Here is a 56,924-nt window from a genome sequence, read left to right as displayed (position 1 = left end):
GCCAGCGACGCGAGCCTCCCATGACTGTAACGAACGCCCCGATTTTGATCACCGGCGCCGGCCAGCGTGTTGGCCTGCATTGCGCCCAACGCCTGCTGGATGAGGGCCAGTCGGTCATTTTCAGCTACCGCAGCGAACGCCCCGGCGTGCAGGCCTTGCGCGAACGGGGTGCGGTCGGCGTGTTTGCAGATTTCTCCAGCGAAACCGGAATCCTGGCGTTTATCGCTGAAATGCACACCCATACCCAAAGCCTGCGCGCAATCATCCACAACGCCTCGGCCTGGGTCGCGGAAACCCCCGGCGACGAAAGCCGCGCATTCACTGACATGTTCAGCGTGCACATGCTTGCGCCCTACCTGATCAACCTGCATTGTTCACCTTTGCTCCAACGCTCGACACCTGCCGACATCGTGCACATCAGCGACGATGTGGTGCGCAAGGGCAGCCGCCAGCACATCGCTTATTGCGCAACCAAGGCCGGACTCGACAGCCTGACGCTGTCGTTTGCCGCGCAGTTTGCGCCGCTGATCAAGGTCAACGGCATCGCACCTGCGATGGTGATGTTCAACGAAGGCGACGACGCAGCCTACCGAGCCAAAGTCTTGGCCAAATCGGCATTGGGCATCGAACCCGGGCCCGAGGTGATCTACCAGAGCGTGCGTTACCTGCTGGATAACCCCTATGTCACCGGTACCACCCTGACCGTCAACGGCGGGCGGCACATCAAGTAAGCCGTTTGCGAGGATGTTGTATGACTTTATCCCTGCCCCACCATTACCGCGAAATTCTCAAGGGCTTGGGTGAAGACCCGGAGCGCGAAGGCCTGCTCGACACTCCCCAGCGCGCCGCCAAAGCCATGCAGTACCTGTGTCATGGCTACGAGCAGGACCTGGATACCATCATCAATGGCGCGTTGTTTGCCTCAGACAATGACGAGATGGTGATCCTCCAGGACATCGAGTTGTACTCGCTGTGCGAACACCACCTGCTGCCCTTTATCGGCAAGGCCCATGTGGCCTATATTCCGACCGGCAAGGTGTTGGGCCTGTCGAAGCTGGCACGCATCGTCGACATGTTCGCCCGGCGCCTGCAGATCCAGGAGAACCTCACGCGGCAGATCGCCGACGCTATCCAGCAAGTGACCCAGGCCGCCGGTGTGGCGGTGGTGATCGAGGCCAAGCACATGTGCATGATGATGCGCGGCGTGGAAAAACAGAATTCAACCATGAACACCTCGGTGATGCTCGGCGCCTTCCGCGAATCGAACACCACGCGCATGGAGTTCCTGCAACTGATTGGACGGAGCAAGTAGCAATGTCACAACTTCAACCAGGCATGGCGCGCATCCGGGTCAAGGACCTGTGCCTGCGCACCTATATCGGCATCAATGAGGACGAAATCCTCAACAAGCAGGACGTGCTGATCAACCTGAGCATCCTGTATGCCGCTCAGGAAGCGGTGCGTGACAACGATATCGACCACGCGCTGAACTACCGCACCATCACCAAGGCGATCATTGCCCACGTGGAAGGCAACCGCTTTGCCTTGCTCGAACGCCTGACCCAGGAACTGTTGGACCTGGTGATGAGCAATGAGTCGGTGCTGTACGCCGAAGTCGAGGTGGACAAGCCCCATGCGCTGCGATTTGCCGAGTCGGTTTCGATAACGCTCGCGGCAAGCCGCTAGCGGCAAGCCACACCTATTCCAACTTGCAGCTTGAAGCTCACCCGCTGGAAGCTGTCTCAAAGAGCCCCCCACATGACCGATCAACAACGCCTCGAACTCGAAGCCGCCGCCTTCCGCCGGCTGGTGGCGCACCTGGACAGCCGCAAGGATGTGCAGAACATCGACCTGATGAACCTCGCCGGTTTCTGCCGTAACTGCTTGTCCAAGTGGTACAAGGCCGAGGCCGACGAGCGCCAGATCGCGCTGAGCCTCGATGACGCCCGTGAAGTGGTGTACGGCATGCCATACGCCGAGTGGAAAGCCCAATACCAGAAAGAAGCCAGCGCCGATCAACAGGCGGCGTTCGCCAAAGGAAAACCCCATGACTGATTTGAACACCCTGCGCGCCAGCCTCAACAGCGGCGGACACCTGTTTGCCGACACCCTCGCGTTTATCGCGGCCGGTTACGACTACCAGCCACAAGCCTTCACGAACGGCAGCGCGGAAAACGCCGCCGGGCAAAACGAAGGATCGTGCAAGACCCTGGGTTTGGCGCTGCTGGAAGGGCTGAGTGATCGGGAAGCGTTGCTGGCGTTTGGTGAGCATTACCGGTCGGTAGTGGACACTCCGGACGGCAGTGACCATGGCAACATTCGTGCATTGATTGCCCATGGGTTGGCCGCCGTGAAATTTGCTGAACAGCCTCTGAAACGCCGTTGATTTCATCGCCAACCCCACATTTGTTTCGTGGTGCTGGCTGGATCACAGGCATAAAAAAACCGGCTTTCGCCGGTTTTTTTGAATCAACGGGTTAGAACGAAGCGTCCTTCAAACCGTCGAGGTAACGCTCGGCATCCAGGGCCGCCATGCAACCAGCGCCGGCCGAGGTGATGGCCTGACGGTACACGTGGTCTGCCACGTCGCCAGCAGCGAAGATACCTTCGATGTTGGTCGCGGTCGCATTGCCTTCACGGCCGCCCTGCACCACCAGATAACCGTCTTTGGCTTCCAGCACGCCTTCGAACAGCGACGTGTTCGGGGTATGGCCGATGGCGATGAACACGCCGTCGACTTTCAGTTCGTCGAAGCTGCCATCGTTGTTCTTCAGACGCGCACCGGTCACGCCCATGTTGTCGCCCAGGACTTCATCCAGAGTGGCATTGAGCTTGAGGATGATTTTGCCTTCAGCGACGCGGGCGTGCAGCTTGTCGATCAGAATCTTCTCGGCGCGGAAAGTCTCGCGGCGGTGAACCAGGGTCACGGTGCTGGCGATGTTGGCCAGGTAAAGCGCCTCTTCCACGGCGGTGTTGCCACCCCCGACCACGGCGACAGGCTTGTTGCGGTAGAAGAAACCGTCGCATGTTGCGCAAGCGGAAACGCCCTTGCCCATGAACGCTTCTTCGGACGGCAGGCCCAGGTAACGAGCGCTTGCGCCTGTAGCGATGATCAGCGCGTCACAGGTGTAGACGCCGCTGTCGCCGGTCAGGCTGTACGGTTTTTTCGAGAAATCGACCTTGTTGATATGGTCAAACACGATCTCGGTTTCAAAGCGCTCGGCGTGCTCTTTCATACGCTCCATCAGCACCGGGCCGGTCAGACCGTGCACGTCGCCCGGCCAGTTGTCGACTTCAGTGGTGGTGGTCAACTGACCGCCTGCCTGCATGCCGGTGATCAGCAGCGGCTTGAGGTTGGCCCGCGCAGCGTAGACGGCAGCGCTGTAACCGGCGGGGCCGGAACCGAGAATAATCACTCGCGAATGACGGGTATCAGACATGACTCGCTCCTATCGACCGTCCGGACCACAAGACGGCGGGAATAAAAAAGGACCGCGAAGCACTTGGGGAAGGCTTTAACTCGCAGATCCTGAAAAATAATGGGTGAAGCGTATAGAGGGGGGCAAGATTAAGGAAATACGGAATAACAATCCAGCTCATAGGCGGTCTCTATGCAGTCAGCGCGGCTGATCGACGCCTTTGTTACCGTTGATGTCGCGGCTTTCACCTTGAATGCAAAGCCGGTAAGGTCGGCGCGTTCGTTATCCTGCTCGGAGTTCGCCATGCCCGCCCCTGCTCTTTCCGGCCCGCAATACCTGCGCGAAGGTCTTAAATTGGTCCTCAGCCCAGGCTTGCGTCTGTTCGTGCTGCTGCCGCTGGTGATCAATATCGTGCTGTTCGTCGGCCTGATCTACTTCGCCGGGCATCAGTTCAGCCTGTGGGTCGATCATTTGATGCCGACGCTCCCCAGTTGGCTGAGCTTTTTGAATTACCTGCTGTGGCCATTGTTTGTAGTGCTGGTGGTGCTGATGGTGTTTTTCACCTTCACCATGCTCGCCAATATCATTGCTGCGCCGTTCAATGGCTTTCTCTCGGAGAAGGTCGAAGTGGTGGTGCGTGGAACCGATGACTTCCCGGCCTTCAGTTGGGGCGAGTTGATCGCCATGGTGCCACGCACCCTCGCCCGCGAAATGCGCAAGTTGGGCTACTTTCTGCCGCGGGCCATCGGCCTGTTTATCCTGTCGTTCATCCCGGTGGTGAACCTGATCGCTGCGCCGTTGTGGCTGCTGTTCGGCGTGTGGATGATGGCGATCCAATACATCGACTACCCGGCCGACAACCACAAACTGGGCTGGAACGAGATGCTCGCGTGGCTGCGCCAGAAACGCTGGCAGAGCATGAGTTTCGGCGGGATTGTTTACCTGGTGCTGCTGGTGCCGGTGGTCAACCTGCTGATGATGCCGGCGGCGGTAGCGGGCGCGACGTTGTTCTGGGTGCGTGAGCAGGGGGCCGAGGCGATGGCGGCGCCAAAGGCCATCAAGTCATAAATCCATCATCTGGATGACACAATGACGACATGGCCCACAGTGACACTGTGAGCCATGACGACAGCTTCGCTTCACATCACCCTGATTACCGAAACCTTCCCGCCAGAAATCAACGGGGTGGCCAATACCCTTGGCCGCCTGTGCGACGGTTTGCGCGCGCGCGGCCATCAGGTCGAACTGGTGCGCCCGCGCCAGGGCACTGACCAAAGCCGTCCGAGTGATGACAACTTGCTGCTGTGCCGTGGCTGGCCGCTGCCGGGTTATCCGGGCCTGCAATGGGGCCAGTCGTCGATGCACAAGCTGCTGCGACGCTGGACACGGCAACGTCCGGACGTGCTGTACATCGCCACGGAAGGGCCGCTGGGGCTGTCGGCCCTGCGCGCGGCACGCCGCTTGGGAATCAGCGTAGTCAGCGGTTTTCACACCAATTTCCAGCAATACTCCAACCGGTACGGCTTGAGCCTGTTGAGCCGTATGGTCACGCATTACCTGCGCTGGTTTCATAACCGCTCCACCCTGACCCTGGTACCCAGCGCCAGCCAGCGCCTGGAGCTGGAGCGCCGACATTTCGAACGGCTGGGGATGCTGTCCCGCGGGGTCGACAGTCAGTTGTTCCACCCGGCCAAGCGTGACAACGCCTTGCGTGACAGCTGGGGCCTGGGAAACGACGACATTGGCGTGCTGCACGTGGGGCGCCTGGCTCAGGAGAAGAACCTCGGCGTGCTCAAGCGCTGCTTTGATGCGTTGCAGGCGACATACCCGCAACGGCGCATGAATCTGATCATCGTCGGCGACGGCCCACAACGCGCGCTATTGGAGCGCGAGTTGCCGGAGGCGGCATTCTGCGGCACCCAGCGCGGCGAAGAGCTGGCAAAGTATTACGCTTCCGGGGATCTGTTTCTGTTCCCCAGCCTGACCGAAACCTTCGGCAACGTGGTGCTCGAAGCCATGGCTTCCGGCCTTGGAGTGGTGGCCTACGACCAGGCAGCCGCAAGCCAGCATCTCCGCCATGGCTACAGCGGTGCCTTGGCGATGCCGGGGGATGAAAATGCGTTTTGCGATGCCGCCATCTGGCTGCTGGAGGAGCGTGAGACGTTGCGCAGAGCCCGCTTGAATGCGCGCCAGCATGCCAGTCGCCAGGGCTGGCCGGCGATTATCGAGCAGTTCGAGCGTCAGTTACGCGGGGTGTGCAAGGACGGGCACCCGGTGCCCGCCCTGTCGCCCCTTACACCAGGGTCGTCAACGCCTCACGACTGAACGGCAGGATGTCGCCCTCACGGCCTTCACGCACCTTCACCGCCCACTCCGGGTCCACCAGCAGCGCACGGCCCACGGCAACCAGGTCGAATTCGTCGTTGTTCAGGCGCTCCAGCAGTTTTTCCAGGCTGGCCGGTTGTGCAACCTTGTCGGTGTTGACCATGAACTGCAGGAACTCGCCATCCAGGCCGACGCTGCCCACGGTGATGGTCGGCTTGCCGGTGAGCTGGCGAGTCCAGCCGGCCAGGTTGAGCTCGGAACCTTCGAACTCAGGCTCCCAGAAACGACGCGTGGAGCAGTGGAAAATATCCACCCCGGCGTCGGACAGCGGCTTTAGAAACTCACCCAGCGCCTCGGGGGTTTGCACCAGCCGCGCGGTGTAGTCCTGCTGCTTCCACTGGGAAAACCGGAAGATGATCGGGAAGTCAGGGCCGACGGCGGCGCGGGTGGCCTGGATCAACTCGATGGCAAAACGCGAGCGATTGGCCAGGCTGCCACCGTATTCATCGGTACGCTGGTTGCTGCCTTCCCAGAAGAACTGATCCACCAGGTAGCCGTGGGCACCGTGGATTTCCACGCCGTCCATGCCGATGCGTTGGGCGTCCTTGGCCGCTTGGGCGAAGGCGTTGATGACGTCCTTGATGTCCTGGGTAGTCATGCCATGGACAACCACCGTGCCATCCTTGAGTTTTTCCATCGGCCCGTAGGCCGGCACGCTGGCATCGGGCTCGGTGCCGATACGCCGCACACTACCCACGTGCCACAACTGCGGAACGATCTTGCCACCTTCGGCATGCACGGCGTCGACCACTTTCTTCCAGCCGGCCAACGCGGCTTCACCGTAAAAATGCGGAACATTCGGGTAGCCGTTGGAAGCCTGGTGACCGACCACGGTGCCTTCGGTGATGATCAAGCCCACGCCCGCCGCCGCTCGGCGACGGTAGTACTCGATGACCTTGGAGTTGGGCACGCCACCCGGCGAAAACGAACGGGTCATTGGCGCCATAACCACACGGGTCGACAGTTGCAGTGCACCGAGCTGGAAAGGTTTGAACAAGGCTTGGACAGGCATGGGAGCACTCCACGGGAGACGAGGTTTATGACGCGGATAATATGGAGAGTGCCGGGTGCTGAGTAGCACTATTGATCTGGGTGATTAAGGGGTAAAAGCAAGAAAGGTCAGACGGGCTGCTGCGCAGCCCGACGCGGGCAAGCCCGCTCGCCACAAAAGCCCAGCTGAGGGCGTCAGCTCAGGGCTTTTTCGATGGCCTGGACCACCGCAGGGTCATCCGGCGCTGTGCGTGGCGAGAAACGCGCGAGCACGCGACCGTCCTTACCGAGCAGGAATTTTTCGAAGTTCCAGGTGATGTCCCCTGGAAATTCGGCGCCCTCGCCCGCCAGCAGGCGGTACAACTGATGACGATCGGCACCGTTCACATCAAGCTTGCTGCCCAGGGGAAAGGTCACGCCATAGTTCAGTTTGCAGAACGCCTGAATTTCTTCTTCAGTGCCCGGCTCCTGCCCCGCAAACTGGTTACACGGCAGGCCAAGAACGGTAAACCCCTGATCCTTGTACTGCTGGTAGAGGTTTTCCAGTGCCGCGTATTGCGGGGTCAGGCCACATTTGGACGCCACATTGACTACCAGCACCACGTGCCCCTTGAAGGGCGCCAGTGGCAGCTCCTGTCCGTCCAAAGCTTTGAGTTTCAGGTCGTGGAAAGCACTCATGACGAACTCCAGATATCCCATATTCTTTGCATTGCGACCGCTCGAGATTACAACCCGCAAGCCTGCAATCATAGACGCCGATTACAAAACCCGCCCGCAGATTACTGAGCGGTCGGCCACGGCAGAATCGGAATGGCGGTTACGGCGTTCTGCGGGCTGCCTTCGATCAGGCGGTCGCTGTAGACCAGATACACCAAGGTATTGCGCTTCTTGTCGAGGAAACGCACCACCTGCATGGTCTTGAACACCAGCGAGGTGCGCTCCTTGAACACTTCGTCGCCGTCCTTGAGCTCGCCCTTGAAGCGGATCGGTCCGACCTGACGGCAGGCAATCGAGGCTTCGGCACGGTCTTCAGCCAGGCCCAGACCGCCTTTGACGCCGCCCGTCTTGGCGCGCGACAGGTAGCAGGTCACGCCGTCGACCTTGGGGTCATCAAACGCCTCGACCACAATCCGGTCGTTGGGGCCGACAAACTTGAACACGGTCGATACCTGGCCTACTTCTTCAGCCGAGGCCAGCAGCGGCACGGCCAACAGCAGGCCAAGCAATCCCTTCATCACGCGCATCATGTGCTTCCTTTGGTTAAACCAGAATCAGGTTGTCGCGGTGAACCAGTTCCGGTTCGGCCATATAACCCAAGAGTCCGACAATCGCGTCAGACGATTGTCCAATAATTTTCTGCGCTTCCAGGGCACTGTAGTTGGCCAGGCCACGGGCGATCTCACGACCGTCGGGCGCAACGCACACCACCATCTCGCCGCGGCGGAAACTGCCCTGCACCAACTTGACGCCCACCGGCAGCAGGCTTTTGTTGCCTTGGGACAAGGCCGACACGGCGCCATCATCCAGCACCAGGGTGCCACGGGTTTGCAGATGCCCCGCCAGCCACTGCTTGCGCGCAGCCAGCATGCCGCGCTCCGGCGACAGCAGCGTGCCAATGCGCTCACCGGCTTTGAGGCGGTCCAGCACACGCTCCAGCCGTCCACCGACGATGATGGTATGGGCACCGGAGCGCGCAGCCAGGCGCGCAGCACGCAACTTGGTCTGCATCCCGCCACGGCCCAACGCGCCGCCGACGCTGCCGGCCACGGCGTCCAGCGCCGGGTCATCGGCACGCGCCTCGTAGATCAGTTGGGCGTCGGGGTTGTTGCGTGGGTCGGCGTCGAACATGCCGTCGCGGTCAGTCAGGATCACCAACAGGTCCGCTTCCACCAGGTTGGCCACCAGGGCGGCCAGGGTGTCGTTGTCGCCGAAGCGGATTTCGTCGGTGACCACCGTGTCGTTTTCGTTGATCACCGGGATGACCTTGAGCTCCACCAGGGCGCGCAACGTGCTGCGGGCATTTAGGTAGCGCTTGCGGTCGGACAGGTCGTCGTGGGTCAGCAGGATCTGCGCTGTGTGGCGGCCGTGCTCGGCGAAGCTGGATTCCCAGGCTTGCACCAGGCCCATCTGACCGATAGCGGCGGCGGCTTGCAGTTCGTGCATCGCGCTGGGTCGCGCGGTCCAGCCGAGGCGGCTCATCCCGGCGGCAACAGCCCCGGACGACACCAGCACCAACTCGACGCCTGCTTCATGCAAGGCCACCATCTGCTCGACCCACACGCTCATGGCTGCGCGATCCAAGCCTTTGCCATCGGCCGTCAGCAGCGCACTTCCGATCTTCACGACCCAGCGCTGCGCACCTGTCACTTTGCTCCGCATCATCTTCAACCTTAGAGTGAGGACCACGCGACCCAGCGCGGCCCATAACGTTATTCGTGACTACATTCGTGACTACGGTATACCCAGATACCAAAACGCCGCTCGAGTGAGCGGCGCTTAAGTTTACTGCAACGAATCAGTCGCGCACGTAAATGATTTCCGGACCGTCTTCATCATCCACGTCTTCTTCGTCCCAATCGTCATCACCAATGTCATGGACCGACTTCACGCCGCTGCGGCGCAGGGCACGCTGGTCGTCCAGGGCTTGCAACTGGGCGCGGGCTTCGTCTTCGATCTGCTGATCGAGTTCGGCGAGTTCGGCCTTGTACACCGGGTCGGCCGCCAGGCGGTCGGCACGGTCTTCAAGGTAACGCATGATGTCGCGGGTCAGGCGCTCGGTGCCTTCTTTGGCGATGGCCGAGATCACGTACACCGGGCCAGTCCACTCCAGGCGATCAACGATTTCCTTGACGCGCTCCTCGTGCTCTTCCTCGAGGATCTGGTCGCACTTGTTCAGCACCAACCAGCGATCACGCTCGGCCAGGGCCGGGCTGAACTTGGTCAATTCGCTGACGATCACTTCGGCGGCATCCGCAGCACTGGTTTCATCCAGTGGTGCCATATCGACGAGGTGCAGCAGCAAACGGGTGCGCGACAAGTGCTTGAGGAAGCGAATCCCCAGGCCTGCGCCATCGGAAGCGCCTTCGATCAGGCCGGGAATGTCGGCGATGACAAAGCTTTTCCAGCGGTCGACGCTGACCACGCCCAGGTTCGGCACCAGGGTGGTGAACGGGTAATCGGCGACCTTCGGCTTGGCGGCCGAGACCGAGCGGATGAAGGTACTTTTGCCGGCGTTCGGCAGGCCCAACAGGCCAACGTCTGCCAGTACTTTCATTTCCAGCTTGAGGTCGCGCTGCTCGCCTGGCTTGCCCGGCGTTGTCTGGCGTGGTGCACGGTTGGTACTGGACTTGAATCGGGTGTTACCCAGACCGTGCCAGCCGCCCTGCACAACCATCAGTTTCTGGCCGGCCTTGGTCAGGTCGCCGATCACTTCCTGGGTTGCGGAGTCGATGATCGTGGTGCCGACCGGGACGCGCAGTACCAGGTCTTCGCCTTTTTTACCGGTGCAGTCGGTGCTGCCGCCGTTGGAGCCGCGCTCGGCATCGAAGTGCCGGGTGTAACGGTAATCGACGAGGGTGTTGAGGTTTTCGTCGGCCATCATGTAGATGGAACCGCCGTCACCGCCGTCACCGCCGTTGGGGCCACCGTTTTCGATGAATTTTTCGCGACGGAAACTCATGCAACCGTTACCGCCGTCGCCTGCTTTTACTCGGATGGAAACTTCATCAACGAACTTCATAACAAAACGCCTCTCGTCGCACGGACGAGCTTAAGAAACCAAGACATAAGACTCTTGCAAAAATGAGCGCAGCGACCTCAAACAGCGACCGCATATCCAGCGCTTGAGCCCATTACAAACAGCTTTGCAAGAGACTCACTCCACAAACGAAAAAGCCCCGTCGCAAGACAGGGCTTTTCCAGCGATCTCGCAATTAAGCTGCGACAACGCTCACGTAACGGCGGTTGAACGCGCCTTTTACTTCAAACTTGATCACGCCTTCGATTTTCGCGAAGAGGGTGTGATCTTTACCCATGCCTACACCGTAACCGGCGTGGAATTGGGTGCCGCGCTGACGCACGATGATGTTGCCCGGAATGATTTTCTGGCCGCCATACATCTTAACGCCAAGGCGTTTGGCTTCTGAGTCGCGACCGTTACGGGTACTACCACCAGCTTTTTTGTGTGCCATGAGTCAATTCTCCTAGTGAGGAATTAGGCTGAAATTAAGCCTGAATACCGGTGATTTTGATCTCGGTGTACCACTGGCGGTGGCCCATACGCTTCATGTGGTGCTTACGACGACGGAACTTGATGATGCGGACTTTATCGTGACGACCTTGGGAGATCACTTCAGCCACAACGGTAGCGCCAGCAACAACTGGAGCGCCGATGTTCACGTCATCGCCATTGGCGACCAACAGAACGCGATCAAAAGTAACGGAGTCGCCAGTAGCGAGTTCCAGTTTTTCGATCTTCAGGTATTCACCTGGGGCGACCTTGTATTGCTTGCCACCAGTAACAATTACTGCGTACGACATGGTATTTCTCCGATAATCCTGCTCACCCAGCTCTTTATAAGAAGAGGTATTGGCTGGCATGGCTGCATGGGATGGACGTCCCGAATGCAATTGCGTAAGGCAGGTGCTGCCCAGGAAGTTCAGGGTGCGCGATTGTACGCAAGCTATTGAGGCCTTGCAAGTGGCCGTCTATCGCGCCTTGACACCCGGGGGTCAGGGTCCTAGCATGCCGCGCAACCCTTCTGGAGCGACTGTCGCTGATGCAACCCCAAGCTTTCTACCGCGCGGTCGCGGACGATTTTAGCGCCGTCGACGGCATCATCAAGCAGCAGCTGACGTCTAAAGTGCCGCTGGTCTCCAAAATTGGCGACTACATTACGTCGGCGGGCGGTAAGCGCCTGCGTCCTTTATTAGTGTTGCTGTGTGGCAAGGCCCTAGGCCGCGAAGGCGATGACCTGCGCCTGCTGGCCGCCACCATCGAATTCCTGCACACCGCCACCCTGCTGCATGACGACGTGGTCGACATGTCCGGCATGCGCCGCGGCCGCGAAACCGCCAACGCCATGTGGGGCAATGCCCCCAGCGTCCTGGTCGGCGACTTCCTGTACTCGCGCTCGTTCGAAATGATGGTCGAGCTGGGCTCGATGCCGGTGATGAAGATTCTGTCCCAGGCCACGCGCATCATTGCCGAAGGCGAAGTATTGCAGTTGTCGAAAGTGCGCGATGCCAGCACCACCGAAGAAACCTACATGGAAGTGATTCGCGGCAAAACCGCGATGCTCTTCGAAGCCTCCACCCACAGCGCCGCCGCACTGTGTGGTGCCACCGCCGAACAGGCCGAAGCCCTGCGCACTTTCGGTGATCACCTGGGCGTGGCGTTCCAGCTGGTGGACGATCTGCTCGACTACCGTGGCGACGCCGAGACCCTGGGCAAGAACGTCGGTGATGACCTGGCCGAGGGCAAACCGACCCTGCCGCTGATCTACACCATGCGTGAAGGCACGCCGGAACAGGCAGCCCTGGTGCGCAAGGCGATCCAGAAAGGCGGCATCGAGGACCTCGAAAGCATCCGTGCTGCCGTGGAAGCCTCGGGTTCGCTGGACTACACCGCACAGCTGGCGCGTGACTACGTGGCCCGTGCGATCCAGTGTCTGCAAGCCCTGCCTGCCAGCGAATACCGGGACGCCCTGGTTGAACTGAGCGAATTCGCGGTCGCGCGCACGCACTGATGGCGACACCGACAGGAGCCCGCCAGGCTCCTGCCTACCTCCTCCCCGCTAAAACCCTATACAATGTGCGACTTTTAGCCATCCCTGACTCTCAAGGAGCTTTAGTGAGCACGTTGCCTCCCTGCCCGAAATGCAACTCCGAATACACCTACGAAGACGGCGCCCAGCTGATCTGCCCGGAATGCGCCCATGAGTGGTCCGCCAATGGCGAGGCCGAAGTGGCGGGCGATGAAACCGTGAAGAAAGACTCTGTGGGCAACGTCCTGCAGGACGGCGATACCATCACCGTGATCAAGGACCTGAAGGTCAAGGGCACGTCGCTGGTCGTGAAGGTCGGCACCAAGGTCAAGAACATCCGCCTCTGCGACGGTGACCACGACATCGACTGCAAAATCGACGGTATCGGCCCGATGAAGCTCAAGTCTGAATTCGTGCGTAAAGTCTGAATCTGCTGCATCCATCCCGCGCCCGCCGCGGGATGGCGTTTTACCCTCCCCGTTGACCCCCCTCAATACCCACACAGAAAAAACCATAAATCGCCAATAGACGCTTGCTATTCTACGAATAAGAATTATTCTCATTGAAACCCATCAAGGAGATGTGACCCATGACTTATTTGATAGATGCCTGGCTGGACCGACCACACCCTTACCTGCGGATCCTGCACCGGGAAACCGGCGAAGTCTGTGCGGTGCTGGAAGAAGAAGCGCTCACTGAGCTGCAAGACCAGGGTGACCTGGACGTCAACGGCCTGAGTTCAAGCGAACCGGGAGTACTGAAGGAAGTGGTGCGTAATCTGTTTCTATTTTGCTATGCCCGAGCATTGCGCCCGGCGACGGAGCTGAATGGCAAGTTCCATCCATGAACAAATGCGCAAGACCTGAGCGCACAGGTTTAGGTGGGAGCCGGACTTGCCCGCGATGCAGACGACTCGATCTGAAGTCATATCGAGTTGATCCCATCGCAGGCAAGGCAGCTCCTGCACACAACCAAAACAGGTCTTACAGAACGTCGAGCAACTCGACGTCGAACACCAGAACGCTGTGCGGCGGGATGCTGCCCACGCCTTGAGCGCCGTAAGCCAGCTCGCTCGGCACGTACAGGCGCCATTTGCTGCCGGCATTCATCAGTTGCAGCGCTTCGGTCCAGCCGGCGATCACGCCGCCAACCGGGAATTCTGCAGGCTGACCACGCTCGTAGGAGCTGTCGAACACAGTGCCGTCGATCAGCGTGCCGTGGTAGTGAGTACGCACTTGGTCTTCACGGGTCGGCTTGGCGCCGTCACCGGCGGTCAGCACTTCAAATTGCAGGCCGGAAGCCAGGGTGGTGATGCCCTCACGCTTGGCGTTTTCAGCCAGGAATGCCAGACCCGCGCCGGCAGCGGCTTCAGCCTTGGCAGCAGCTTCGGCTTGCATCACTTCGCGGATCACTTTGAAGCTGGCAGCCATTTGCTCTTGGTCGACACGGCTTGGCTGGCCGGCGAACGCGTCGGTCAGGCCAGCCAGGATCGCGTCCAGGCTCACGCCAGGTGGCGGGTTGTCACGCAGTTGGTCGCCCAACTGACGGCCGATACCGTAGCTGACGCGGGTTTCGTCGGTGGACAGATTAACTTCGGACATGAAGAGGCTCCGCTGTAGGGCAACACTAAAAACCGCCAAAGGAGCAGGTTTTTTCGTACAGCCCAGAACTAAAAGGGCCCGCAGACTAGCACACAAGGCCCACGAGTGATGAGCCCCTCGCCGGCCTTTACCTATCTACCACCGAGCCCATAACGTTGGACAACAAGCTAGAGCTCCCCTGCTTTATGGAGTTTTAGACATGCCCCTCACCCCACTGGATCACCCTCCCTCGTTCGAGGAAATACGCAGCGACCTCGGGCAGATCAGCGATTACCTGCTGCAAGACCACCCGATCGCCGCGCAGAACAGGCCCGACGAACTCATGACGTTGGAGCGCCTGAACCAGACCCTCAAGACGAGCAATCAAGCCCTGTTGCAGAGCGCTCGCCTGCTGTATCAGTCCGTCGAAAACGCCGACCTGGCGAACGAACCGGGCCGAACGCTGCTCAACGGGTTGAAAGCCGAGCTGGTGACACAGCTCAATGAACTCGATCAGCGCCATCAGATCGAGGGCAAAAGTCGCAAGTCCTACCTGACGTTCGAAGCGGGCATCACGGCCCTGGAGCAAGAAACCAAGCTGCGCATCAAGGATCGACTGCTGCATCGGCAGTGGATCGACGTACTTGAAACAGTCACCCTCGGCCCCGACGCGCGCCCCGGGCTGTATGCATTGAGGTTCACTTATCAGGATTCGCCCGTGGAAGTCGCCGGGGCCTTTGTACTCACCGAGCAGGCCACACCGGTGGTCGATGCACTGAACAGCGAAGCGAATGTTGGCCCCGTGCTGCTGTTTTTACCCTCACGCGGTCTGGAGGCCTTTGATTCACTGCTCCAGCTCGACACGTGGCTGCAACAATTGCTGTCCCACGTCGACCGGCGGCAGGCATTTATCGACTGCCTGCCGCAGCGCTATCAGGACCTGAGCGCCGCCGGCATCTGGCCCTTGGCGCTGGAAAACATCAGCAGCGAGCCGCTGTTTGAACACCTCTACAACGCTCGCGTGCATAAACGCACACAGGACATCGAATGGGCGCTAAGCCTGATCGACAACCCCGAACACAGTGGCCAGCGCCTCTATCACCAACTGGACTGGGCGATTGGCGCGGCACTGCCCACCTACGATCAGCGCCTCGAACTGCGTGCCCAAGCCTTACTGGAACGGAGCCTGCGCTACAGCGCTCCAGGCTGGTATCGCAGCGCCACGGCCACCCAGCAAGCGCTGCTGGCCGAACACATCCAGCAGTACAATCAGGCACGCCAGGCGCTGACCGCGTTTTTTGGCCCCGCTGCCTCCCCCCATGCACTGGCCCGCTATCAATTGACCGAACAACTGGACGTCGATCTGGACATTCAGGACCTCAATCCCGATCAACTGCAGGTCAGCACCCAACGCCGCGTACCAGGGGTCGGTGACTATAACCACCAGAATTCCCTGACCGAACTGGCCCTGCGCGGCCTGCACAGCGACGACGAGCAACCGGGTTCGGACTTTCTACAAAGCACCACCCTGCGCTATGCAGGCAAGCCACTGCGTGAAGATTATGCAGAGCTGACCCCCAGCTATCTCGTGCAATTGCTCAACACCGTGCAACCGCGCCTGGCTTTCGCGCAGGTACAACGGAGCATCCACACAACACCGGGCCTCAAACACGCCATCCGGCACTTGCTCGATCAGCGCATCAATTGCCTGGCCTATGCCGCCCTGCTGCAAAACCACATCAGCGCAGCGGACTATCAGTTGATCCAGCACCTGCGCGAAGGCCGCGATCCGCAACTGAGCGCATCGACCCTGTCACTGCACGACGCCCAACTGCAGGACCTGTGGGTGCTGCGCCAAGTGGACGCCCATGGCACGCCGATCCGCGTGCTGTTGTGCACGCCGTCAGCCCCCAGGGCTGAGCAATTCATGGCGTTCGACAGTGAAACAGCGTGCCAGACCCACGTGCTGGGCTGGAGCCGGGATAACGGCTCACACCCCGACAGGCAAACCATGACCGATTACCTGCTGGAGCGCGTGGCCCTGCGGTTTCGCGCGGCCATGGCACGCACCCTGATGGGCCTGAGTTTCAAACCCCACGAACGGGAATACCAGGAAGTCAAATTCGACAGTCCCTGCACGCACGCCGACTGCCTTGGCAGCATGGCCGAGCATTTCCTCGCCACCCAGGTGGATGACCAGCGCTCCACGACACCCTCCTGGTTTACCTCAACCCACGCCGCCAATCGCCGCAAGCTACTGTCGCTGGCCGATGACGCCGAAGGCGCCCTGCGCACTTACAAGGCCGACCCGCAATCGGAGCACAGTTTCCCAAGCTTCGAGACCTACCTGCATCAACAGGCGAAAACCGCGCTCAATGGGTTGCTCGCCCGGCCACAAAACGACGTGGACCCCGATAAGGTGTGGGCCTACTACCCAAGGCACGCCCTGACGTCGACCCCGGCAGCAGTCAACTACACCACGCTGTACCGCGACGGCTATGACGACAGCATCGGTTTTCTGAACGAGGCATTTGCGCAGTCCGCCACGTTCAAAGGGCCCGAAGGCCTCGACCTCAGCCGGTTGACCGCGCAAAAGGTCGCCGCCTCGGTGCGCGGCGCCTGGATCGGCCAACGCTATATCAACGCAGTGCGCAGCACCCTGCAAAACAGCAACAGCCCAGGCTATGCCAAACGCCGCGATGCAACCCTGGCAATCACGCAATTGCAGATGCGCAGTGCCGCGCTGGAATGCCAACTCAAAGGCCATATCAGCAGCATCGATCTGGCTTGGCTTGAAACCAGCATCCAAAGCATGGGCGACACATCCGTCGTCGTTCGCGGCCAATACCCGATCCATCGCCTGACGATAGACGGCGACTGGATCAACGATACCTTCCTGTTCAGCCACGGCGACGATCCGGTGTTGCTCTACACCCCTAACGCACCCGATCACATCGCCTTTCGCGAAGCGCGGCTGTTCAACCACACGCTGAAAAAAGTCGATGGCATGGTGGGCTACTTGACCGAACGCGCGCCCCTCCCATCCCGGACACGCGTAGGTCAGTTCCTGAAAGCGGCGCGTGAGCAACTGCCCGAGCACATCAATCGAACGACCCCCAGCCCCCCGCGCTACGACAGCCTTGCCCGCGTCAGCCCGCTCAAGGACTTACGGCACGAGCTGTACAACATGAAGCTGCAACGCAAGATAGATGATGTCTTCGCCGCAACCCCCCAGCGTACCCAGATGATCATGGGCATTGTGTGGACGTGTGTGGAATGGGTCTCCGCCATCGCGACCGCGCCCTTCCCCATCCTGAGCCTGGGCACTGGCCTGCTGCTGGCCTTCAAGGACGCCATGTTGGCCCTGCAGGCTTACCATCAGGGCCACACCGATGCCGCCTTCCAGCACTTGCTCGGCTACCTGCTCAATGCCGGTGGCGCATTATTTACCGACCTTCGCCCTGCATTGGGCTCACTCAAGTCGACCGGCCTGCGCGCACGCCCAAGCCTGCACGGCACGAGCGATGGCCAGGCCATCACGCGAACCCGCGCCCTGTTAACACCCATGCCGTCGACGGAAAACATGCAGCCCGTGTTATTGCGCGGCGAGTGGTACTGGGCGCCCAGGGTGTCTGACCCATTGGGACGTTACCTGCTGTTTCGTCTTGACGCTGCCAGTGGACGGCTGCAATCAACAGCGCGCCTGGTGGAAAAGACCACAGACGGTCGCTGGCAGCGTTCGGGGGTGGTCGGGGGGGCGCCTAAATATGAAAAACTGCCGGAAACCGCCGACGCGCTCAAGGCGTATGAAGTCGACGCGCAACACTGGCGCGATGTCGAGCGCCTGCTCAAGCCCGACTTCAGGCGGTCGCTGCTCACGGATGACCCGGTGCTGCCGCGCACCTATCTCATCGATAGACACCGTGAGCACATGGCGCCGATTCACCAGGCGTACCTCAAGCAGGTAGAGACGTTGAGCCGAGATGCCGAGGCGTTCTGGTCCGCCTCAATAGCGGCGCCTCGCCCGTCACTGCCGACGCTGGCCAACGATGCCGCGCATGCACAGATCATCGAGTCGCTGTTCAAACACAGTGACGGCCTGGTGATCGGTGAGGTGAGCGAGTCGATCGCCAGCAAGCAATTTTTGATCGAGAACATCGGCGAACTGGCCAGGCAGGGCGTCAAGCGCCTGTACATCGAGCATCTGCCTAACGACGTGTTCCGACTGAAGCTGCACAAACTCAATACCAAGGGTTCATCCCGGCATATCGAAAAACACCTGGGCCGCGTCGACCGCACCTTCAACCTCGGCGAAGGTGCCTCCCCGTCCTACCTGAGCCTGATGAAAGCGGCGCGCAGGCACGGCATCGAACTCAAAGGCCTCGATGCGGCGACGTCCTATGACATGAGCCATGCTTTCCACATTATCGAAGACGCCCAGTCGCCGCCGCGGGCCAACGGGTTGCGCAATTTCTACTCGCACAAAGCGCTCAACGCCGACCTGGCCGACCAGCCGGGAACGCGTTGGGTGGCGCTGGTTGAACACAGCCGGGTGCGGACAGCCGAGCACATACCTGGGCTGGCCGATTTGAACGGCGCATTCGGCCTGCGCATCGACGACGTCAACACCGATTCAGCAGTGGGCCTCTGGCGCGACCCAGTGGATTTCAGGCTCAGCCTGAAAACGAACTACCAAGCGCCGACGCTCACACCTGCTGCTGCGCTACCTGCACCGCTCGTACCCAACGTCGCGGCATTGCCCGAGCCCACCCACTTCAACACATTCGATGTAGCGCCGGCGTTCAGGGAGCACTTGCGCGAGCTGCAGATGACGCACAGGGGCCTGGACACCAGTTACGCACCGGCACTGCCGGAACTGCAGGAGACCTTCAGCGCCTTTGCCCAAGCGCGGCGCCGCCTGCACACGGCCGCCGAAGCGTATTTCAGTAACTACACGCCTCCCGCCAGAGCGCCGCTGCCGGATGCGGCCCTGCTGCGCACCGAACGGGATTTTATCCAGGCCGCCTACACCTATGCCCCAGGCCTGGTGATCGGCGAAGCCCATGCCGCGGAGTCGGCCAAGAAGTTTCTGATCGAGCACATGGCGGATTTGAAGAAACAGGGCGTACGCACGCTATACGTCGAGCATTTGCAAACGGACCTGCACCAACTCGAACTCAACCTCTTCAACCAGACCGCAAAACTGCCCGACACCCTCAAAGCCTTTCTGCAACGCCAGGATGTCGGGCACATGCGTTTTTACGATGGCAAGACCGCCCACTACCAGGGGCCCTACACCTATACCAATGTCCTGCAAGCGGCCAACAAACATGGGATCCGCGTCCGCGCCCTCGATTGCGCGGCCAGCTATAACCTCAAAGGGCTCAGAGGGACGTCGCAAGCACTTCCGGACCCGGACGCCTTGCGCAACGCCATGTTCAGTTACTTCGCCTCCCACGCTATCCAGGCCGACCAGGCCGCACAGGGGGCGCACAAGTGGGTGGCGTTCATGGGCAGCGCCCATACGGACACCTACGCGGGCATCCCAGGGCTGGGGCCCATGCATGGCGTGATCAGCGTGCACATACGTGATAGCGCCACCGGCCTGGCAAAGGGCTTTGAGCCCGGCACCTGGCAAGTGTTCAGCGAAACCAAATGGCGAGCATTACGCAGCGACTTCATCCTGAACGTCGGGTTCGAACGCATAACGCCCCCGGAGCCGTTCGTTCCGCTAGAGCGCTCGCGCCTGAAGAATGTCGGGCATTTCCTGATTGAACGGCCCACGCCGGAGCACACCAACCTGCTGCATAAATCCAACAGCGGTCAGGTTGTTTCCACGCCGATCCAGACAGATGCCACGGGACACTTTTTCATCGACCGTTGGGACGCGCTTAAAGATCAGCGATTCCTGTCTCAAGACAGCCTGATCCGCGCGCTCAGAGAGGTCATACAGCTCACACCTGCGCCTTAGACACCTGCACCGCCCGGTTCAACGCGAACCGGGCCGTGCGTCTTGGCGCTCTTATAACCCCTGGGTCAAAAAACCGTTTCAGATCTCGTGCCAGCTGCCGATACAGCCCTACACACCCTGGCTGGCTCAAAAAACAACACCGTCCAGCAAACAGACATCACTCTTGTGGAGCATTCGATGAATAGCTGGTTCGGTAACATAAGCGTCAACCTCAAACTGGGCCTGGGCTTCGGCCTGGTACTGGTCCTCACCTCGATCCTGGCCCTCACCGGCTGGACCAGCCTGGGCGGTCTGATCGACCGCAGCAACTGGATGAGCGACATCACTCAGCTCAACGCGTCACTGACCAAACTGCGCATCGTGCGCCTGCAATACATGCTGGCCAATGGCGACGAAGCCGTGGCACAGAACGTTCAGACCAACCTGGATGCCTTCACCACCCAGCAGCAAAAACTGCTCGACAGCTTCAAGAGCCCGGAAAACGTCAAGCTGCTCAATGAGCAGAAAGCGGTCATCACGGCTTACCAGCAGTCCTTGAACAAAATGCGCGAGGCTTACCGTAACGGCAACGCCTCGCGCCAGGTGATGGGCGACAAGGCCGACATTGCCAACGCGCAGATCAATGCACTGGATGCCACCGTGCAACAGATGCCTGATAGCCCGGAACGCTTCGCGCAGTTTCAGGCCGTGACCAACGCTAAATTCGAGTTCCTGTCGGCCCGCTACGAAGTGCGCGGTTATACCGGCAACGTCAACCCGGACACCGAAGCGCGCGCCGCCGCGCAAATCGAAAAAACCATCAGCAGCTTGAAAGACCTCAGCGCTGCCTTTGGCGCCAGCCAGCAAAGCGCGCTGACCGCCCTGGAAACGGCCCTGGGCGCCTATCGCACCGCCGTGCAGAACTACAAGACAGCCAACGCCAACATCGTCGCCGCCCGTGCCGAAATGACCACGCAGGGCGCTGATATCGTCACCATCAGCGACAAGCTCTACGAGATCCAGCTCAACCGTCGCGACGTCGAAAGTGCACAGGCCCGCAGCCTGCAGTTGATCAGCACCTTGCTCGCGCTGCTGGTTGGCATCATCGCCGCCTGGGTGATTACCCGTCAGATCACGCGCCCGATCCAGGACACCCTGGCCGTGGTCGAACGCATTGCCTCCGGCGATCTGAGCCACAACATCCAGATCACCCGCCGCGATGAACTGGGCGTGCTGCAGCAAGGCATCCAGCGCATGGGCACCACCTTGCGTGAGTTGATCAGCGGTATTCGTGACGGCGTGACCCAGATCGCCAGTGCCGCCGAAGAACTGTCGGCCGTGACCGAGCAGACCAGCGCCGGGGTCAACAGTCAGAAGATCGAGACCGATCAAGTCGCCACCGCAATGCACGAAATGACTGCCACCGTGCAGGAAGTGGCGCGTAATGCCGAACAGGCTTCGCTGGCGGCCGCCGATGCCGATGGCCAAGCCCGCGCAGGCGACAAAGTGGTGGCGGAAGCCATCGCCCAGATCGAACGCCTGGCGGCTGAAGTCGCGCGTTCCACCGACGCCATGAGCCATCTGCAACAAGAGAGCAACAAGATCGGCAGCGTGATGGACGTGATCAAGGCCGTGGCCGAACAGACCAACCTGCTGGCACTGAACGCGGCGATTGAAGCTGCGCGCGCCGGTGAGGCCGGTCGTGGCTTTGCCGTCGTGGCCGACGAAGTGCGTGGCCTGGCCCAGCGCACCCAGAAATCCACCGAAGAGATCGAAGGCCTGGTCGCCGGTTTGCAGAACGGCACCCAACAAGTGGCCAACGTGATGAACAACAGCCGCAGCCTCACCGACAGCAGCGTCGAACTGACCCGCAAGGCGGGTGTGTCCCTGGAGAACATCACCCGCACAGTGTCGAACATCCAGTCGATGAACCAGCAGATCGCCGCCGCCGCCGAACAGCAAAGCGCCGTGGCCGAAGAGATCAGCCGCAGCATCGTGAATGTGCGCGATGTATCGGAACAGACCGCCACTGCCAGTGACGAAACGGCCAAGTCGAGCGTGGAACTGGCGCGCCTGGGCAGCCAGTTGCAGCAGATGGTCAGCCATTTCCGGGTCTGACAAACCAAAAGGCCGCCTCGGTATCAACCAAGGCGGCCTCTTATCGTCGGGTATTGCGCAACGCTCCACCATAGAAGTGGCATCGTCGTTACGTCAGCGCTTGCTGTGAGCCCGCAACCCCAACCACGCGCTGGGATTGCAATAAAAAACCGCCCTGCCAAGGCGGTTTTTTATTGCATGGAATTTGGCGCTCAGCCCTCGCCTTCCTCGACAAACACCACGCGATTGCCAAACGGGTCCTTGATGCTCATCTCCCGCGAGCCCCAGGGCGTCGCCTCAACTTCGGGTTTGGCATAACGGTAGTCCTTGTCCTGCAACAGCTGCTGGTAAGCATCCACCCCTTGCGCCTGGATCCGCACCGCCGAACCCGGCGAGGCATCGCCATGGTGCTCGGACAAATGCAGCACACACTCGCCCAAAGACACTTGCAGATACAGCGGGTAATTGGTCTCGAAACGATGTTGCCAATCGACCTTGAACCCGAGGAAGTCGACGTAAAACTCCAACGCCTTGACCTCATCGAAAATCCGCAGGATGGGGATGACTTTTCCTAAGTGCATGGCAACCGCTCCGTGTATGAGATCGCCCACTATAAAGACGAAAACCCGAGACGCAAATCCCCGCTGCGCGCCAAGAACCGCCCCGGCCGCTGACCGTTCGCGTGCCCGTCGCGGTAGCTCAACACGCCATTGACCCACACGCCCTCGATGCCTTCTGCCGCGCGTTCAGGCGCGTTGAAATCCGCCACGTCACGCACCCGCAACGGGTCGAACAACACCAGGTCCGCCCAGTGCCCTTCACGAATTTCTCCGCGTTCCGACAAGCCAAAGCGCGCCGCCGACAGACCGGTCATCTTATGCACGGCGGTGTGCAACGGGAACAGCCCGACATCGCGGCTGAAGTGCCCCAATACCCGTGGGAACGCGCCCCACAGGCGCGGGTGTGGAAACGGGTCATCCGGTAAACCATCGGAGCCCACCATTGACAATGGATGCGCCAGGATGCGCCGCACATCCGCCTCGTCCATGCCGTAATACACCGCCCCCGCCGGTTGCAGGCGCCGCGCCGCGTCCATCAACGAAACACCCCATTCACCGGCAATGCCCTGCAGGTCACGACCGCCCATATGCGGGTGCGGCGTCGACCAGGTGATGGTGATGCGGAATGCATCGGTCACCTGCTTGAGGTCCAGGGTCGAAGAACTGGCCGCATAGGGATAACAGTCGCAGCCCACCGGATGGGTTTTCGCCGCAGCTTCCAGCGCCGCCAACAGTTGCGGGCTACGTCCCCAGTTACCGGCACCGGCGCACTTGAGGTGGGAAATGATCACCGGCGCATTGGCGTGTCGGCCGATCAAAAACGCCTCGTCCATCGCCTCCAGCACCGGCTCGAACTCGCTGCGCAAATGGGTGGTGTACACCGCGCCGTACGCGGTCAGTTCCTCACTGAGTTGCAACACTTCATCAGTCTCGGCATTGAATGCGCTGGCGTAGGCCAGGCCTGTGGATAACCCCAGGGCACCGGCTTCGAGACTGTCGTGCAACTGCACGCGCATGGCCGCGATTTCAACCGGCGTGGCGCTGCGGTGCAGGTCATCCATATGGTTGCTGCGCAGCGCCGTGTGGCCGATCAACGCCGCCACGTTAACCGCCGGGTGGGCGTATTCCACCGCGTGACGGTAATCGCTGAAACGCGGATACATGAACGCCTCGCGGGTGCCCAGCAGGTTCATCGGGTCCGGCGGATCACCGCGCAAACTGACCGGCGACGCGCTGATGCCGCAGTTGCCGACGATCACCGTGGTCACGCCCTGGCTGAGCTTGGGCAGCATCTGCGGGTGGCGGATCACTACGGTGTCATCGTGGGTGTGCACATCGATAAAACCCGGCGCCAGCACGCGCCCGGTTGCGTCGAGCTCATGCTCGGCCAGCGCCGCCGACAAATCGCCGATCGTCTCGATACGCCCATCGCGCAGCCCCACATCGGCCACGTAGCCAGGGCTGTTGCTGCCATCGATGATCAGCGCCTGGCGAATCAGCGTGTCGTACTTCATATCAGTCTCCAAGCGGCAGGCTATCGGGGCCGCCACGATATTCGTCCAAGGCCAGTTTGATCCGGCGCAGGCGTTCCTGGTTGTCGTCCGGCAGGGCCAGCGCCAGCTCGGTGGCGAGCAGGTCGATGGCCAGCAGCATGCCGTAGCGCGCCGCCGTGGGTTTGTAGATAAAGCTGGTTTCGGCCGGTTGCAGCGGCAGCACCACGTCCGCCAGCCCCGCCAGGGGGGAGTCGGCCAGGGTGATGGCGATGATATGTGCATCGTAGTTGCGCGCCAGTGCCACCACGTCGAGCAGCTCCGGGGTCAGACCGGTGAGCGAGCAGACGAGTAGCACATGCTCAGGGCCCAACGTCGCCGCCGTGACCCGCATCATCACCGGGTCATGACAGGCGGCAATCGGATAGCCCAGGCGAACCAGGCGTACCTGCAATTCATCGCTGCACACACTCGACGCGCCGCCCATACCAAACGCATGGATCATCCGCGCCCTATTCAGCAGGCCTACCGCATCGACAAACCCCGCCTGATCAAACCCCGACAAATGCTGACGCAACGTCGCCTCGATATCGCCGAGAATCTGGCGGTGGAATGCCGACTGCTCGGGCAACCCCGCCGGGTCCAGAAACCGACTGCCGACGCCACTGGCCTGCGCCAGTTGCAGGCGCAGATCACGCAGGTCGCGACAACCGACACTGCGGGCAAACCGCGACAAGGTTGCCGTACTCACCTCGGCGCGCTGGGACAACGCTTCCAGGCTGGCCGACGCGGCAAAGCCCACGTCATCGAGCATCAACTGGGCGATGCGCCCTTCGCCGGCGCTGAAGGACGCCTGGCGGGCGCGGATCTGGTAGAGGATGTCCATGGCGGCTCCGGGTGACAGAATGAGGCTCACAACAACAGCGAAAGGCCGTACGTCAAAGCGAAAGCGACCAGTGAGATCAGGGTCTCCAAGACGGTCCAGGTCTTGAAGGTCTGGATCACCGTCATATTGAAGTATTCCTTGATCAGCCAGAAGCCGCCGTCATTCACGTGGGAAAAGATCACTGAACCTGCGCCGGTGGCCAACACCAACAATTCAGGGTGTGGATAACCCAAGCCCATCGCCACCGGCGCAACCACGCCGGACGCGGTGGTCATGGCCACGGTGGCCGAGCCGGTCGCAATGCGCATCAGCGCCGCGAACAGCCAGCCCATCACCAGCGGCGACAGATGAAACGCATGGGCCAGGCCGAGTATTTCGTCAGTCACGCCGGCGTCCACCAGGATGCGGTTCAACCCGCCGCCGGCGCCCACCAGCAAGGTGATGCTCGCGGTCGGTGCCAGGCACTCATTGGTGAACTTGAGGATCGACTCACGGTTAAAACCCTGGGCCAGCCCCAGGGTCCAGAAACTCACCAGGGTCGCCAGCAACAGCGCGATCACCGAGTTGCCGATAAACAACAGGAACTGGTTGAACCCCGTGCCCGGCGTGGCTATCACATTCGCCCAGCCGCCGATCATCATCAACACCACAGGCAACAGGATCGTGCCCATGGTCAGCGCGAAGCTCGGCAGACGCGTGCGCGGTTCGCGCTCGATAAACTGGCGCTCCAACGGGTTTTCCGCCGGCAGGTGTATGCGCGGCACGATGAATTTCGCGTAGACCGGGCCGGCGATGATCGCCGTAGGAATGCCGATCAAAATCGCATACAGCACGGTCTGACCCACCGACGCGTTGTATGCCAGCACCGCCATCATCGCAGCCGGGTGCGGTGGCACCAGCGCATGCACCACCGACAGGCCGGCGACCATCGGCAAGCCGACCATCAGGATCGACACCCCCACACGCCGCGCCACGGTAAACGCGATCGGCACCAGCAACACAAACCCCACTTCGAAAAACAGCGGCAGCCCTACCAGAAAGGCGATGCACACCATGGCCCAATGGGCGTTGCGCTCGCCGAAACGGTTGATCAACGTGCGCGCGACCTGCTCGGCGCCGCCGGACTCGGCCATCATCTTGCCAAGCATGGTGCCCAGCGCTACCACCAGTGCGATATGCCCCAGGGTCTTGCCCACCCCCGCTTCGTAAGACCCCATGATCGTGTCCGCGGGCATCCCGGCCATCAACGCCAGGCCGATGGACACCAAGGTGATGACGATAAACGGATTGAGCCGGTAACGTGCGATCAGCACGATCAAAGCAATGATGGCGATGGCAGCGTATGCCAATAGCCCGAAGCCCGGTGATGCAGCCATGCGGTACTCCTCGGAAAGGGTCACGTCGAATCTGTTGTGAAACTCATAAATCATTACCGGGCAGGGTTTTCAATTTTTATGAAAGTAATTTTCGTCCACGGATAAGCGCTGTCGCGCTGGGGTATGCCCGACGCAGTTGCATGAAAATTGAGGGGGTGTTCTTACATGAAGATCAGCAAAAACTGGAAACTCAGCCGATGCGCTTGAGTCATACCCTGCACATTCATTGATGCCAGGAAGCTTGAGCATGATTCGCACCACACTCGCCACCGGCGCGCTGATCCTCGCCGTGTGCGGCACGGCGGCGGCCGCCGACGATTCCGCGCTGAAAAAATGCATGGACGGCGCCAGCACCACCGCTGACATGGTCAGTTGCAACGTCAAGGAAGCCAAGGTCCAGGACACACGCCTGAACAACGCCTACAAGACCGCCCTCGCCGCCCAGGAAGGTACGCGCAGACAACAACTGCAGGACCTGCAGCGCCTGTGGATAAAATACCGCGATGCCAATTGTGGGTTTGTCGGCTCAGCGACCGGCGGCACCATCGATCAAGTCAATGGCACCGGCTGCGTGCTGGAAATGACCCAGGCACGCGCCCAGGAGCTGGAAGACCTCGTAGGGCCTTGAACCACTAGTCGTGATGGACCTTCGCCCGCTTGAGCAGTTTCTTGCAGCGCTCCGACAGATGCAGCACCCGCAGGTGCTTGCCGGCCTTGGTGTAGCGCTCGCGCAAGGTCATCAGCGCGGCAATCGCTGAGTAGTCGACAAAGCTCAGGTGGCGACAATCGAGCGTCACGTGAGCGGGGTCATTGGCCGGGTCGAACTGGTTCAAAAACGGCGTGGTCGAGGCAAAGAACAAGGTGCCATGCAGACGGTAGAGTTTGCTGCCGTCGGCTTCCAGGTGCTCATCGGCATACAGCTCACGGGCCTGCTGCCAGGCGAAATTCAGCGCCGCGATCACGATTCCGCACAGCACGGCGGTCGCCAGGTCGGTGAACACGGTGATTACCGTGACCGCGATAATCACCAGCACATCGTTGAACGGCACCTTGTTGATCACCCGCAGCGACGCCCAGGCGAAAGTCTGCTGGGACACCACGAACATCACCCCCACCAGCGCCGCCAGCGGTATCCGCTCGATCAGCGGTGACAGAAACAAAATGAACAGCAGGATCATCACCCCGGCAAACACCCCCGAGAAACGCCCGCGCCCACCGGAGCTCAAGTTGATCACGGTTTGCCCGATCATCGCGCAACCGCCCATGCCGCCGAACAGGCCCGAGACCATGTTCGCCGCGCCCAGGGCCACGCTTTCGCGGTCGGGGTAGCCACGGGTTTCGGTGATTTCGTCGGTGAGGTTCAGGGTCAGCAAGGTTTCCAGCAGGCCGACCATGGCCATCAGGAATGCATAGGGGGCGATGATGCCGAGGGTTTCCAGGGTCCAGGGAATCTGCGGCAACGCGAACGTTGGCAGGCCGCCTGCGATGTGGGCCATGTCGCCGAGGGTACGGGTTGGCAGGCCAAGCAGGTACACCGCCAGGCCCACGCCGAGGATCGCCACCAGGGCCGGCGGCACCGCGCGGGTGATGCGCGGCAGCAGGTACACAATGGCCATGGTCACCGCGACGAGACCGACCATCACATACAACGGCGTGCCGCTGAGCCAGGCTTCACCGCTTTTGAAATGTTCCAGTTGGGCCAGGGCAATGATGATCGCCAGGCCGTTGACGAACCCCAGCATCACCGAATGCGGCACCATGCGCACCAGCTTGCCCAGGCGCAGCAAACCGAAGGCGACCATGATCAACCCGCCCAGCAGCACCGTCGCCAGCAGATACTCCACGCCGTGTTGTACCACCAGCGCCACGATCACCACCGCCATCGACCCGGCCGCGCCCGAAACCATGCCCGGCCGCCCGCCGAACAACGCTGTCAGCGTGCAGATGATAAAGGCACCGTAGAGGCCCATCAGCGGGTTGAGATGAGCCACCAGGGCAAAGGCGATGCATTCGGGCAGCAATGCAAAAGACGTGGTGAGGCCGGCCAGGGCATCGGCGCGTAGACGGGTGAGAGTCATGAAGTACCAGGGAATTGCGAGGACAAGGAGGTGGGAATGGTACGGAATTGAGCGAGGCGGAGCCAGATTTTTAAGGCCGCCTTACGCGGTGACAAACGCTGATGCCCGTCAGTTAAGGCAGAAGACTTTACCGGTGGGAGGGCGGTATGCCTGCCAAGTCGGAGCGTCAGCAGGCATACCGCGCCAGCTTGGTCTGGATAAAGTCGAGGAAACACTGGATGCGCAACGCCAATTGCGAGTTGCGGTAGAACACCGCGTGGATCGGCTGACGATAACCACTGTTGAACGCCTCCAGTACCGGCACCAGGCGCCCGGCGTCGATGTCGGCGCTGGTCATGAAGTTCGACAGGCAGCAAATACCCTGCCCTTCCAGCGCCAACTGGCGCAGGGTTTCGCCGCTGGACGCGGCAATGCCCGGCTGGATCAGCCAGCGGTCGCCCTCTACATGACGCAGCGGCCAGTGGTTGAGGGTTTCGGTCTGGGTGAAACCCAGCAAGGTGTGGTCAGCCAGCTCGGCCACCGTGGTCGGCGCGCCGTATTGCTTAAGGTAGTCCGGGCTGGCGAGGATATGCAGCGGCGTGCAGCCCAGTGAGCGCGCGTGCAGGGTGGAGTCGGCCAGGGCACCGATGCGGATGGCGATGTCGGTACTCTGCTCCAGCAGGTCGATGATCAGGTCATCGCTGTTGAGTTCCAGCTGGACGTCCGGGTAAAGGCGGCGAAACTCGGCAATGTACGGCACGATCCCGTGCAACATGAACGGCACGGCGGCGTTGATACGCAGGCGTCCGGCGGGGTTCTCCCGGCGCGAGGACAGGCGCTCTTCGAGCTCATCCATCTGCGCCAGGATCAGCTTGGCCTGTTCGAAGAAGTACTTGCCCTCTTCGGTCAGGTCCATGCGCCGCGTGGTCCGATTGATCAGCGTTGTATCGAGCTTGGCTTCCAGGCGCGACAAAGTCCGGCTGACCGCCGACGGCGTCTGCCCGACCTGCTCCGCCGCCGCCGAAATCGAGCCGCACTCGATCACGCTGACGAAGATCTGTAGCTCATCGGATCGGGCTTTCACAGGCTGTTCTCTTTATCGGTTCCGCGCAGCTTACACCGGGAGGTCGAAGACCTGCGCCAGATGCTGTTCATAGCGCGCCACGTCAGCGTCGATGGCCGGACGCTTCATCACGTCCACACACAAGAAGGTCGGCAACGCGGTCATGCCCAAAAATTGGTTGGCCTTGTGGAACGGGAAGTACACCGCGTCCACGCCCTTGGCTTCGAAGAAATCACTCGGGTCGTCGAAGGCTTGCTGCGGCGCGTTCCACGTCAGGGACAGCATGTACTGTTTGCCCCTGATCAGGCCGCCGCTGCCGTATTTCTGCGACGCATCGGAACGGGTACGGCCGTCGCTGGCGTACAGGCTGCCATGGCCTTCGGTGAAGACTTCGTCGATGTACTTTTTGACGATCCACGGCGCGCCCATCCACCAGCCGGGCATCTGGTAAATGATCACGTCGGCCCAGAGGAATTTGGCGACCTCTTCGGCCACGTCATAACCCTCGTCGATATGCGTGACCTTGACGTCGATACCACCACGGTCCAGCACAGCCGCTGCGGTGTCATGCAAGGTGGCGTTGTAACGGCCGTCGGAGTGAGCGAATTTTTTACCGCCGTTGAGCAGGAGTACTTTTTTCATGGGAGGGCATCCAAGAGGTTGAAATGTCTGGACGCAGACTATCGACCTCGCCTCCGGGGAATAAGCCGTTGCGCGGCAAAATACCTTTGATCAGTAAGCACGAATACTTGACGCATTATTAACCACCGATCAGCAGATGCCCGCCGAGCAGCGCCATGCCGACGAAAAACACCCGCTTAAACAGCACCGCACTGATGCGCGTGCGCACCACCTGCCCCAACCACATGCCCAACAACGCCGGCACCAGCGCCAGCAACGAGGCACCGACTTCGCCTCCGCCCAATGCACCGCGCCAGGCCAACCCGGCAGCCAGCGCCAGCGTCGACAAGCTGAACGACAGCCCCAGCGCCTGCACCAGTTGGTCGCGACTCAACCCCAGCGCTTGCAGATACGGCACGGCGGGGATCACGAACACACCGGTGATCACCCCACATAACGGGCCCAGCCAGCGCTCGGTTATGGGCTTGACGTGGAACGTCGGCAAACACAGACCGCTCAGGGCGTACACCAGCAACGCCGCGCCCAGCGCACGCACCACCCAACGCCCGCCGTCCATGCCCAGCCAGAACGTGCCCACGCCGGTGCCGAGCACAATCAGCAACAACATCGGCCATAGGCGTTTGAGCAATGCCCTTAGATGACCGCCAAATGCCAATTGCGACAGGTTGGTGACGGTCGACGGGATGATCAGCAACGCCGCAGCCTGCGCCGGCAACATAGCCAGGCCGAGCAACCCCATGGCCACGGTGGGCAATCCCAGGCCGATCACGCCTTTGACGGTGCCGGCCAGCAGAAAGGTGCCGATCACCAGCAGCGTCAAGGCCGGGCCGAGGTTTTGGTAGAACGCGAGGAAGGTATTCATGGGGCGATTGTGCGGGTTTGGAGTGGGGCTGAAAATTCGCCATATACTGAGGCAGCCTCTTGTATTGCATCAGGCTGATCGTTTTGCGGGCAAGCCCAGCCAGAGGACATCTTCCAGCCATGCATTTTGACCTGATCGACCTGCGCCTCTACCTGCACACCCTCGACACGGGCAGCATCACCGCCGGCGCCAGTCGCAGCCATTTATCCCTGGCAGCGGCCAGTGCCCGCATCCGTGGGATGGAAACGTCCCTGTGCATCGCATTGCTTGAGCGCGGGCGCCGGGGCGTCACACCCACACCCGCCGGTACGGCCTTGGCGCGCCACGCCCGCCTGCTGCTGCAACAGGCCGACCATCTGCAACAAGAACTGGCGGAATACGCCAAAGGCGCCAAAGGTCAGGTGCGCCTGCTGTGCAACACCACGGCGCTGAGTGAACACCTGCCGGAGGTGCTGGCGGACTTTCTACGCGCACACCCCAACCTTGAGATCGACCTGCAGGAATTGCCCAGCCTGCGCATTGCCCAGGCCCTGCGCCAGGGCACAGCGGACCTGGGGATTATTTCCGATGCAGTCGACACCCACGGCTTGCAGACCCTGCCCTTTCGCGACGACCCGCTGGTGCTGCTCCTGCCGCTGGCGCATCCCCTGACGGGGCGCTGCGTGAGTTTTATCGACAGCCTGCAACACGATTACATTGGCCTGGCCGCCCACAGTGCGCTGGCGGTGTACCTGGAGGAACAGGCGTTGCACGCGGGCTTTCGCTTGCAGACGCGTATTCGCGCCGAGGGTTTTGATGGAGTGATGCGCATGGTTGCCAGGGGCGCGGGGCTGGGTATCGTGCCTCAGGCGGCACTTGACCGCTGGCCGTCGGCGCGCCCGTTCAAGGCCCAGCCGTTGCAGGAAGACTGGGCACGCCGCCAACTGCTGTTGTGCGCGCGATCATTCGACCACTTGCCCGGTTACGCCAAAGCCTTGTTCGACGCCCTGGCCTTGCCCTTGCAAAAACGCCCGTAAGACACCGCCGACATCAGCAGCAGGAACGGCACGCCAAACACCAAGGTCATCTTGAATGCGTCGGTGAAATCCGTGTCGTTGTCCTTAAGTCACGCTGTGGCGCACCTTGAACTGCGGCTGATCCCAGGTGCCGTTATCGAGAATGTCCGCGAGGATATCCACTGCGTCCCACACCTCAGTGAAGCGGGTGTACAGCGGCGTAAACCCGAAGCGCATGATGCGCGGCTCGCGGTAGTCACCGATCACGCCGCGGGCAATCAAGGCCTGGATAACCGCATAGCCTTCCGGGTGTTCGAAACTCACATGGCTGCCGCGCCGGGCGTGCTCGCGGGGGGTGATCAGTGTCAGGCCATGGGCCGCGCAACGGGTCTCGACCTGCTCGATAAACAGGTCGGTCAACGCCAGGGATTTGCTGCGCAGGCTGGCCATATCGGTCTGTTCAAACAGCTCCAGACCACACTCCACCATGGCCAGCGAGGTAATCGGCTGGGTGCCGCACAGGTAGCGCGCGATGCCGGCGCTCGGCGCGTAGTCGGACTCCATGGCGAACTGCCGAGTGTGCCCGAACCAGCCTGACAACGGCTGATGCACCAGGTCCACCAGCGCCGGGTTGACCCACACGAACGCCTGCGAACCAGGGCCGCCGTTGAGGTATTTGTAGGTGCAGCCAATCGCGTAATCCGCCTCGGCGGCGTTCAGGTCGATGGGCACTGCGCCCGCTGAATGCGCCAGGTCCCAGATGCTCAACGCGCCGCACTCATGGCTCAAGGCCGTGAGCGCCTGCATGTCATACATAAAGCCGGTCTTGTAATTGACGTGGGTGAGCATCACCACGGCCACGTCGGTGTCGATAGCCTGGGGCAGTTCGTCCGGGCTGTTCACCAGACGCAGGCAATAGCCCTGTTGCAATAGCTCAGCCAGGCCCTGTGCGATGTACAGGTCGGTCGGAAAGTTGCTCGCTTCGCTGACGATCACCTTGCGCGCGGGCTCGCGCTGGCCCTGCACGGTCAGCGCGGCGCTGAGCACTTTGAACAGGTTGATGGAAGTGGTATCGGTGATCACCACTTCGCCGTCGCGTGCACCGATCAGCGGCGCCAGGCGGTTACCCAGGCGTAGGGACAAATCTGCCCAGCCGGCGCTGTTCCAACTGCGGATCAGGCCATTGCCCCACTCCTCGGCAATCACCTGCTGCGCACGCGCCAGCGCGGCCACCGGGCGTGCGCCGAGGGAATTGCCGTCCAGGTAGATCACCCCCGCAGGCAGCGCGAACTGCTGACGCAGAGGTGCCAAGGGGTCTTGGGCGTCGAGGGTTTGGCAGTGGCTTCGGGAGGTCATGGCCGATCCTGGTTTTTAGAAGGAAGACAGGCCAAATAATGAACGAAGAATCGCAGAATTTTCGTGCAAAGTGATCGGCAACACGCTAATTAAGCTGTAGGAAATTCGAACTTAACTCACAAACACGCGGATTTATTCTAATCATGATGCTTGACGCCACCGACCTGCGCCTCCTGCATTTCCTGCAACAGGATGGCCGTATCAGCAACCAGGAACTGGCGGAAAAAGTCGCATTGTCCCCTTCCGCCTGCCTGCGCCGTCTGCGCCTGCTGGAAAGCGAAAAAATCATCAGCGGTTACCGCGCCGTGTTGAATGCCGAGCAACTGGGTATCGAGCTGGAGGCGATCGTGCACCTGTCGTTGCGCCAGGACGTGGAAGACTGGCATGAGACGTTTATCAAGAAGGTGCAAGGCTGGCCGGAGGTGGCCAGTGCCTACGTGATCACCGGCGCCAGCAACTACGTGCTGCGGGTCCAGGCACGCAACCTCAAGCACTTTTCGGACTTTATCGTGAACCACCTGAACCGCACGGCGGGGGTGATGGATATACGCTCGGAGATCGTGTTGCAGAAGATCAAGGATCGGGATGAGCTGTTGGACCTGGTCCTGCGCAAATAAGAGCAGCGCGACAGAACCCATGTGGGAGGGGGCGTAGACCCTGCCACATGGGTAGCCACGCTTATCAGTCTTCCAGTGCACGCACCCGCTGCATGCGTTTTTGCTCCAGCGGAGCGTCAGCCACCTGCAACTCAAAGTCAAAATCAATCTGCGCAAAACGCCCTTCTACACCAAACTCCTGCGCCAACTGCTTATCGTCACTGAAGCGGATTTCAGCGATCAATTCATCGCGCGTGGCGTAGGCAAAATCATCGTGCAGGTACGGGTCATCCGACAGGTTGATCTGGGTGGTCAGGTGCCGATAGCCGGGCGCAGAGATAAAGAAGTGGATATGCGCCGGCCGTTGCCCGTGACGCCCCAACTGATCGAGCAGTTGCTGGGTCGGCCCGGTCGGCGGGCAACCGTAGCCCGACGGCACGATGCTGCGAAAACGGTAGTTGCCCTGGGCGTCAGTCTCGATGCGCCGGCGCAGGTTGAATTCCGATTGGGTGCTGTCGAACCACGAATAGGTGCCGCCGGTGTTGGCCTGCCACACGTCGACGATCGCACCGGCCAGCGGATTGCCGTCGGTGTCGCGCACCTGCCCGCGCATGAACAGCGGCACGGCGGTGTCCGTCCCATCGTCCAAACGCGCTTCGTACTTGGACAGCGGCGCACCGGCCACGTACAGCGGGCCTTCGATGGTGCGCGGGGTGCCACCGGTTTTGCCGGCCTCTTCGTCGGCCGCATCCATCAACATGTCCAGGTAATGCTCAAGCCCAAGCCCCGCGACGAGCAGCCCGGCTTCCTGGTTCTTGCCCAGCTCATTAAGGTAGTTGACCGCTTTCCAGAACTCTTCCGGGGTCACCTCAAGGTCTTCGATGATGTTCACGGTGTCGCGCAAAATCCGGTAGACCAGCGCTTTGGCGCGCGGGTTACCGTCGTCATTGAAATTGCCGCTGGCTTCTTCGAGAAACTGTTGGGCATGGGCAGTCTGGGACAGGCGGATGGACATGGTGCAATCCTCATCTTGTAGTTATTCGGTGTGGCGATTCGGTAGAACGGGCTATCGGTCGTCGTCATGGATCGACGAAGGATGCCGGCACAGGGCGTTCACTTCGATGGCCATGTAGGGGTAAAGCGGCAGTTGCATCAACAGGTCGTGCAGTTCTTGCACACTGTCGACGTCGAACACGCTGTAGTTGGCGTAGAGCCCGGCAATGCGCCACAAGTGGCGCCATTTGCCCTCCTGCTGCAGACGCTGCGCCAGGGCCTTTTCGTCAGCCTTGAGGCTGGCGGCGCGTTCAGGGTTCATGTCGACGGGCAGGTTCACGGTCATTTTTACGTGGAACAACATAGCAGGCGCCTCTTAGTGTTTATCACGACGAAAGAACGCCAGACGCTCTTCATCGATGGTCAGGCCCAGGCCCGGCGCAGTGGAGACATGCAGCTGGAAGTCGCGGTACAACGGCGGTTCGCTGAGGATGTCCTCGGTGAGCAACAGCGGTCCGAACAGCTCGGTGTCCCAGGCCAGTGTGTTCAGGGTGAGAAACGCATGGGCCGAGGCCAGGGTGCCGATGCCGCCTTCGAGCATGGTGCCACCGTACAAGCCGATGCCAGCTGCTTCGGCAATCGCGGCGGTGCGCAGCACCGCGCGCGGGCCGCCGTTCTTGGCGATCTTGAGGGCAAACACCGAGGCTGCGCCTTCGCGGGCCAGGTTGAAGGCATCCTCCACACATTCGATGGATTCATCGGCCATGATCGGCGCCCGGCTCGACCGGTTCAGCCGCGCCATACCGCCGCGGTTGTTGCGCGAAATCGGCTGTTCGATCAGGTCGATACCGTTGTCCCCAAGCACCTGGCAGGCCCGCAGCGCCACGGCTTCGTCCCAGGCCTGGTTGACGTCGACACGCACACTGGCGCGATCGCCCAAGGCCTTTTTGATCGCCAGCACGTGGGCCAGGTCGCGGCTGACTTCACCGGCCCCGATCTTCAGCTTGAAAATGCGGTGGCGGCGCAGGTCGAGCATCTTCTCGGCCTCGGCGATATCTTGCTCGGTGTTACCGCTGGCCAAGGTCCAGGCCACCGGCAGCGCATCCCGCACGCGGCCGCCGAGCAACTCACTGACCGGCAGGCCCAGGCGTTTGCCCAGCGCATCGAGCAGGGCGCTTTCGATACCGGATTTGGCAAAGGTATTGCCGCGAATACTGCGCTCCAGGCGCAACATGGCGGCGTTGATATTGCTGGCATCCTGGCCGACCAACAGTGGCGCGAAGTGACGGTCGATGTTGACTTTGATGCTGTCGGGGCTCTCATTGCCGTAGCTCAGGCCGCCGATGGTGGTGGACTCACCGATGCCTTCTATTCCGTCGGCGCAACGCACGCGGATGATCACCAGGGTCTGGTTCTGCATCGTGTGCATCGCCAGCTTGTGCGGGCGGATGGTAGGGAGGTCGACGATAATCGTCTCGATCGACTCGATGGCACAAATCGGCATGGCAATACCCGCTGGGTTCTTTATTGGTTTGAGCTGATTCTGTACCGGCTCTTTCCAGGCTTCCAATATAGATTTAGTCTTGATCGATACTCTTAAGGTATGAAAGGAGCCGTCATGGAACTGCGTCATCTGCGCTATTTCCAGGTGCTGGGTGAAACCCTCAACTTCACCCGCGCCGCCGAACGCCTGCACATCGCCCAACCGCCGCTGAGTCGACAGATCCAGCAACTGGAGGATGAACTGGGCGTGCTCCTGTTGGAGCGCGGCCGGCCACTGCGCCTGACCGAGGCCGGGCGGTTTTTCTATGAACACGCCAATGTGTTGCTCGAACAATTGAGTAAAGTCTGCGACAGCACGCGGCGTATCGGCCAGGGCGAAAAGACCTGGCTGGGCATCGGTTTTGCGCCGTCGACCTTGTATGGCGTGCTGCCGGAACTGATCCGACGGCTGCGCACCCACGACGCGCTGGAGCTGGAGCTGGGCCTTTCGGAGATGACCACCTTGCAGCAGGTCGAAGCGCTCAAGGCCGGGCGTATCGATGTGGGTTTCGGGCGTATTCGCATCGACGACCCGGCCATCGTCCAACGCGTGCTGGTGGAGGACCGATTGGTGGCCGTGCTGCCTGCTGGCCACCCGCTGCTGGCCGCCCCCGCCACCCTCGCCCAATTGGCCGCCGAGCCGTTCGTGCTCTACCCCGGCAACCCGCGCCCCAGTTATGCCGACCATGTGATCGCGCTGTTCGATGCCCACGGCCTGAGCCTAAAGGTCGCGCAGTGGACCAACGAGCTGCAGACCGCCATCGGCCTGGTCGGCGCAGGCATGGGGGTCACCCTGGTGCCGGCGTCGGTGCAGGTGCTGCATCGGGCGGACATCGGCTACACCCCGGTGGTGGAGGCCACGGCCACTTCGCCGATTATCCTGAGCCGGCGGGTCAATGATCAGTCGCCGGGGCTGAGGCATTGTTTGCAACTGGTGGAAGAACTGATCTGACTTCACTCAAGCGTCACAAATCCCAGTGGAAGTGGGCTTGCCCCCGATGGTCGAATCCATCCAACAATGGCTGGCCGATCAGGCACTTGATGGCGTTCAGCTGTATTACGAAAAGTTTACGCAGAGTAATATCTGCCCCCTCAGCACTTCTGATGGGTTCAGCCCAGAGAAATATAAGTAGAAGGGAACGTTAATGGCGGATGACATGGTTAACCCGGTGGGCCTCAAGCGTGGCCTGAAGAACCGGCATATTCAGCTGATTGCCTTGGGAGGGGCGATTGGCACGGGGCTGTTCCTCGGCTCGGCGGGGGTGCTCAAGTCGGCGGGCCCGTCGATGATCCTGGGGTATGCGATTGCCGGTTTTATCGCGTTCCTGATCATGCGCCAACTCGGCGAGATGATCGTCGAAGAGCCGGTCGCCGGTTCCTTCAGCCACTTCGCGCACAAATACTGGGGTGGCTACGCGGGCTTCCTGGCCGGTTGGAACTACTGGGTACTGTACGTGCTGGTGGGCATGGCCGAACTGACGGCCGTGGGCAAGTACATCCAGTTCTGGTGGCCCGAGATCCCGACGTGGGTCAGCGCACTGGTGTTCTTCGTGGCGGTGAACCTGATCAACACCTTGAACGTGAAGTTCTTCGGTGAGGCCGAGTTCTGGTTTGCGATCATCAAGGTGGTGGCGATTGTCGGCATGATCGTGCTCGGCTGCTACCTGCTGTTCAGCGGCACCGGCGGCCCGCAGGCCTCCATCAGCAACCTGTGGAGCCACGGCGGGTTCTTCCCCAATGGCGGCATGGGGCTGTTGATGTCCATGGCGTTCATCATGTTCTCGTTCGGTGGCCTGGAGCTGGTGGGCATCACTGCCGCCGAAGCCAGCGAACCGCGCAAGGTGATCCCCAAAGCGATCAACCAGGTGGTCTACCGGATCCTGATTTTCTACGTCGGCGCCCTGACCGTGCTGCTGTCGCTGTACCCATGGGACCAACTGCTGCAAACCCTGGGCGCCTCGGGCGATGCCTACAGCGGCAGCCCGTTTGTGCAGATCTTCTCGCTGATCGGCAACGACACCGCCGCGCACATCCTCAACTTCGTGGTGCTGACCGCGGCGCTGTCGGTGTACAACAGCGGCGTGTACTGCAACAGCCGCATGCTGTTCGGCCTGGCCGAGCAGGGTGATGCGCCCAAAGCGCTGATGAAACTCAACAAACAAGGCGTGCCGCTGCGTGCCCTGGCGATCTCGGCGTTGGTGACGATGCTGTGCGTGGTGGTCAACTACGTGGCGCCGCAGAGCGCCTTGGAGTTGCTGTTCGCGCTGGTGGTTGCCTCGCTGATGATCAACTGGGCGCTGATCAGCATCACCCACATCAAGTTCCGCAAAGCCATGGGCGACCAAGGCGTGACGCCGTCGTTCAAGACCTTCTGGTTCCCGTTCAGCAACTACCTGTGCCTGGCGTTCATGCTGATGATCATCAGCGTGATGCTGGCGATTCCGGGGATTCGCGAGTCGGTGTACGCAATGCCGATTTGGGTGGGGGTTATCTACGTGGCGTATCGGCTGCGAGTCCGGAACAGCAATGCGGTTGTGAGCACGTCGTAAGACCTGCGGGAGCCGGGCTTGCCTGCTCCCCTTGATTGTATTGCGCAATAAACAAGGCCCCGGATCTGCGGGGCTTTTTGTTTAGAGCGTGGAACGTACGCGCCAGAGCTCGGGAAAGAGCACGGTGTCGAGCATCTTGCGCAAATACCCCACGCCTTCCGTGCCGCCCGTGCCGGGCTGGAAGCCGATGATCCGCTCTACGGTGGTGACATGGCGGAAGCGCCACTGGCGGAACGAATCTTCCAGGTCGATAAATTTTTCGGCCAACTGATACAAATCCCAATAGCGACTCGGGTCGCGATACACCTCACGCCAGGCCGCCTCCACGGACTCATCGTGCACCGTGGCCGCGGTCGGATCGCGTTCGGCGCGCCGGGGGTCAATCGCCAGACCGGTCCTGGCCATCAGGTTGACCGCCTCGTCATACAGCGACGGCGTGGCAATCGCCACCTGCAGTTCCTGCAACAGTTGCGGGCGGTGGGCATGGGGCCGCAACAGCGCCGGGCTTTTGTTACCCAGGATAAATTCGATCTCGCGGTACTGGAACGATTGAAATCCCGAGGACTGCCCCAGGAACGGGCGGATCGCCTTGTACTCGGACGGCGTCATGGTCGCCAGCACCGCCCAGGCATGCACCAGTTGGTCGAAGATCCGCGACACCCGCGCCAGCATCTTGAACGCCGGCGGCAACTCGCCCAGGCGCACATGCTCGCGGGCGGCCTTGAGTTCGTGGAGCATCAGTTTCATCCACAGCTCAGAGGTCTGGTGCTGGATGATGAAGAGCATTTCGTTGTGGTCCGGCGAAAGCGGGTGCTGGGCGCTAAGGACTTTGCCCAGGTCCAGGTAGTCGCCGTAGCTCATGGCCTCGGAGAAATTCAGTTCGGCGTTATGCCATTCTTCCTGGGGTTGGGAATCGGCAGGCTTATAGTCTGGAGAAAAGGGACACTGGCTCATCGCGTGGGCTCCTTGAGCGGACGGAGAATGGCGCGTACAGGGCTGGCGTCGAGGTTGGCAAACCGCAGCGGCAGCGCGATCAGTTCATAGTCGCCCTCCGGTACGTCATCGAGCACGATGCCTTCGAGAATGGCCATGCCATGTCGGGCCACGGCGTTGTGGGCCTCCATGGTCTTGGATTGTTGCGGGTCCAGGGACGGGGTATCGATACCAATCAAGCGCACGCCCAGGCCGGCCAGCAGTTCAATGGTTTGCGGGGCGATGGCGGTGAAGTCCGGATCCCACTGCGTCAGCGGCGCTTGTGGATAAGTGCGCAGCAACACCCGCTCCGGCAGGTTATCCACACGCCCCTGCAACTGATGCGGCTGCACCAGCGCGCCACTGCCCAGGCAATGCAGCACGCGGCACGGGCCCATGTACACATCCAACGACACCGCGCCGATCGGCGCGCCCTCGGCGCTGTAATGCAGCGGCGCATCTACATGGGCGCCGGTATGCGGTGACAAGGTAACGCGTCCCACGTTCACCGGGCACTCCGGGCCGAACTGCCACACGCGCTCCTCCTGGAACGGCGTATCCCCCGGCCAGGTCGGGGTCGCCGTACTCAAGGGCGGGCTGATATCCCACCACGTTTTTATAGGGTTCATCTCAAGGCTCTTGGCGGTTACTGGGGTGAATGATACGAGGGCCTGCTGCGAATTTTCTTGCGAATTCCGGCGCCGGGCGCGAATTCTTTCGCACTTACTGCGAGGAATGGGCAGATTAGTGCACACATCTTTCGTTTCCATACGGTGCAACAGATGGCTGCGCTTCTGGGCATCCCGATGTCGAGTTCAGACCACTGACACAACGCCGCAGGCCTTAGGGTGGATCTTTCCATTCCCTGCCTCGGAGGCATCATGTCCACACCCATCACCGTACTGCGCGACACCCATCCCCTGCCGGTACTGGATGCCTGCAAATGGGAAAAACTCGAGGGCGACCCGCACACCGTCAACCTCAACGCCTACACCAGCGAAGACGGCAGCAAGATCATGGGCACCTGGATCTGCACCCCGGGCAAGTGGTACGTGGACTATGTGAAATGGGAGTACTGCCACTTCCAGGAAGGCTACTGCATCATCACCCCCGAAGGGATGGCGCCGATCCACCTGCGGGCTGGGGATATCTTTGTGGTGGAGCCAGGGATGAAGGGGACGTGGGAAGTGGTCGAGACTGTGCGTAAGTATTTTGTGTTTGCTTGAAGCCTTGGCTGAACCGGCTAGCTGTGGCGAGCGGGCTTGCCCCGCTCACCAGAACCCTTATTTGGGCTTGCGATAGCTGTTGATGATCGCCGAGAAATCTTTGCCGCCTTCCCCCCGCTGACTCATCGATTGATACAACTGCTGGGCCACCGCGCCCAGAATCACCGGCTGCTTCGCCTGGCGAGCCGCTTCGGTGGCCAGGCCCAGATCCTTGAGCATCAGGTCGGCGCCGAAACCACCGGTATAGCCACGCGACGACGGCGCGGTTTCGATCACCCCCGGCCATGGGTTGTAGGTGTCGGAACTCCAGCAACGCCCGGTGGAGCTGTTGATAATGCCGGCCAGCACTTGGGTGTCGATCCCCAGCGCATCGCCCAGGGCCATGGCTTCGCTGACGCCAACCATGCTGATGCCCAGCAGCAAGTTGTTGCAGATCTTGGCGATTTGCCCGGTACCGACATCACCGCAGTGCACGATGTTGCGACCCATCTGTGCCAGCACCGGTTGCAGGGTGGCGAACAGTTGCGCGGTAGCGCCGACCATAAAGGTCAGGGTCCCGGCTTGCGCACCACCGGTGCCGCCGGACACCGGCGCGTCTGCCATCACCACGCCGTGCCGGGCTGCCGCCGCGGCCACATCGCGGGCGGTCTGCGGGTCGATGGTGCTGCAATCCACCGCGGGCACGCCTTTACCAATGCCAGCCAGCACGCCGTCTTCATTGAGCCATACGCTGCGCACATGGGCGGCGGCGGGCAGCATGGTAATCACCAGTTCAGCGCCGTGGGCCGCATCCCGCGGTGAGTCGCTGATGCTGCCGCCGAGTTCGGCCAGTTCCTTGAGCACCGTCTGGTTCAGGTCAAACAGGTTCAGCGCGTGGCCAGCCTTGATCAGGTTGCGGGCCATGGGCGCACCCATGTTGCCCAGGCCGATAAATGCAATCTTCATGGTCGTCTCCCGGAATCAGCGCAGGTTGATGGTGGTGTTGACGCCATCGTTGACCGTGTCGTCATCGAACCAGCGGCTGGTGACGGTTTTGGTCTGGGTGTAGAACTGCACCACTTGCTTGCCGTAAGGGCCCAGGTCGCCGAGCTTGGACCCGCGGGAACCGGTGAAGCTGAAGAACGGGACCGGCACCGGAATCGGGATGTTGATCCCGACCTGGCCCACATCGATCTCGCTCTGGAACTTGCGCGCCGCCGCCCCGCTCTGGGTGAACAGGCCGGTGCCGTTGCCGAACGGGTTGGCGTTGACCAGCGCGATGGCCTCATCGAGGGTGTCGACTTCCAGCACCACCAGCACCGGGCCGAAGATTTCCTGGGTATAGATCTGCATGTCAGTGGTCACGCCGGAGAACAGGGTCGGGCCGACGAAGTTACCTTGCTCGAAGCCCGGCACCTTGATGTCGCGGCCGTCCAGTTCCAGTTTGGCGCCTTCTTTCACGCCGCTTTCGATCAGCTCCAGGATGCGGGCCTTGGCGCGCTTGGAGATGACCGGGCCGACGTCGGTACCGGCCTCGCTGCCGGCATTGACCTTGAGTTTCAGCGCCAGCGCCTTGAGGTCCGGCAGCCATTGTTTGGCCGCACCCACCAGCACCACCACCGAGGTGGCCATGCAACGCTGGCCCGCCGCGCCGAAACCGGCGCCGACCAGGGCATTGAGGGTGTGTTCGCGGTTGGCATCGGGCAGCACCACCGCGTGGTTCTTGGCGCCCATCATCGACTGCACGCGCTTGCCGTGTTTGCCGGCCAGGTCGTAGACGTGCGTGCCGACCGCCGTCGAGCCGACGAAAGACACGGCCTTGATGTCTTTGTGGGTGCAGAGGGCATCCACCACATCCTTGCCGCCGTGCACCACGTTGAGCACACCGGCCGGGACGCCGGCTTCCAGCGCCAACTCCACCAGCAACATCGTCGACAACGGATCCTGCTCGGATGGCTTGAGAACAAACGTGTTCCCGCAGGCAATGGCCATCGGGAACATCCACAGCGGGATCATCGCCGGGAAGTTGAACGGGGTAATCCCGGCGCACACGCCGATGGGCTGGCGCAGGGTGTAGGTGTCAACGCCACCGGCAACGTTTTCGGCGAACTCGCCCATTTGCAGGGTGCCGATGGAGCAGGCGTGCTCCACCACTTCCAGGCCACGGAAAATATCGCCCTCGGCATCGGCGATGGTCTTGCCCTGCTCGGCGCTTAGGACCACCGCGATGCGTTTGGAGTGCTCACGGATCAAGGCCTGCAGCTTGAGCATGATGCGCATGCGTGCACCAATCGGCGTCAGCTTCCAGGTCTGGAAGGCGCGATGGGCAGCGTCGATGGCGGCGTTGACTTCATCAGCCGTGGCGAACGGGACTTTGGCCAACACTTGCTGGGTGGCCGGGTTGACGATGTCTTGCCAGTGTGTGGTCTTGGACTCGACCCACTCGCCGTTGATCAGCAATTTGACCGGTTGCACGGAAATTTCGGCAGATGCGTTCATGTGGTCTCCAACTCTTATATTTATCTAGAGACAAGGCGCGTGAATCGCCTTGAAGAATGAGGCGTTCGGACTGTTTTTGGAGTATAGATGTGCAAATCTCTAATAAGAACGCACATAAAAGCCGGTCCAATATGCAAAAAAACATCACGTCACTGGGCTCCCTGAACTGGGATGACCTGAAGTTTTTCCTCGAAGTGGCCCGCACTCGCAAGGCCAGCGTCGCCGCCAAGCGCCTGGCGGTGGACTACACCACCGTGTCGCGGCGCATCAGCTCACTGGAAATGTCGCTCGGCACGTTGCTGTTCGAAAAATCCCGGACCAACGGCTTTGTGCTCACCCCGGAAGGCCAGCGTCTGCTGGGCTACGCCGAGTCCATCGAAAGCACCCTGCACATGGCCTGCGAGCAAGTCTCCGGCTCCGGCGTGGCGCTGTCCGGGCACGTGCGCATGGGCTGCACCGAAGGCTTCGGCAGCTTCTTTGTCACCCCGCAACTGAGTCACTTCGTCGACACCTACCCGGCCATCTCGGTGGATATCCTGCCCCTGCCCCACTTCATCAGCCTGTCCAAGCGCGAGGCCGACATCGTCATCGCTCTGGAACGTCCGGAACACGGCCCCTACGTGTGCTGCAAACTGTGCGACTACAAACTGCAGCTATACGCCACCCAGGACTACCTCGACCAACACCCGCCGATCCGCAAACCGGCGGATTTGGCCGAGCATCCGTTTATCAGTTATGTCGATGACCTGGCGTTCAGCTCGGAGCTACTGTACCTGGCGAATGTAGTGCCCGGCGCCAGCGCGAGTTTGCGCAGTACCAGCGTGATTGCGCAGTACGTGGCGGCGCAGCAAGGCCGGTCGATGGCGATACTGCCGTGCTTTTTGGCGGCGCAGGATCCGCGCTTGCTGCCGGTGCTGGGGGAGCAGATCGCGCTTACGCGGCAGTTTTGGATGTATTGCCGGGAGGACTTGAGGAAGTTGAAGCGGATTACGTTGCTGTGGGACTACATCAGGGAAGTGACGGAGCAGAACCAGGGGTTATTGATGGGGGAGACGCGGGAGATGAAGTTCGCGGATTAAAGGGCCGTCAACGATGACGCTTGACGCTGGCGCCGAACGCTTCAACGAACACACCGCGCAATAAACGTGGAAGCGGGCTTGCCCGGCTCCCACAGATGGAGTGCGTTTGAGCGTTGGAAAGGCGCGCCCGCTCAGTCTGCGATCACCACAATCGACACCCGCCGATTTTCCGTACGCCCCGCCGCCGTGTCGTTGGACGCCACCGGCTGGCTGCTGCCGAGGCCGCGCAGTTGGATGTTCTCTTCTTTCATACCAACCCCTGTCAACACCGTGGCCACGCTCTTGGCGCGGCGCTGGGACAGTTGTTCGTTGTAGGTTTCTTTGCCGGAGGTGTCGGTGTGGCCGTCGATGCGCACGCGTTCGATGCCCACGCCCAGCAGAGCTTTCCCAATGCGTTGGACGATGTCGGTGCTGGGTTGGTTGAGGGCTTCGACGTCGCTGCCAAACAGTACTTTGCCCGACAACCCGAATGCCCAGCCTTCGTCGGTGAGTTCAAAGCCTTGTTGTTTGAGAACCGCCACCTGCGCCGCGGTCAGGCCGTTGGGGGGCGGTGTATGGCAGCCGCCGAGGGCCAGCAGTGCCACCAATAACGTGAAAAACATAACGCGTGCGGTCGAAAACAAGGGATCAACTCCTGTGTTGAAGATTGACAGCAGAGTGCTCCGACTCTGCCGTTTGCTGGCCGCGCTGGGAAACCCGTTTGGCCTGGTACATCGCCGCGTCAGCGGCATTGAGTAAGGTGCTGGGGGTGGCACCATGATCGGGGTAGATGGCAATGCCGATGCTGAGTGAGGTCAGTACCTGGGTGTTGCCGGGCACGGTGATCGGCAAGTCCATGCTGGCGATGATTTTGTCGGCAATGCGCTGCGCGTCTTCGACCGTGTATAACGGCGCCAGCATGATGGCGAACTCGTCACCGCCCAGGCGCGCTACCAAGTCGTCGTCACGCAGTTGCGCGCGCACACGGTCGGCAACGGCCATCAACACCGCATCGCCGGCGGCGTGGCCGAAGTTGTCGTTGATGTCCTTGAAGCGGTCGCTGTCGAGGAACAGCACCGCCACTTTCTCATCGACCTTGGCCGCGCTGCGTAGCGCACGGATTAACCGGCCCTCGAAGAACGCACGGTTGGGCAGGCCGGTGAGGCTGTCGTGGTTGGCTTGGTGGGCCAGGGTCTCGTTTTCGCTTTGCAGGCGGCTTTGCCAGGCTTCCATTTCGCCAAGCAAGGCATTGAAGTCGCTGCCCAGGCTGTCGAGTTCGGCGATGCGTGCCGGTGGCACGCGGCGGTCGAAATCGCGTTCGCTGCGAGCGGCGTGGGCCACGGCGGCAAGGCTTTGCAGCGGCTCAGTGATGCCGCGTAACAGACGGCGCGCCAGGTGCAGAGCCACCCAGGCGCTGACGGCGGTGCAGACCAGGATGCCCGCCAGGCCGCTGAGCAAAAAGCGCAATAAGCTGCCACCGTGCCCGGTCAAATGGATACTGCCGATGGTGCGGCCCTGGTGCAGGATCGGCTGGTTGATGGGCTGCTCCAGCAGAGTATGTGCGAGTGCCAGTTCCAACCTTGAGAGCATGCCGTTTTCCGGGCGCTCCCAGTTCGCCAGCAGCTGGCCAGTGGCATTGAACACTTGGGCTTCGGCCACCTCTTCGGTGGAGGCGATCAGGCTCAACGCTTCGGTGGCCGCCGCGCGGTCGTTGAACACCACCGCCGCTTCCACCGTGTAGTTGATGGAACGCGCAATCAGGTGCAGGTTGTGTTCGGCGTAGACCCGCAGCGCCAGAACGCCCAGCAGGGTCAGCGAGACACTGGCCAGCGTCACCGCCAACAACGCCAGGATCAGGTGTCCGCGACCGATGACGGAGCGCAGGGTCGGTCGTACCGTGACCGCTGTCATGAATCAGGCGCTCGACGGCGGGACAATTGCAGCACGCTCGGGTGAATCCGTACGCCGCTGCGTGCCACCGAGTCGAGGTTGACCTCGAACGACACTTGCTCATCGCTTACCCGCAGACAGAACAGACTGCCCACCGTGCACTGGTCGCCGCCTTCGCTGATGCTGAGCACGGGGTGGCCGATCAACGAGGTGAACAACCGAGTGCGTTCGTCAGCACTGAGTTTGCCGATGTACACGGCGTCGCAGGCGTTGACGACATCGGAATGGTCGGCCAACAGGCGCCGCACGACCACCGGACGGCCGGTGGCCTGGGTGGTGCCTTTGATCAGGTCGTCGGTGTATTGGGTCGGGCCGACGATGCACAGGCGCAGTTGCCCAGGTTCCACCGGCCAGCGGGCATAACTGAGGATGCCGAGTACCACTTGGGTGACCGCCTGGGCGCGCTGATCCGCAGGGCCGGGTGCCTCGGCAAATACACGGGGCGCCAGCAGGCAGAGAACCGCCACCAGCAGCACCCGTCTCCAGCTCAAACTACGCTCGGTGGGCGAGACAGCCACATTCATGCAGCGATTCTCTTCGATCTAAATGATGCCGCAACGATAGCACACGGCACGAAAGCCCCGTGAGGCGCTGCCTCGAAGGGGCCTGCTATTTTTTCAGAAAACCCTGACAACTCAATCAGAAATATTAAATGTTCGCTTAGTCAGCTTTTTCTGGCTCATGGCCCAGTTCCAGCATCAGTCCGCTCAAGCGCTTGACCTTGCGCCGCACCGCCTCCTCGAACACGCCACCGCGGGGTTCGATCAGGCTGAACCAGCGCTTGGCGCGGGTGATGCCGGTGTAGATCAGCTCTTTGGTCAGCACCGGGTTCAAAGCGTCCGGCAGGATCAGCGCCGTGTGGGTGAACTCCGAGCCCTGGGACTTGTGCACGGTCATGGCGAACACGGTTTCCACGTCGTTGAGACGGCTTGGCAGCACAAATCGTACGCCGCCCTGCCCGTCGTTACGTGGGAAAGCCACACGCAGGACCCCAGGGCCACCATCGCTTTCGGGCAATTTGAGGGCGATGCCGATATCACCGTTCATCAGGCCCAGGCCGTAATCATTGCGCGTCATCAGCACCGGACGACCTTCATACCATTGCTCATCGCCCTCGATCAGCCGCACTTTGCGTAACGCTGCGGTGATACGCAGGTTCAGCCCCTCAACACCCCACGGACCTTTACGCACGGCGCAGAGCAGTTGGAAGGCGTCGAAGGCTTGCAGCAGCTGTTGCGCCCAGTGGGTCCAGGCCACGTCGTCACGCGGTGTGTTAAAGGCCGGACGCGCGCTGTGCAGCAGGTCGAGGTAGTAGCGATAGCCTTGGGCGCCTTCACCCTGCCCGTCCAAGACCAGCCGTTCAAGGGCGTGGTCGTGCTCACCCTTGAGGCTGACGCAGAACAAATCGCCATGACTGCGCGCTGCCAGCAGTTTGCGAGCCTCTTCGGCATTCTGCTGGTTGACCCACCGCGCCAGTTGACCAATACCGCTGCCTTCGCCGAAACGACGCGAGTAACGCAACATCACCACTTGCTGGGCCAGGGGATGGCTGCCGTCGAGGTCCTCCAGCAGGCCGCTGGTGCTGAGGTCTTCACCGCTGACGGCTTGCAGCCATTGGCGGGTGTCGGCGCTGTACCAGCCGGCTTCGGCGTCGCGGCATAGATCGCCGAGCACGGCGCCCGCCTCGACCGAGGCAAGCTGGTCCTTGTCCCCCAGCAACACCAGGCGCGCATGGGGCGGCAACGCATCCAGCAGGTTGGCCATCATCTCCAGGTCGATCATCGAGGCTTCGTCCACCACCAGCACATCCAGCGGCAACGGGTTGCCCAGGTGATGGCGGAAGTGCCGGGTGCCCGGCCGACTGCCCAGCAAGCGGTGAACCGTGGAGACCTGGGTCGGGATCTTTTCCTTCACGCTTTGCGGCACATTCAGCGACAGCACTTGCTGGCTGATGGACTCGGTCAAGCGTGCGGCGGCTTTACCGGTAGGGGCTGCCAGGCGGATGCGCAACGGGTTGCCGTTTTCCACCGCCGGCGCCTGCAACAGTGCGAGCAGCCGCACCACGGTGGTGGTCTTTCCGGTGCCGGGGCCGCCGGTGACGATGCTGAAAGCGCCTCGGGTGGCCAGGGCACACGCGAGTTTTTGCCAGTCGATCACGCCGTCGGGCGCCGGTTGGTCAAACAGACCGTTCAAGCGCTGGGGCAAGTCGAAGGCGACGGTTTCCTGGGTCGCCAGGCGCAGGCGCAGCGCCGTGTCGATGCGCCGCTCGTAGGTCCAGTAACGGCGCAGGTACAGGCGTTTGCCGGATAACACCAAGGGCCGGCTGCGCGCAGACTCGCTGCCATCCACCGCCAGGGCGACCAGTGGACTGGCGGCCAGGGCATGGCACCAGTGGGCGCCGTCGAGACCAGCCAGCAATTGTGATGGCAGCAGCATTGCGCCGGGTTGCAGATCGCCCTCCGGGGGTAACGACAGGGCAAAGTCCGGCGCCTTGAGGGTTTCGAATAGGTCCAGGCACACATGCCCGTGGCCCAGTTGGTGGCTGGTCAAGGCCGCGGCCAGCAGCACCGTTGGGTCGGCGTGCGGGTCAAGTTCGTGCAGGAAGCCGACGAAGGCTTTGTCCAGCGCGCGCAACCAACCGCGATCAACCCAACGCTCGAGCAACTGCACCAGGTCAGCGGCGCGGCTAAGAGGCTCCAGCGCCTCAAGCGGTAACGGCGACAGGCTCATAACAACACTCCTTGTTCCCACGCGGGCTCGACCTTGGGAGGAATGGGCTTACCCTGAAACAGCAGATCCAGGCTTTCGATCAACTCACGAGGCGGCCGGGTGAAATATGCGCCTTGGCTGACGGCCTGGGTACCGCGCAGGAACACGTACAACGCGCCGCCCACATGGCACTCGTAGTCGTAGTCCGGCAGGCGTGCCTTCAGTTGGCGGTGCAGGGCGAGCAGGTAAAGCACGTATTGCAGGTCATACCGATGCTCGAGGATCGACTGCTCCATGGCTTCCTGGGTGTAGGCCGAATCGTCAGGGCCGAGCCAGTTGGATTTGTAATCGGCCACGTAGTAACGGCCGTCGCGCTCGAAGGTCAGGTCGATAAACCCTTTGAACATGCCATTGAGCAGCACCGGCTCGGCGGCCACTCGGGAGACGCCATTGTGGGTGTGCTGACACACCAGCTTGTCGAGGGTGAGCACGTCGACCCTGTGGCTGGCGAACCAGAACTCCATTTCAACTTGATACTTGTGCAGGCTGCTGAGGCTCACCTGACTGTTACCGACCGACAAAGGCGTTTGCAGCAAGTGCCCCAGCCAATCACTGAGGGTGATGATCCAACCCTCCCAGTTACGGCGATTACAGCGGGCGCCTACGGCATGTTCGATCGCGTCCGGCGTCACGTTGAAACCCTCCTCGCCGGCCCACTCCAGCAAACCGTGAAGGAAGGTCCCAGGGTTGGGCCCGCGTGGGAAACGGTGAATGTCACCGCCGGACGCTGCCACTTCGCGCGGTGCATCTGGGTCCAGGCGTTCGTCATCGAACAGCTTTTGTGCTTGGGGGCTTTCGGGGGCTTCGAGTTGGGCCACGCTCATGCTGTCACCAATACGCAACGCGCTGTAGGACGCGATCCACCAGTTCTCGGCGGCCTTGCGCTTGGGCAGCAACGGCGCGAGCAAGGCAGCCTGGTTGCGCGGCGGGTGGAACAGGATGTCCTGCGCTTCAGGCACGTGGCCATAGCCGATAGCTGCGCAGCCATCCTGAAGATCCAGCAACCAGCGCGCCAGACCGGCGGATTCCGCCAACGACGCACCGGCGCCCAGCAGATAACCCAGGGCTGACAGGTGCAACACCGAACTGTTGCTGTTACCGCGCTTGAGGTCGGCCACGCCGAGCCAGCAGGCATGTTTGGCGCGCGTCAGGGCCACGTAGAACAGACGCAGGTCTTCGGCCAGGCGTTCGTCATCGGCCTGGGCAATCAGCTCGGCGGTCGGACGCAAGCTCACCTGGGATTTACCGTTTTGGTCATGGTAGTGCAGTGGCAATCGGCTGCCGTCCACCGGTTTGGCCGAGCAAATGAACGGCAGGAAGACCAAGTCGTACTCCAGCCCCTTGGATTTGTGGATGGTCACGACCTTGACCAATTGCTCATCACTTTCCAGGCGCAGGATCTGCTCTTCGCCGGCCTGACCCGACAACGCCAGGTGTTCAGCCAGATGGCGTATCAGCGCCTGCTCACCGTCCAACTCGGACGCCGCCTGTTGCAGCAGTTCACTGAGGTGCAACAAGTTGGTCAACACGCGCTCGCCATCGCTGCGGGCGATCAGGGTTTGTGGCAGTTTGAAATCGTGGAGCAGACGACGCAGCATCGGCAGCACGCCTTGGCTACGCCAAATCGCGCGGTAGCCACGGAACTGCATCACGCGGGTTTCCCACGCCAGTTCGTCCTGGTTCAGTCGCTCCAGTTCCGCCAGGGACAGGTTCAGCGTGACGCAGGCCAGAGCGGCACGCAGCGGGCGCTCGACGTCGGGCTCGGCGCAGGCTTTGAGCCAGGCCAGCAGGTCGTGGGCTTCCTGGGCGGCGAAGACTGAATCTTTATCCGACAGGTACACGCTGCGCACGCCACGGGCGGCCAATTCGGCGCGTACGGCCTGGGCCTCCTTGCCATCGCGCACAAGGATGGCGATGTCAGACGGCAGTACACCGCTGAAACTGTCATCCGGCTGTAGGAAACCGGCCGTGCCTTGCTGCCCGCCGTTGAGCAATTGGACAATTTGCGTCGCGCACGCGGCGGCCAGTTGCTGACGGTAAACCGCGTTGGAAACAGGCTGATCGGTGGGCAAGTGCCAGAGGTTCATCGCCGGCAACGCTTGGCCATCGACCTGCAGTTTTTCCTTGCGGCCTTGGGATAACACCGGCTGAAACGGCACCGGGTTATTGCCATTTTGTTCACGGAACAAAAACGCGCCTCGGCCCGTTTCTGCACGCTGAAATACATGGTTGACCGCCTCGACCATGGCATGGCTGGAGCGGAAGTTGGTACCCAGCGTGTGGTGACGCCCGGTAGTGGACTGACGCGCGCGCAAATAGGTGTAGATATCGGCGCCACGGAAGGCGTAGATCGCCTGCTTGGGGTCACCGATCAGGAACAGGCCGCTGTCGAGGTGGTTCTCTTCGATGCGGTAGATGCTGTCGAAGATGCTGTATTGCACCGGGTCGGTGTCCTGAAATTCGTCGATCAGGGCGACGGGAAATTGCTCGCGGATCACGCTGGCCAGGCGCTCGCCGCCGTCGGCCTGCAGCGCGGCGTTGAGGCGGATCAACATATCGTCGAAGCCCATTTCGGCACGCCGGCGTTTTTCTTCTTCAAAGCGTTTACCGACCCACGCGGCGGCATGTTGCAGCACGGCGGCATCGGGGGTGGGCAAAGCGTCGAGGCTGGCCTTGAGACCGGCCATGGCGTCGATCGCGGGGTGCTGCGGTGGCTCGCCCTTCCAGGCTTCAGCCATGCCCTCGGGTGTCAGGCGGGTGAACCCGGTACCGATGTCCAGTTGTTCGAGGGTTTCGTCCGCGGCCCAAGCGCTGATCTTTTCGAACCAGGGTTCGAAGTAACGGGCCTGCATCTTGCGACCGTCGACCGCTTTGGCGGCCACCGCTTGCAGGCAGATATCGCGCAATTGGGCGGCCCATTGTTGCCAGGGCGCTTTGATGCTTTTCAGGGCTTCGCGACGCTCGTGCAGGCAGGCGCTGATGAGTTCGGCTGGCTCGCGGGTTTCGTCGCTGGGACGTTCGCTGCCGAACAGTGCGCGTACCCGTGGCATTAACGCGGCGGGGCCACCCCAGTTGCTGCGCACCCAGTTGAGTGCGTCGTCGTGCATCGGGTAGCAAAACAACCGCCAGTAATCGCGTAGTACTTCGCCCAGCAGGTCGCTGTGATCGGTTTCCAGGGTCTGGGTGAACAGGCTGCCGCTGTCGAACGCATGTTCGCGCAGCATGCGCTGACACCAACTGTGGATGGTCGAGACGGCGGCCTCGTCCATCCACTGGGCCGCAATGTCCAGACGGTTGGCGCACGCGGGCCATTGTTCAGGAAGGTATTGCTCGCGCAGGTCCGCGATGAGGGCGTCCGGTGGGTCGATTTCGTCGCGAAAGAAGCGTGCGGCTTCGGCCAGACGAATGCGGATACGTTCGCGCAGTTCTTTGGTGGCCGCGTCAGTGAAGGTCACCACCAGGATTTGCGGCGGCAGCAATTCTCGGCCAAAGCCTGCATCGTCGCCGCCATGGCCGAGCACGAGGCGCAGGTACAGGGCGGAAATGGTAAATGTCTTGCCGGTGCCGGCACTGGCTTCAATCAGCTGGCTGCCTTTTAACGGGAAGGCCAGGGCCAAGGGTTTGCTGCTCATGCGCCGGCCTCCTCGCCTGTGAGTGAACGCCATGGGGCATCGATCAGCGGGCGATAAAGGGTTTCGCACCAACCTTCGAATTCTTCACTGGCAATCAACGCGGCGTAATCGGGGAATTGTCGAGTGAGTGCCGGGCTTTCGCGGCGTTCACCGTCGGTGGTCTGGCCGTCGCCGTCATAGGCTTTGCTGGCCGCGGCCTGGGCTTTGGCCGGATCGGTTTGACTCAGCCAGGCAAACGCGGTTTTGACGGCCACCGGAAGTGGCTTTTGCATGCCGTGGCGCCAGGCCAGCAGCAGGTCGCCGAGGATTCGCTCAGCGGACGCTTTCTCCAAGGGAGCCAACAACAAGGTGTCGTCGCTGGCGACCAAACCGGTGCTCAACGGCAGGCCGCAGGCGCAGGCGACCACATGATTGACCCATGGGCGGATCAAGCGATGCCACTTGCGCGTCTTGATCGAGCCGATACTGTTGGGGATGGTGGTGACGCTGAGCAAACCACCGTCACCCCGCCGATGCAGGCCACTGATCCAGCCGTCCAGCGCGATGCCTTGATACTCAAAACTGACCGGTTCGGCAGCGGTGTGCGGGATCGGCCAGAGCGCTAGCACGTGTTGGTAGCGTTGCAGCAGATCGGGCAACGGCTCGATCAATTCATTGCGCAGGCACTCGCCGAAGCCGACCATGGGCAACAGGCCACTACCTTGCAAACGCAACGCCTGGGCGTTGAGGGCTTGGTCGAGATGATCGGGCTGTGACAGTGCGGCGTTCAGCAAGCTGTCGCTCAGGCTGTAGCGTTGCAACGCATCGAGAACGAAGGGTTCTTCATCGGCCAACGGCGCCTCAGCGGCTTCGAAGAATACTTTCAGACGCTGGCTGAAGAAGTGTTTGACCGGGTTGCGCAGGAAATCTTGTAACTGACCGAGGCTGAGCGGATCTTCCTGCTGGTGTTGGGCCAGTTCGTCTTCTGCCATCACGGCCTGTGGCGCCTCGTGAAGCATCTGCCACTCGCGGGCATAGCTGAAGAGTGGGTCACCTTCGTGGAAATAGCGGGCGCTGAACGGCTGGAGCGGGTGTTCCTGGGTCATTGCGTTGAGTAAAGTGGTCGCTTCAGCGTGATGCCAGCCGCTTGCGATATGGTCGCGAAGTTGGCCAATCAGCACCGATGCCGGGCGCTCGCTGTTATCCCGAATGCTGCGGCCCACCCAACTGATGTACAGCTGCTCGCGGGCGGACAACAGTGCCTCGAGCAGCAGGTAGCGGTCGTCCTCACGGCGTGACCGATCGCCCGGGCGGTAGTCGCTGCCCATCAGGTCGAAATCCAACGGCGGCTGGGCGCGGGGATAGTCGCCATCGTTCATACCAAGCAGGCAAACAAGCTTGAAGGGGATCGCGCGCATGGGCATCAATGTACAAAAATTGACAGCACCTGCGAGGAAGCGCTGGGAGAGTCGACCCTGATCCAGTCCGGCGAGCCAGGCTTCTCGGACTACGGTGAGGGGTAACTCGTCCTGCAGGCCAACGGACTCGCAGGTTTCCAGCCAGGTCTCCCTGAGTTGTTCGAGCTGACCCAAGAGGAAGTCGTCGTGTTCGCTGCTTGGGAGGAAGAACAGTTGCATCAGACGTTGCAGGCGCTCGCTCCATTGTTGAGGAGCAGCGGGTTGTGACAAGGCGTTATGGGCATCGTTGAGTGCGTCGAGCAACGCGACCAGCGGGCCGATCAGTGCCGCGTCGAGGCCGCCGATTTCGTCGTAGGGTTCGATTCCTTCACAGGCGGCACCGCTGCCAACGGCGTAACCGAGCAACATGCGGCGCAGGCCGAATCGCCAGCTGTTTTGCTCAAGGTCACCCGGCAGACCGAGCCCCGCGCGCTGCTCGGCATTGAGGCCCCAACGGATGCCGGCACCTTCGATCCAAAGGTGCAGCGTAGGCAGGTCGCGCTCTTTGATGGCGAAACGTTCGCGCAAAGCGGGGACGTCGAGCAGATCGAGAATTTCGCTGACGGGGAAGCGGCTGTCGGGAAGTTTGAGCAGATGCTCGACGGCAATCAGCAGAGGATCGCGGCCGCGTTGGCCTTGGTCGGTGAGGGTGAAGGGGATAAAACGCGGGTCGCTTCTTTCCAACTGGCCAAATACGGCGCGAATGTGCGGCGCGTAGCTGTCGACATCGGGGACCATGACGATGACGTCCCGAGGACGCAATGTTGGGTCGGCACTGAAGCGATGGAGCAATTGGTCGTGGAGAATTTCCACTTCGCGTTGGGCGCTGTGGGCGATATGGAAACGGATTGATGTATCACGTGACAGATCGACAGCGGGCCATAATTCGCGCGTTTCATTGAGCGGGCGTAACTCAAGGATGTCGTCCTGAAGCTGGTTGAGCAGTGTGGTGGGTTCGCTGTCGCTGAACAGGTCGATGCGCCCATCGCGAAAGGCGGCGCGATAGCTGTCGGGATCGTCATAGCTGTCGAGCAGGCTGATGTAGTCTCGACCCTGTTTGCCCCATGCGGCCAGCAATGGATGGGCGTGCTGGTGCAGGGCTTGTGGGTCGATAGTGACCGGCATGCCGGCCTTGCGTGCCTGGCGTTTGTACTCGTTACGCAGCAGGTCCTTGTCGGCAACGATGTCGGACCAATGGTGGCGACAAGGGTTGTGCACGCACAGCAGGACCTGGCTGAAACGGGCTAAGCCGGCAAGGGCTTCGAGCGCTTGCGCAGGCAGGGAAGAAATCCCGAAAACGATCACTCGCGAAGGCAATCCCTTGGGCGCCTCCTCAAGCCTATTGATACGTTCGATGAAGCGTTGATGAACGCCGGCACGACTTTCGGCCATGCCCTCTTCCCCTACATCCAGCAGTAGTGCTCGCCATAATTGGGCTTGCCAGCAGTTGGCGGCGTCCAGAGGCTTGGCGTCACCCCGGCCGTTGCGCAATTGGTGGCGGCCGGCGGCCCAGTCTTCCAGCCAGTCGGCGCGGTAGACCTGATATTGGTCGAACAGATCTGCCAGGCGCTCGGCCAGTTGATAGCGCTTGCGCAGGTCAGTGTCTTGGGTCAGGAAACGCTGCAACGGTTCGAAGTGCGGTTGATCGATGAGCTCAGGAAGCAGACGCATCAGGCGCCAGGTGAGTGGGGCCTTATCGAGCAAGGACTTCGGGGGAATTTCGTCACGGCCCAGGACCATGCGGTAAAGCTGCCACATGAAGCTGCCGGGGAGTTGCACGTCGATGGCCGCGGCGATACCGCAGCCGCCCATGTCATCCTCTTGCGGGTCTTCAGCCAGGGCTAACTTAAGCCATTGGGCGATGCCGTTGCTTTGGACCAGGGCGATTTCGTTCTCAAGGGGCGCCAGGGGGTAACGGCGCATCCAGCTCACCACCAGACTGCGCAGTTCATCCAGGCGATTGCCGTGAACCACCATGAATCCAGCACTGAGGGACGTCGCATCCGGCATAACGGCTTCCTTGGGAAAAGCAAAATCGAGGCATGGACTTTAGCACTGAAGGCGACCGTAATAACCTCTCCCCGTACTTTCCGAGCGCCCAAAACAAAACCCCTGTCTGCGTGAGCAAACAGGGGTTCTGGAATTTAATCTTGACGATGACCTACTCTCACATGGGGAAACCCCACACTACCATCGGCGATGCATCGTTTCACTGCTGAGTTCGGGATGGGATCAGGTGGTTCCAATGCT

At 61.3% G+C, this 56,924-nt stretch carries 51 protein-coding genes and 1 rRNA gene; 19 read left to right on the top strand and 33 right to left on the bottom strand.

All coding sequences use genetic code 11. The features are described from left to right. Positions 1–20: 20 nt before the first annotated feature. The 5 genes from folM to KZX66_RS23685 all read left to right on the top strand — a co-directional run bounded on the left by folM (position 21) and on the right by KZX66_RS23685 (position 2,386). Entirely contained in the window at positions 21–731 is a 711-nt protein-coding gene (gene folM, locus KZX66_RS23705; protein ID WP_248083668.1) for a dihydromonapterin reductase, read from the top strand. 20 nt (positions 732–751) lie between these two features. After that, entirely contained in the window at positions 752–1,312 is a 561-nt protein-coding gene (gene folE, locus KZX66_RS23700) for a GTP cyclohydrolase I FolE (protein ID WP_248083667.1), read from the top strand. A gap of 2 nt (positions 1,313–1,314) precedes the next feature. Beyond that, the gene (folX, locus tag KZX66_RS23695) at positions 1,315–1,686 is read left to right on the top strand and encodes a dihydroneopterin triphosphate 2'-epimerase (RefSeq protein ID WP_248083666.1); all 372 of its coding nucleotides are present in this window, start codon (positions 1,315–1,317) and stop codon (positions 1,684–1,686) included. A gap of 72 nt (positions 1,687–1,758) precedes the next feature. After that, the gene (locus KZX66_RS23690) at positions 1,759–2,055 is read left to right on the top strand and encodes a DUF1244 domain-containing protein (protein WP_248083665.1); all 297 of its coding nucleotides are present in this window, start codon (positions 1,759–1,761) and stop codon (positions 2,053–2,055) included. After that, positions 2,048–2,386, top strand: a complete 339-nt coding sequence (locus KZX66_RS23685) for a HopJ type III effector protein (RefSeq protein WP_248083664.1) — start codon at positions 2,048–2,050, stop codon at positions 2,384–2,386. The genes KZX66_RS23690 and KZX66_RS23685 overlap by 8 nt, the downstream gene beginning before the upstream one ends. Positions 2,387–2,477: 91 nt before the next feature. On the opposite strand, the gene trxB is transcribed toward KZX66_RS23685, so the two are convergent. Then, positions 2,478–3,440, bottom strand: coding sequence for a thioredoxin-disulfide reductase (trxB, locus tag KZX66_RS23680; protein WP_003194076.1), 963 nt, complete (start codon positions 3,438–3,440; stop codon positions 2,478–2,480). A gap of 128 nt (positions 3,441–3,568) precedes the next feature. Further along, the gene (locus KZX66_RS23675; protein ID WP_248083663.1) at positions 3,569–3,724 is read right to left on the bottom strand and encodes a hypothetical protein; all 156 of its coding nucleotides are present in this window, start codon (positions 3,722–3,724) and stop codon (positions 3,569–3,571) included. Here KZX66_RS23675 and cysZ point away from each other — a divergent pair. Both cysZ and KZX66_RS23665 read left to right on the top strand, forming a co-directional pair. Then, positions 3,723–4,487 (top strand): sulfate transporter CysZ, encoded by a 765-nt coding sequence (cysZ, locus tag KZX66_RS23670; protein ID WP_248083662.1) that lies wholly within the window; start codon positions 3,723–3,725, stop codon positions 4,485–4,487. The two genes, KZX66_RS23675 and cysZ, sit on opposite strands and share 2 nt — an antisense overlap. Positions 4,488–4,541: 54 nt before the next feature. Further along, entirely contained in the window at positions 4,542–5,744 is a 1,203-nt protein-coding gene (locus tag KZX66_RS23665; RefSeq protein ID WP_248083661.1) for a glycosyltransferase family 1 protein, read from the top strand. Here the strand turns inward: KZX66_RS23665 and KZX66_RS23660 are convergent. From KZX66_RS23660 to rplU, 7 genes are all read right to left on the bottom strand, one after another. Then, positions 5,713–6,816 carry an NADH:flavin oxidoreductase gene (locus tag KZX66_RS23660; RefSeq protein WP_248083660.1) on the bottom strand — a complete coding sequence of 368 codons (1,104 nt, stop codon included), beginning with the start codon at positions 6,814–6,816 and terminating at the stop codon, positions 5,713–5,715. The two genes, KZX66_RS23665 and KZX66_RS23660, sit on opposite strands and share 32 nt — an antisense overlap. A 173-nt stretch (positions 6,817–6,989) precedes the next feature. Then, positions 6,990–7,472, bottom strand: a complete 483-nt coding sequence (locus KZX66_RS23655) for a glutathione peroxidase (RefSeq protein ID WP_248083659.1) — start codon at positions 7,470–7,472, stop codon at positions 6,990–6,992. A 101-nt stretch (positions 7,473–7,573) separates the two neighbouring features. Beyond that, positions 7,574–8,038 carry a CreA family protein gene (locus tag KZX66_RS23650; protein WP_248083658.1) on the bottom strand — a complete coding sequence of 155 codons (465 nt, stop codon included), beginning with the start codon at positions 8,036–8,038 and terminating at the stop codon, positions 7,574–7,576. Between the two features lie 16 nt (positions 8,039–8,054). Then, on the bottom strand, positions 8,055–9,173 hold the full coding sequence (gene proB / locus KZX66_RS23645) for a glutamate 5-kinase (RefSeq protein ID WP_026013771.1): 1,119 nt from the start codon (positions 9,171–9,173) through the stop codon (positions 8,055–8,057). Positions 9,174–9,309: 136 nt separating this feature from the next. Then, positions 9,310–10,533, bottom strand: coding sequence for an Obg family GTPase CgtA (gene cgtA / locus KZX66_RS23640; protein WP_003176048.1), 1,224 nt, complete (start codon positions 10,531–10,533; stop codon positions 9,310–9,312). A 193-nt stretch (positions 10,534–10,726) separates the two neighbouring features. Continuing rightward, positions 10,727–10,984 carry a 50S ribosomal protein L27 gene (gene rpmA, locus KZX66_RS23635; protein WP_003176049.1) on the bottom strand — a complete coding sequence of 86 codons (258 nt, stop codon included), beginning with the start codon at positions 10,982–10,984 and terminating at the stop codon, positions 10,727–10,729. A 34-nt stretch (positions 10,985–11,018) separates the two neighbouring features. After that, complete coding sequence (gene rplU / locus KZX66_RS23630; RefSeq protein WP_017847748.1) at positions 11,019–11,333, bottom strand: 50S ribosomal protein L21; 315 nt, start codon at positions 11,331–11,333, stop codon at positions 11,019–11,021. A gap of 239 nt (positions 11,334–11,572) precedes the next feature. On the opposite strand from rplU, the gene KZX66_RS23625 reads away from it, so the two are divergent. The 3 genes from KZX66_RS23625 (at position 11,573) to KZX66_RS23615 (ending at position 13,406) form a co-directional block, all read left to right on the top strand. Continuing rightward, positions 11,573–12,541: a polyprenyl synthetase family protein gene (locus tag KZX66_RS23625; protein WP_248083657.1), complete on the top strand. Its 969-nt coding sequence runs from the start codon at positions 11,573–11,575 to the stop codon at positions 12,539–12,541. Between the two features lie 104 nt (positions 12,542–12,645). Then, positions 12,646–12,987, top strand: a complete 342-nt coding sequence (locus KZX66_RS23620) for a zinc ribbon domain-containing protein YjdM (RefSeq protein WP_003230858.1) — start codon at positions 12,646–12,648, stop codon at positions 12,985–12,987. A 161-nt stretch (positions 12,988–13,148) separates the two neighbouring features. Further along, positions 13,149–13,406: a hypothetical protein gene (locus KZX66_RS23615; protein ID WP_003176054.1), complete on the top strand. Its 258-nt coding sequence runs from the start codon at positions 13,149–13,151 to the stop codon at positions 13,404–13,406. 136 nt (positions 13,407–13,542) lie between these two features. Here KZX66_RS23615 and KZX66_RS23610 read toward each other — a convergent pair whose 3' ends face one another. Continuing rightward, entirely contained in the window at positions 13,543–14,160 is a 618-nt protein-coding gene (locus KZX66_RS23610; RefSeq protein WP_248083656.1) for an FKBP-type peptidyl-prolyl cis-trans isomerase, read from the bottom strand. A gap of 199 nt (positions 14,161–14,359) precedes the next feature. Here KZX66_RS23610 and KZX66_RS23605 point away from each other — a divergent pair, with 199 nt between their 5' ends. After that, positions 14,360–20,110 (top strand): membrane-targeted effector domain-containing toxin, encoded by a 5,751-nt coding sequence (locus tag KZX66_RS23605; protein ID WP_248083655.1) that lies wholly within the window; start codon positions 14,360–14,362, stop codon positions 20,108–20,110. 177 nt (positions 20,111–20,287) lie between these two features. After that, on the top strand, positions 20,288–22,207 hold the full coding sequence (locus KZX66_RS23600) for a methyl-accepting chemotaxis protein (protein ID WP_248083654.1): 1,920 nt from the start codon (positions 20,288–20,290) through the stop codon (positions 22,205–22,207). A 191-nt stretch (positions 22,208–22,398) separates the two neighbouring features. Here the strand turns inward: KZX66_RS23600 and KZX66_RS23595 are convergent, their stop codons facing one another. From KZX66_RS23595 to KZX66_RS23580, 4 genes are read right to left on the bottom strand one after another with little or no spacing between them, the layout of a single operon-like run. Continuing rightward, positions 22,399–22,767, bottom strand: a complete 369-nt coding sequence (locus KZX66_RS23595) for a glyoxalase superfamily protein (protein ID WP_248083653.1) — start codon at positions 22,765–22,767, stop codon at positions 22,399–22,401. A 29-nt stretch (positions 22,768–22,796) separates the two neighbouring features. Continuing rightward, the gene (locus KZX66_RS23590; protein WP_248083652.1) at positions 22,797–24,260 is read right to left on the bottom strand and encodes a D-aminoacylase; all 1,464 of its coding nucleotides are present in this window, start codon (positions 24,258–24,260) and stop codon (positions 22,797–22,799) included. Between the two features lies 1 nt (position 24,261). Beyond that, a complete protein-coding gene (locus tag KZX66_RS23585; RefSeq protein WP_248083651.1) occupies positions 24,262–25,122 on the bottom strand; it encodes a MurR/RpiR family transcriptional regulator in 861 nt (286 codons plus the stop codon). A gap of 26 nt (positions 25,123–25,148) precedes the next feature. Then, positions 25,149–26,498, bottom strand: a complete 1,350-nt coding sequence (locus tag KZX66_RS23580) for a gluconate:H+ symporter (protein WP_248083650.1) — start codon at positions 26,496–26,498, stop codon at positions 25,149–25,151. 247 nt (positions 26,499–26,745) lie between these two features. Between KZX66_RS23580 and KZX66_RS23575 the strand changes: the two genes are divergently transcribed. Beyond that, a complete protein-coding gene (locus tag KZX66_RS23575; RefSeq protein WP_248083649.1) occupies positions 26,746–27,126 on the top strand; it encodes a lysozyme inhibitor LprI family protein in 381 nt (126 codons plus the stop codon). A gap of 4 nt (positions 27,127–27,130) precedes the next feature. Here the strand turns inward: KZX66_RS23575 and KZX66_RS23570 are convergent, their stop codons facing one another. The 4 genes from KZX66_RS23570 to KZX66_RS23555 form a co-directional block, all read right to left on the bottom strand. Next, positions 27,131–28,576: a SulP family inorganic anion transporter gene (locus tag KZX66_RS23570; RefSeq protein WP_248083648.1), complete on the bottom strand. Its 1,446-nt coding sequence runs from the start codon at positions 28,574–28,576 to the stop codon at positions 27,131–27,133. A gap of 166 nt (positions 28,577–28,742) precedes the next feature. Further along, entirely contained in the window at positions 28,743–29,639 is an 897-nt protein-coding gene (locus KZX66_RS23565) for a LysR family transcriptional regulator (protein ID WP_248083647.1), read from the bottom strand. 30 nt (positions 29,640–29,669) lie between these two features. Next, positions 29,670–30,260 carry an NAD(P)H-dependent oxidoreductase gene (locus KZX66_RS23560; RefSeq protein WP_248083646.1) on the bottom strand — a complete coding sequence of 197 codons (591 nt, stop codon included), beginning with the start codon at positions 30,258–30,260 and terminating at the stop codon, positions 29,670–29,672. Positions 30,261–30,378: 118 nt separating this feature from the next. Beyond that, positions 30,379–31,122 carry a sulfite exporter TauE/SafE family protein gene (locus tag KZX66_RS23555; RefSeq protein ID WP_248083645.1) on the bottom strand — a complete coding sequence of 248 codons (744 nt, stop codon included), beginning with the start codon at positions 31,120–31,122 and terminating at the stop codon, positions 30,379–30,381. A 119-nt stretch (positions 31,123–31,241) separates the two neighbouring features. Between KZX66_RS23555 and KZX66_RS23550 the strand changes: the two genes are divergently transcribed. Beyond that, positions 31,242–32,138, top strand: coding sequence for a LysR substrate-binding domain-containing protein (locus KZX66_RS23550; protein ID WP_248083644.1), 897 nt, complete (start codon positions 31,242–31,244; stop codon positions 32,136–32,138). A gap of 84 nt (positions 32,139–32,222) precedes the next feature. Here KZX66_RS23550 and kynU read toward each other — a convergent pair whose 3' ends face one another. Continuing rightward, positions 32,223–33,473: a kynureninase gene (kynU, locus tag KZX66_RS23540; protein WP_248083643.1), complete on the bottom strand. Its 1,251-nt coding sequence runs from the start codon at positions 33,471–33,473 to the stop codon at positions 32,223–32,225. Positions 33,474–33,616: 143 nt separating this feature from the next. On the opposite strand from kynU, the gene KZX66_RS23535 reads away from it, so the two are divergent. Then, positions 33,617–34,090, top strand: a complete 474-nt coding sequence (locus KZX66_RS23535; protein WP_248083642.1) for an Lrp/AsnC family transcriptional regulator — start codon at positions 33,617–33,619, stop codon at positions 34,088–34,090. A 64-nt stretch (positions 34,091–34,154) separates the two neighbouring features. Here KZX66_RS23535 and catA read toward each other — a convergent pair whose 3' ends face one another. The 3 genes from catA to KZX66_RS23520 are packed head-to-tail and all read right to left on the bottom strand — an operon-like array spanning position 34,155 to position 36,566. Beyond that, entirely contained in the window at positions 34,155–35,084 is a 930-nt protein-coding gene (catA, locus tag KZX66_RS23530; RefSeq protein ID WP_248083641.1) for a catechol 1,2-dioxygenase, read from the bottom strand. A 51-nt stretch (positions 35,085–35,135) separates the two neighbouring features. Further along, a complete protein-coding gene (catC, locus tag KZX66_RS23525; protein ID WP_248083640.1) occupies positions 35,136–35,426 on the bottom strand; it encodes a muconolactone Delta-isomerase in 291 nt (96 codons plus the stop codon). A 12-nt stretch (positions 35,427–35,438) separates the two neighbouring features. Then, on the bottom strand, positions 35,439–36,566 hold the full coding sequence (locus KZX66_RS23520) for a muconate cycloisomerase family protein (protein WP_248083639.1): 1,128 nt from the start codon (positions 36,564–36,566) through the stop codon (positions 35,439–35,441). Positions 36,567–36,680: 114 nt separating this feature from the next. Here KZX66_RS23520 and KZX66_RS23515 point away from each other — a divergent pair, with 114 nt between their 5' ends. After that, positions 36,681–37,556 (top strand): LysR family transcriptional regulator, encoded by an 876-nt coding sequence (locus tag KZX66_RS23515; protein WP_248083638.1) that lies wholly within the window; start codon positions 36,681–36,683, stop codon positions 37,554–37,556. 193 nt (positions 37,557–37,749) lie between these two features. Continuing rightward, positions 37,750–39,153, top strand: a complete 1,404-nt coding sequence (locus tag KZX66_RS23510) for an amino acid permease (RefSeq protein ID WP_248083637.1) — start codon at positions 37,750–37,752, stop codon at positions 39,151–39,153. An 81-nt stretch (positions 39,154–39,234) separates the two neighbouring features. On the opposite strand, the gene kynA is transcribed toward KZX66_RS23510, so the two are convergent. Both kynA and kynB read right to left on the bottom strand, forming a co-directional pair. Continuing rightward, positions 39,235–40,107: a tryptophan 2,3-dioxygenase gene (gene kynA / locus KZX66_RS23505; protein ID WP_248083636.1), complete on the bottom strand. Its 873-nt coding sequence runs from the start codon at positions 40,105–40,107 to the stop codon at positions 39,235–39,237. Next, a complete protein-coding gene (gene kynB / locus KZX66_RS23500) occupies positions 40,104–40,754 on the bottom strand; it encodes an arylformamidase (RefSeq protein ID WP_248083635.1) in 651 nt (216 codons plus the stop codon). The genes kynA and kynB overlap by 4 nt, the downstream gene beginning before the upstream one ends. Positions 40,755–41,006: 252 nt before the next feature. On the opposite strand from kynB, the gene KZX66_RS23495 reads away from it, so the two are divergent. After that, positions 41,007–41,351, top strand: a complete 345-nt coding sequence (locus KZX66_RS23495) for a cupin domain-containing protein (protein ID WP_003176084.1) — start codon at positions 41,007–41,009, stop codon at positions 41,349–41,351. A 57-nt stretch (positions 41,352–41,408) separates the two neighbouring features. On the opposite strand, the gene mmsB is transcribed toward KZX66_RS23495, so the two are convergent. Together mmsB and KZX66_RS23485 are read right to left on the bottom strand one after the other, a co-directional pair. After that, entirely contained in the window at positions 41,409–42,296 is an 888-nt protein-coding gene (gene mmsB / locus KZX66_RS23490; protein WP_248083634.1) for a 3-hydroxyisobutyrate dehydrogenase, read from the bottom strand. 15 nt (positions 42,297–42,311) lie between these two features. Then, positions 42,312–43,829 (bottom strand): CoA-acylating methylmalonate-semialdehyde dehydrogenase, encoded by a 1,518-nt coding sequence (locus KZX66_RS23485; RefSeq protein ID WP_248083633.1) that lies wholly within the window; start codon positions 43,827–43,829, stop codon positions 42,312–42,314. Positions 43,830–43,960: 131 nt separating this feature from the next. Here KZX66_RS23485 and KZX66_RS23480 point away from each other — a divergent pair, with 131 nt between their 5' ends. Then, positions 43,961–44,908, top strand: coding sequence for a LysR family transcriptional regulator (locus tag KZX66_RS23480; protein WP_248083632.1), 948 nt, complete (start codon positions 43,961–43,963; stop codon positions 44,906–44,908). 131 nt (positions 44,909–45,039) lie between these two features. On the opposite strand, the gene KZX66_RS23475 is transcribed toward KZX66_RS23480, so the two are convergent. The 7 genes from KZX66_RS23475 to rrf all read right to left on the bottom strand — a co-directional run. Next, positions 45,040–45,531 (bottom strand): OmpA family protein, encoded by a 492-nt coding sequence (locus tag KZX66_RS23475; protein ID WP_248083631.1) that lies wholly within the window; start codon positions 45,529–45,531, stop codon positions 45,040–45,042. A 4-nt stretch (positions 45,532–45,535) separates the two neighbouring features. After that, the gene (locus tag KZX66_RS23470; protein ID WP_248083630.1) at positions 45,536–46,798 is read right to left on the bottom strand and encodes a diguanylate cyclase; all 1,263 of its coding nucleotides are present in this window, start codon (positions 46,796–46,798) and stop codon (positions 45,536–45,538) included. Beyond that, positions 46,795–47,361 carry a YfiR family protein gene (locus KZX66_RS23465; protein ID WP_248083629.1) on the bottom strand — a complete coding sequence of 189 codons (567 nt, stop codon included), beginning with the start codon at positions 47,359–47,361 and terminating at the stop codon, positions 46,795–46,797. The genes KZX66_RS23470 and KZX66_RS23465 overlap by 4 nt, the downstream gene beginning before the upstream one ends. A 136-nt stretch (positions 47,362–47,497) precedes the next feature. Beyond that, positions 47,498–49,567, bottom strand: a complete 2,070-nt coding sequence (gene recD / locus KZX66_RS23460) for an exodeoxyribonuclease V subunit alpha (protein WP_248083628.1) — start codon at positions 49,565–49,567, stop codon at positions 47,498–47,500. Further along, positions 49,564–53,238: an exodeoxyribonuclease V subunit beta gene (gene recB, locus KZX66_RS23455; protein WP_248083627.1), complete on the bottom strand. Its 3,675-nt coding sequence runs from the start codon at positions 53,236–53,238 to the stop codon at positions 49,564–49,566. Before recB ends, recD begins: the two co-directional genes overlap by 4 nt. After that, on the bottom strand, positions 53,235–56,684 hold the full coding sequence (gene recC, locus KZX66_RS23450; protein ID WP_248083626.1) for an exodeoxyribonuclease V subunit gamma: 3,450 nt from the start codon (positions 56,682–56,684) through the stop codon (positions 53,235–53,237). Before recC ends, recB begins: the two co-directional genes overlap by 4 nt. Before the next feature lie 138 nt (positions 56,685–56,822). Beyond that, positions 56,823–56,924: ribosomal RNA gene (rrf, locus tag KZX66_RS23445) — 5S ribosomal RNA — on the bottom strand; the annotation flags it as partial.

It is taken from the genome of Pseudomonas sp. EYE_354 (genome assembly GCF_023148575.1).
GTDB lineage: Bacteria > Pseudomonadota > Gammaproteobacteria > Pseudomonadales > Pseudomonadaceae > Aquipseudomonas.
The sequence above is the reverse complement of the archived record's forward strand: the minus strand, read 5'-3'. Positions and strand labels throughout refer to the sequence as shown.

Bases quoted from the DNA above. Each gene is read 5' to 3' on its own strand.
- KZX66_RS23550 (WP_248083644.1), top strand. From the start codon at position 31,242: ATGCATTTTGACCTGATCGACCTGCGCCTCTACCTGCACACCCTCGAC.
- KZX66_RS23660 (WP_248083660.1), bottom strand. From the start codon at position 6,816: ATGCCTGTCCAAGCCTTGTTCAAACCTTTCCAGCTCGGTGCACTGCAA.
- KZX66_RS23520 (WP_248083639.1), bottom strand. From the start codon at position 36,566: ATGCCGATTTGTGCCATCGAGTCGATCGAGACGATTATCGTCGACCTC.
- kynA (WP_248083636.1), bottom strand. From the start codon at position 40,107: ATGAGCCAGTGTCCCTTTTCTCCAGACTATAAGCCTGCCGATTCCCAA.
- KZX66_RS23665 (WP_248083661.1), top strand. From the start codon at position 4,542: ATGACGACAGCTTCGCTTCACATCACCCTGATTACCGAAACCTTCCCG.
- folM (WP_248083668.1), top strand. From the start codon at position 21: ATGACTGTAACGAACGCCCCGATTTTGATCACCGGCGCCGGCCAGCGT.
- folX (WP_248083666.1), top strand. From the start codon at position 1,315: ATGTCACAACTTCAACCAGGCATGGCGCGCATCCGGGTCAAGGACCTG.
- catA (WP_248083641.1), bottom strand. From the start codon at position 35,084: ATGTCCATCCGCCTGTCCCAGACTGCCCATGCCCAACAGTTTCTCGAA.
- recB (WP_248083627.1), bottom strand. From the start codon at position 53,238: ATGAGCAGCAAACCCTTGGCCCTGGCCTTCCCGTTAAAAGGCAGCCAG.
- KZX66_RS23560 (WP_248083646.1), bottom strand. From the start codon at position 30,260: ATGAAAAAAGTACTCCTGCTCAACGGCGGTAAAAAATTCGCTCACTCC.
- KZX66_RS23605 (WP_248083655.1), top strand. From the start codon at position 14,360: ATGCCCCTCACCCCACTGGATCACCCTCCCTCGTTCGAGGAAATACGC.
- KZX66_RS23465 (WP_248083629.1), bottom strand. From the start codon at position 47,361: ATGAATGTGGCTGTCTCGCCCACCGAGCGTAGTTTGAGCTGGAGACGG.
- KZX66_RS23575 (WP_248083649.1), top strand. From the start codon at position 26,746: ATGATTCGCACCACACTCGCCACCGGCGCGCTGATCCTCGCCGTGTGC.
- KZX66_RS23470 (WP_248083630.1), bottom strand. From the start codon at position 46,798: ATGACAGCGGTCACGGTACGACCGACCCTGCGCTCCGTCATCGGTCGC.
- recC (WP_248083626.1), bottom strand. From the start codon at position 56,684: ATGCCGGATGCGACGTCCCTCAGTGCTGGATTCATGGTGGTTCACGGC.
- KZX66_RS23580 (WP_248083650.1), bottom strand. From the start codon at position 26,498: ATGGCTGCATCACCGGGCTTCGGGCTATTGGCATACGCTGCCATCGCC.
- kynU (WP_248083643.1), bottom strand. From the start codon at position 33,473: ATGACCTCCCGAAGCCACTGCCAAACCCTCGACGCCCAAGACCCCTTG.
- KZX66_RS23625 (WP_248083657.1), top strand. From the start codon at position 11,573: ATGCAACCCCAAGCTTTCTACCGCGCGGTCGCGGACGATTTTAGCGCC.
- mmsB (WP_248083634.1), bottom strand. From the start codon at position 42,296: ATGAAGATTGCATTTATCGGCCTGGGCAACATGGGTGCGCCCATGGCC.
- rpmA (WP_003176049.1), bottom strand. From the start codon at position 10,984: ATGGCACACAAAAAAGCTGGTGGTAGTACCCGTAACGGTCGCGACTCA.
- cysZ (WP_248083662.1), top strand. From the start codon at position 3,723: ATGCCCGCCCCTGCTCTTTCCGGCCCGCAATACCTGCGCGAAGGTCTT.
- KZX66_RS23650 (WP_248083658.1), bottom strand. From the start codon at position 8,038: ATGCGCGTGATGAAGGGATTGCTTGGCCTGCTGTTGGCCGTGCCGCTG.
- catC (WP_248083640.1), bottom strand. From the start codon at position 35,426: ATGTTGTTCCACGTAAAAATGACCGTGAACCTGCCCGTCGACATGAAC.
- KZX66_RS23535 (WP_248083642.1), top strand. From the start codon at position 33,617: ATGATGCTTGACGCCACCGACCTGCGCCTCCTGCATTTCCTGCAACAG.
- KZX66_RS23515 (WP_248083638.1), top strand. From the start codon at position 36,681: ATGGAACTGCGTCATCTGCGCTATTTCCAGGTGCTGGGTGAAACCCTC.
- kynB (WP_248083635.1), bottom strand. From the start codon at position 40,754: ATGAACCCTATAAAAACGTGGTGGGATATCAGCCCGCCCTTGAGTACG.
- KZX66_RS23685 (WP_248083664.1), top strand. From the start codon at position 2,048: ATGACTGATTTGAACACCCTGCGCGCCAGCCTCAACAGCGGCGGACAC.
- cgtA (WP_003176048.1), bottom strand. From the start codon at position 10,533: ATGAAGTTCGTTGATGAAGTTTCCATCCGAGTAAAAGCAGGCGACGGC.
- KZX66_RS23485 (WP_248083633.1), bottom strand. From the start codon at position 43,829: ATGAACGCATCTGCCGAAATTTCCGTGCAACCGGTCAAATTGCTGATC.
- KZX66_RS23510 (WP_248083637.1), top strand. From the start codon at position 37,750: ATGGCGGATGACATGGTTAACCCGGTGGGCCTCAAGCGTGGCCTGAAG.
- KZX66_RS23480 (WP_248083632.1), top strand. From the start codon at position 43,961: ATGCAAAAAAACATCACGTCACTGGGCTCCCTGAACTGGGATGACCTG.
- KZX66_RS23585 (WP_248083651.1), bottom strand. From the start codon at position 25,122: ATGGACATCCTCTACCAGATCCGCGCCCGCCAGGCGTCCTTCAGCGCC.
- KZX66_RS23655 (WP_248083659.1), bottom strand. From the start codon at position 7,472: ATGAGTGCTTTCCACGACCTGAAACTCAAAGCTTTGGACGGACAGGAG.
- KZX66_RS23690 (WP_248083665.1), top strand. From the start codon at position 1,759: ATGACCGATCAACAACGCCTCGAACTCGAAGCCGCCGCCTTCCGCCGG.
- recD (WP_248083628.1), bottom strand. From the start codon at position 49,567: ATGAGCCTGTCGCCGTTACCGCTTGAGGCGCTGGAGCCTCTTAGCCGC.
- KZX66_RS23595 (WP_248083653.1), bottom strand. From the start codon at position 22,767: ATGCACTTAGGAAAAGTCATCCCCATCCTGCGGATTTTCGATGAGGTC.
- KZX66_RS23555 (WP_248083645.1), bottom strand. From the start codon at position 31,122: ATGAATACCTTCCTCGCGTTCTACCAAAACCTCGGCCCGGCCTTGACG.
- KZX66_RS23590 (WP_248083652.1), bottom strand. From the start codon at position 24,260: ATGAAGTACGACACGCTGATTCGCCAGGCGCTGATCATCGATGGCAGC.
- folE (WP_248083667.1), top strand. From the start codon at position 752: ATGACTTTATCCCTGCCCCACCATTACCGCGAAATTCTCAAGGGCTTG.
- KZX66_RS23600 (WP_248083654.1), top strand. From the start codon at position 20,288: ATGAATAGCTGGTTCGGTAACATAAGCGTCAACCTCAAACTGGGCCTG.
- KZX66_RS23610 (WP_248083656.1), bottom strand. From the start codon at position 14,160: ATGTCCGAAGTTAATCTGTCCACCGACGAAACCCGCGTCAGCTACGGT.
- KZX66_RS23495 (WP_003176084.1), top strand. From the start codon at position 41,007: ATGTCCACACCCATCACCGTACTGCGCGACACCCATCCCCTGCCGGTA.
- trxB (WP_003194076.1), bottom strand. From the start codon at position 3,440: ATGTCTGATACCCGTCATTCGCGAGTGATTATTCTCGGTTCCGGCCCC.
- KZX66_RS23570 (WP_248083648.1), bottom strand. From the start codon at position 28,576: ATGACTCTCACCCGTCTACGCGCCGATGCCCTGGCCGGCCTCACCACG.
- proB (WP_026013771.1), bottom strand. From the start codon at position 9,173: ATGCGGAGCAAAGTGACAGGTGCGCAGCGCTGGGTCGTGAAGATCGGA.
- KZX66_RS23675 (WP_248083663.1), bottom strand. From the start codon at position 3,724: ATGGCGAACTCCGAGCAGGATAACGAACGCGCCGACCTTACCGGCTTT.
- rplU (WP_017847748.1), bottom strand. From the start codon at position 11,333: ATGTCGTACGCAGTAATTGTTACTGGTGGCAAGCAATACAAGGTCGCC.
- KZX66_RS23615 (WP_003176054.1), top strand. From the start codon at position 13,149: ATGACTTATTTGATAGATGCCTGGCTGGACCGACCACACCCTTACCTG.